The 57,671-nt window shown below is 38.0% G+C and carries 54 protein-coding genes and 2 rRNA genes; 26 read left to right on the top strand and 30 right to left on the bottom strand.

The window, feature by feature from the left end; genetic code table 11:
• Positions 1 to 37: 37 nt before the first annotated feature.
• Genes lldD through lldP form a run of 3 tightly spaced genes read right to left on the bottom strand, consistent with a single transcriptional unit; the run spans position 38 to position 3,619 of the window.
• Entirely contained in the window at positions 38 to 1,183 is a 1,146-nt protein-coding gene (gene lldD / locus J576_RS11250; protein ID WP_033855600.1) for an FMN-dependent L-lactate dehydrogenase LldD, read from the bottom strand.
• Entirely contained in the window at positions 1,180 to 1,932 is a 753-nt protein-coding gene (lldR, locus tag J576_RS11245; RefSeq protein ID WP_002050570.1) for a transcriptional regulator LldR, read from the bottom strand. Before lldR ends, lldD begins: the two co-directional genes overlap by 4 nt.
• A 19-nt stretch (positions 1,933 to 1,951) precedes the next feature.
• Positions 1,952 to 3,619, bottom strand: a complete 1,668-nt coding sequence (lldP, locus tag J576_RS11240) for an L-lactate permease (protein WP_171062650.1) — start codon at positions 3,617 to 3,619, stop codon at positions 1,952 to 1,954.
• A 373-nt stretch (positions 3,620 to 3,992) separates the two neighbouring features.
• Here lldP and J576_RS11235 point away from each other — a divergent pair, with 373 nt between their 5' ends.
• Positions 3,993 to 5,363, top strand: a complete 1,371-nt coding sequence (locus J576_RS11235; protein ID WP_002050491.1) for a phosphohexomutase domain-containing protein — start codon at positions 3,993 to 3,995, stop codon at positions 5,361 to 5,363.
• A gap of 45 nt (positions 5,364 to 5,408) precedes the next feature.
• On the opposite strand, the gene J576_RS11230 is transcribed toward J576_RS11235, so the two are convergent.
• From J576_RS11230 to tviB, 13 genes are all read right to left on the bottom strand, one after another.
• Positions 5,409 to 7,235 (bottom strand): LTA synthase family protein, encoded by a 1,827-nt coding sequence (locus J576_RS11230; RefSeq protein WP_004883988.1) that lies wholly within the window; start codon positions 7,233 to 7,235, stop codon positions 5,409 to 5,411.
• Between the two features lie 137 nt (positions 7,236 to 7,372).
• A complete protein-coding gene (gene galE / locus J576_RS11225; protein WP_002050475.1) occupies positions 7,373 to 8,392 on the bottom strand; it encodes a UDP-glucose 4-epimerase GalE in 1,020 nt (339 codons plus the stop codon).
• Positions 8,385 to 10,055, bottom strand: a complete 1,671-nt coding sequence (pgi, locus tag J576_RS11220; RefSeq protein ID WP_002050506.1) for a glucose-6-phosphate isomerase — start codon at positions 10,053 to 10,055, stop codon at positions 8,385 to 8,387. The genes galE and pgi overlap by 8 nt, the downstream gene beginning before the upstream one ends.
• A complete protein-coding gene (locus J576_RS11215; RefSeq protein ID WP_002050548.1) occupies positions 10,052 to 11,314 on the bottom strand; it encodes a nucleotide sugar dehydrogenase in 1,263 nt (420 codons plus the stop codon). Before J576_RS11215 ends, pgi begins: the two co-directional genes overlap by 4 nt.
• Before the next feature lie 114 nt (positions 11,315 to 11,428).
• On the bottom strand, positions 11,429 to 12,304 hold the full coding sequence (gene galU, locus J576_RS11210) for a UTP--glucose-1-phosphate uridylyltransferase GalU (RefSeq protein WP_002050531.1): 876 nt from the start codon (positions 12,302 to 12,304) through the stop codon (positions 11,429 to 11,431).
• 24 nt (positions 12,305 to 12,328) lie between these two features.
• A complete protein-coding gene (locus J576_RS11205) occupies positions 12,329 to 12,949 on the bottom strand; it encodes a sugar transferase (protein ID WP_004735659.1) in 621 nt (206 codons plus the stop codon).
• 12 nt (positions 12,950 to 12,961) lie between these two features.
• Entirely contained in the window at positions 12,962 to 13,789 is an 828-nt protein-coding gene (locus J576_RS11200; RefSeq protein WP_000493217.1) for a glycosyltransferase, read from the bottom strand.
• A gap of 6 nt (positions 13,790 to 13,795) precedes the next feature.
• The gene (locus J576_RS11195) at positions 13,796 to 14,830 is read right to left on the bottom strand and encodes a glycosyltransferase family 4 protein (protein ID WP_000697341.1); all 1,035 of its coding nucleotides are present in this window, start codon (positions 14,828 to 14,830) and stop codon (positions 13,796 to 13,798) included.
• Positions 14,831 to 14,833: 3 nt separating this feature from the next.
• Positions 14,834 to 15,775 carry a glycosyltransferase family 2 protein gene (locus J576_RS11190; RefSeq protein ID WP_000142497.1) on the bottom strand — a complete coding sequence of 314 codons (942 nt, stop codon included), beginning with the start codon at positions 15,773 to 15,775 and terminating at the stop codon, positions 14,834 to 14,836.
• A 4-nt stretch (positions 15,776 to 15,779) separates the two neighbouring features.
• Positions 15,780 to 17,162 (bottom strand): O-antigen polysaccharide polymerase Wzy, encoded by a 1,383-nt coding sequence (gene wzy / locus J576_RS11185; RefSeq protein WP_000367709.1) that lies wholly within the window; start codon positions 17,160 to 17,162, stop codon positions 15,780 to 15,782.
• Positions 17,163 to 17,168: 6 nt separating this feature from the next.
• A complete protein-coding gene (locus J576_RS11180; protein ID WP_000584983.1) occupies positions 17,169 to 18,116 on the bottom strand; it encodes a glycosyltransferase family 2 protein in 948 nt (315 codons plus the stop codon).
• Entirely contained in the window at positions 18,116 to 19,405 is a 1,290-nt protein-coding gene (locus J576_RS11175; RefSeq protein WP_002050533.1) for an MATE family efflux transporter, read from the bottom strand. The genes J576_RS11180 and J576_RS11175 overlap by 1 nt, the downstream gene beginning before the upstream one ends.
• 2 nt (positions 19,406 to 19,407) lie before the next feature.
• Complete coding sequence (gene tviB / locus J576_RS11170; protein WP_000487067.1) at positions 19,408 to 20,685, bottom strand: Vi polysaccharide biosynthesis UDP-N-acetylglucosamine C-6 dehydrogenase TviB; 1,278 nt, start codon at positions 20,683 to 20,685, stop codon at positions 19,408 to 19,410.
• 204 nt (positions 20,686 to 20,889) lie between these two features.
• On the opposite strand from tviB, the gene J576_RS11165 reads away from it, so the two are divergent.
• The 5 genes from J576_RS11165 (at position 20,890) to bamJ (J576_RS11145) (ending at position 26,301) form a co-directional block, all read left to right on the top strand.
• Positions 20,890 to 21,990 (top strand): polysaccharide biosynthesis/export family protein, encoded by a 1,101-nt coding sequence (locus J576_RS11165; protein ID WP_002050473.1) that lies wholly within the window; start codon positions 20,890 to 20,892, stop codon positions 21,988 to 21,990.
• Between the two features lies 1 nt (position 21,991).
• Positions 21,992 to 22,420 (top strand): low molecular weight protein-tyrosine-phosphatase, encoded by a 429-nt coding sequence (locus J576_RS11160; RefSeq protein ID WP_002050525.1) that lies wholly within the window; start codon positions 21,992 to 21,994, stop codon positions 22,418 to 22,420.
• A gap of 21 nt (positions 22,421 to 22,441) precedes the next feature.
• Complete coding sequence (locus J576_RS11155) at positions 22,442 to 24,637, top strand: polysaccharide biosynthesis tyrosine autokinase (RefSeq protein ID WP_002050571.1); 2,196 nt, start codon at positions 22,442 to 22,444, stop codon at positions 24,635 to 24,637.
• Positions 24,638 to 24,833: 196 nt separating this feature from the next.
• Complete coding sequence (gene bamJ / locus J576_RS11150) at positions 24,834 to 25,556, top strand: BamJ family beta-barrel-assembly machinery protein (RefSeq protein WP_002050492.1); 723 nt, start codon at positions 24,834 to 24,836, stop codon at positions 25,554 to 25,556.
• 49 nt (positions 25,557 to 25,605) lie between these two features.
• A complete protein-coding gene (bamJ, locus tag J576_RS11145; protein ID WP_002050486.1) occupies positions 25,606 to 26,301 on the top strand; it encodes a BamJ family beta-barrel-assembly machinery protein in 696 nt (231 codons plus the stop codon).
• A 46-nt stretch (positions 26,302 to 26,347) separates the two neighbouring features.
• On the opposite strand, the gene murJ is transcribed toward bamJ (J576_RS11145), so the two are convergent.
• Positions 26,348 to 27,898 (bottom strand): murein biosynthesis integral membrane protein MurJ, encoded by a 1,551-nt coding sequence (gene murJ / locus J576_RS11140; protein ID WP_171072083.1) that lies wholly within the window; start codon positions 27,896 to 27,898, stop codon positions 26,348 to 26,350.
• Between the two features lie 74 nt (positions 27,899 to 27,972).
• Positions 27,973 to 28,542: a 1,6-anhydro-N-acetylmuramyl-L-alanine amidase AmpD gene (ampD, locus tag J576_RS11135; protein WP_002050558.1), complete on the bottom strand. Its 570-nt coding sequence runs from the start codon at positions 28,540 to 28,542 to the stop codon at positions 27,973 to 27,975.
• A gap of 171 nt (positions 28,543 to 28,713) precedes the next feature.
• Between ampD and nadC the strand changes: the two genes are divergently transcribed.
• Positions 28,714 to 29,559 (top strand): carboxylating nicotinate-nucleotide diphosphorylase, encoded by an 846-nt coding sequence (gene nadC / locus J576_RS11130; RefSeq protein ID WP_002050502.1) that lies wholly within the window; start codon positions 28,714 to 28,716, stop codon positions 29,557 to 29,559.
• Here nadC and J576_RS19760 read toward each other — a convergent pair.
• The 6 genes from J576_RS19760 to J576_RS11105 form a co-directional block, all read right to left on the bottom strand.
• Positions 29,556 to 29,723, bottom strand: a complete 168-nt coding sequence (locus tag J576_RS19760; RefSeq protein WP_002050585.1) for an ABZJ_00068 family colistin stress protein — start codon at positions 29,721 to 29,723, stop codon at positions 29,556 to 29,558. The two genes, nadC and J576_RS19760, sit on opposite strands and share 4 nt — an antisense overlap.
• Before the next feature lie 406 nt (positions 29,724 to 30,129).
• Positions 30,130 to 32,298, bottom strand: a complete 2,169-nt coding sequence (locus J576_RS11120; protein ID WP_002050562.1) for a phosphocholine-specific phospholipase C — start codon at positions 32,296 to 32,298, stop codon at positions 30,130 to 30,132.
• A 20-nt stretch (positions 32,299 to 32,318) separates the two neighbouring features.
• A complete protein-coding gene (locus J576_RS20555; RefSeq protein ID WP_255210327.1) occupies positions 32,319 to 32,450 on the bottom strand; it encodes a hypothetical protein in 132 nt (43 codons plus the stop codon).
• Positions 32,451 to 32,583: 133 nt separating this feature from the next.
• Positions 32,584 to 33,300 carry a ribonuclease PH gene (gene rph, locus J576_RS11115; RefSeq protein ID WP_001217232.1) on the bottom strand — a complete coding sequence of 239 codons (717 nt, stop codon included), beginning with the start codon at positions 33,298 to 33,300 and terminating at the stop codon, positions 32,584 to 32,586.
• Between the two features lie 158 nt (positions 33,301 to 33,458).
• Complete coding sequence (locus J576_RS11110) at positions 33,459 to 34,601, bottom strand: fatty acid desaturase family protein (RefSeq protein ID WP_080754091.1); 1,143 nt, start codon at positions 34,599 to 34,601, stop codon at positions 33,459 to 33,461.
• Between the two features lie 30 nt (positions 34,602 to 34,631).
• Positions 34,632 to 35,657, bottom strand: a complete 1,026-nt coding sequence (locus J576_RS11105) for a ferredoxin reductase (protein ID WP_002050543.1) — start codon at positions 35,655 to 35,657, stop codon at positions 34,632 to 34,634.
• Between the two features lie 173 nt (positions 35,658 to 35,830).
• Between J576_RS11105 and J576_RS11100 the strand changes: the two genes are divergently transcribed.
• Both J576_RS11100 and J576_RS11095 read left to right on the top strand, forming a co-directional pair.
• Positions 35,831 to 36,469 carry a TetR family transcriptional regulator gene (locus J576_RS11100; RefSeq protein ID WP_002050499.1) on the top strand — a complete coding sequence of 213 codons (639 nt, stop codon included), beginning with the start codon at positions 35,831 to 35,833 and terminating at the stop codon, positions 36,467 to 36,469.
• 136 nt (positions 36,470 to 36,605) lie between these two features.
• On the top strand, positions 36,606 to 37,253 hold the full coding sequence (locus J576_RS11095) for a TetR/AcrR family transcriptional regulator (protein ID WP_002050537.1): 648 nt from the start codon (positions 36,606 to 36,608) through the stop codon (positions 37,251 to 37,253).
• Positions 37,254 to 37,331: 78 nt separating this feature from the next.
• Here J576_RS11095 and J576_RS11090 read toward each other — a convergent pair whose 3' ends face one another.
• Complete coding sequence (locus tag J576_RS11090) at positions 37,332 to 37,949, bottom strand: thiol:disulfide interchange protein DsbA/DsbL (protein ID WP_002050528.1); 618 nt, start codon at positions 37,947 to 37,949, stop codon at positions 37,332 to 37,334.
• A 179-nt stretch (positions 37,950 to 38,128) separates the two neighbouring features.
• On the opposite strand from J576_RS11090, the gene ubiG reads away from it, so the two are divergent.
• The 12 genes from ubiG (at position 38,129) to J576_RS11030 (ending at position 49,058) form a co-directional block, all read left to right on the top strand.
• Positions 38,129 to 38,842 (top strand): bifunctional 2-polyprenyl-6-hydroxyphenol methylase/3-demethylubiquinol 3-O-methyltransferase UbiG, encoded by a 714-nt coding sequence (ubiG, locus tag J576_RS11085; protein WP_002050579.1) that lies wholly within the window; start codon positions 38,129 to 38,131, stop codon positions 38,840 to 38,842.
• Entirely contained in the window at positions 38,839 to 39,540 is a 702-nt protein-coding gene (locus J576_RS11080; protein WP_081400956.1) for an HAD family hydrolase, read from the top strand. Before ubiG ends, J576_RS11080 begins: the two co-directional genes overlap by 4 nt.
• Before the next feature lie 65 nt (positions 39,541 to 39,605).
• Entirely contained in the window at positions 39,606 to 40,352 is a 747-nt protein-coding gene (locus J576_RS11075) for a YciK family oxidoreductase (RefSeq protein WP_002050551.1), read from the top strand.
• A 216-nt stretch (positions 40,353 to 40,568) separates the two neighbouring features.
• Positions 40,569 to 40,979, top strand: coding sequence for an RcnB family protein (locus J576_RS11070; protein WP_002050581.1), 411 nt, complete (start codon positions 40,569 to 40,571; stop codon positions 40,977 to 40,979).
• A gap of 223 nt (positions 40,980 to 41,202) precedes the next feature.
• Positions 41,203 to 41,532, top strand: a complete 330-nt coding sequence (locus J576_RS11065; protein ID WP_002050532.1) for an RcnB family protein — start codon at positions 41,203 to 41,205, stop codon at positions 41,530 to 41,532.
• A 120-nt stretch (positions 41,533 to 41,652) separates the two neighbouring features.
• Positions 41,653 to 43,008 carry an amino-acid N-acetyltransferase gene (argA, locus tag J576_RS11060; RefSeq protein ID WP_002050496.1) on the top strand — a complete coding sequence of 452 codons (1,356 nt, stop codon included), beginning with the start codon at positions 41,653 to 41,655 and terminating at the stop codon, positions 43,006 to 43,008.
• A gap of 334 nt (positions 43,009 to 43,342) precedes the next feature.
• Positions 43,343 to 44,311, top strand: a complete 969-nt coding sequence (locus J576_RS11055; RefSeq protein WP_002050513.1) for a sulfonate ABC transporter substrate-binding protein — start codon at positions 43,343 to 43,345, stop codon at positions 44,309 to 44,311.
• 71 nt (positions 44,312 to 44,382) lie between these two features.
• Complete coding sequence (locus J576_RS11050) at positions 44,383 to 45,366, top strand: sulfonate ABC transporter substrate-binding protein (RefSeq protein ID WP_002050508.1); 984 nt, start codon at positions 44,383 to 44,385, stop codon at positions 45,364 to 45,366.
• Positions 45,367 to 45,392: 26 nt separating this feature from the next.
• Positions 45,393 to 46,568 (top strand): FMNH2-dependent alkanesulfonate monooxygenase, encoded by a 1,176-nt coding sequence (gene ssuD, locus J576_RS11045; RefSeq protein ID WP_000689549.1) that lies wholly within the window; start codon positions 45,393 to 45,395, stop codon positions 46,566 to 46,568.
• Complete coding sequence (ssuC, locus tag J576_RS11040) at positions 46,565 to 47,362, top strand: aliphatic sulfonate ABC transporter permease SsuC (RefSeq protein WP_002050547.1); 798 nt, start codon at positions 46,565 to 46,567, stop codon at positions 47,360 to 47,362. The genes ssuD and ssuC overlap by 4 nt, the downstream gene beginning before the upstream one ends.
• A gap of 13 nt (positions 47,363 to 47,375) precedes the next feature.
• Positions 47,376 to 48,176: an ABC transporter ATP-binding protein gene (locus J576_RS11035; RefSeq protein WP_002050488.1), complete on the top strand. Its 801-nt coding sequence runs from the start codon at positions 47,376 to 47,378 to the stop codon at positions 48,174 to 48,176.
• A 261-nt stretch (positions 48,177 to 48,437) separates the two neighbouring features.
• Positions 48,438 to 49,058, top strand: coding sequence for a TetR/AcrR family transcriptional regulator (locus J576_RS11030; protein ID WP_002050490.1), 621 nt, complete (start codon positions 48,438 to 48,440; stop codon positions 49,056 to 49,058).
• A gap of 34 nt (positions 49,059 to 49,092) precedes the next feature.
• Here the strand turns inward: J576_RS11030 and J576_RS11025 are convergent, their stop codons facing one another.
• Together J576_RS11025 and J576_RS11020 are read right to left on the bottom strand one after the other, a co-directional pair.
• Positions 49,093 to 49,659: a 5'-methylthioadenosine/S-adenosylhomocysteine nucleosidase family protein gene (locus J576_RS11025; RefSeq protein ID WP_002050511.1), complete on the bottom strand. Its 567-nt coding sequence runs from the start codon at positions 49,657 to 49,659 to the stop codon at positions 49,093 to 49,095.
• Positions 49,660 to 49,741: 82 nt separating this feature from the next.
• On the bottom strand, positions 49,742 to 50,875 hold the full coding sequence (locus tag J576_RS11020; protein WP_025467854.1) for a TDT family transporter: 1,134 nt from the start codon (positions 50,873 to 50,875) through the stop codon (positions 49,742 to 49,744).
• A 208-nt stretch (positions 50,876 to 51,083) separates the two neighbouring features.
• Between J576_RS11020 and ribF the strand changes: the two genes are divergently transcribed.
• The 5 genes from ribF to J576_RS10995 all read left to right on the top strand — a co-directional run bounded on the left by ribF (position 51,084) and on the right by J576_RS10995 (position 56,667).
• Entirely contained in the window at positions 51,084 to 52,085 is a 1,002-nt protein-coding gene (ribF, locus tag J576_RS11015; protein WP_002050485.1) for a bifunctional riboflavin kinase/FAD synthetase, read from the top strand.
• Positions 52,086 to 52,146: 61 nt separating this feature from the next.
• Positions 52,147 to 54,984, top strand: a complete 2,838-nt coding sequence (gene ileS / locus J576_RS11010; protein ID WP_002050477.1) for an isoleucine--tRNA ligase — start codon at positions 52,147 to 52,149, stop codon at positions 54,982 to 54,984.
• Positions 54,977 to 55,507 carry a signal peptidase II gene (gene lspA / locus J576_RS11005; protein WP_001133879.1) on the top strand — a complete coding sequence of 177 codons (531 nt, stop codon included), beginning with the start codon at positions 54,977 to 54,979 and terminating at the stop codon, positions 55,505 to 55,507. Before ileS ends, lspA begins: the two co-directional genes overlap by 8 nt.
• Position 55,508: 1 nt before the next feature.
• Positions 55,509 to 55,991 (top strand): FKBP-type peptidyl-prolyl cis-trans isomerase, encoded by a 483-nt coding sequence (locus J576_RS11000; protein WP_002050524.1) that lies wholly within the window; start codon positions 55,509 to 55,511, stop codon positions 55,989 to 55,991.
• Between the two features lie 133 nt (positions 55,992 to 56,124).
• A complete protein-coding gene (locus tag J576_RS10995; protein ID WP_002050586.1) occupies positions 56,125 to 56,667 on the top strand; it encodes an NADPH-dependent FMN reductase in 543 nt (180 codons plus the stop codon).
• Between the two features lie 45 nt (positions 56,668 to 56,712).
• On the opposite strand, the gene J576_RS10990 is transcribed toward J576_RS10995, so the two are convergent.
• The 3 genes from J576_RS10990 to J576_RS10980 form a co-directional block, all read right to left on the bottom strand.
• Positions 56,713 to 57,024 (bottom strand): ankyrin repeat domain-containing protein, encoded by a 312-nt coding sequence (locus J576_RS10990; protein ID WP_002050565.1) that lies wholly within the window; start codon positions 57,022 to 57,024, stop codon positions 56,713 to 56,715.
• Positions 57,025 to 57,169: 145 nt separating this feature from the next.
• Positions 57,170 to 57,284: ribosomal RNA gene (gene rrf / locus J576_RS10985) — 5S ribosomal RNA — on the bottom strand.
• Positions 57,285 to 57,463: 179 nt separating this feature from the next.
• Positions 57,464 to 57,671, bottom strand: a 23S ribosomal RNA gene (locus J576_RS10980); the annotation flags it as partial.

Here is a 57,671-nt window from a genome sequence, read left to right as displayed (position 1 = left end):
CCGTCGTGCCAATATCATCAAAGTTAATACGAAAATATTAGAGCTTCATCGCCTGTACTAAACAATCCGCATTAATATCCGAAATCGATTTAGCACCCGTTAAGGTCATCGCAACACGCATTTCCTTATCAATCAAATCAAGCAAGTTCGACACCCCTTGCCCACCTGCTGCTGCCAAGGCATACACAAAGGCACGGCCAAGTAACACTGTATCGGCACCGAGCGCCAACATACGCACCACATCTAAACCATTACGAATGCCTGAGTCAGCCAAAATTGCTAAGTCACCTTTCACGGCATCAGCAATTGCAGGCAATGCACGAGCAGAAGACATCACACCATCTAACTGACGACCGCCGTGATTCGACACCACAATACCATCAGCACCAAAACGCACGGCATCTTTAGCATCTTCAGGATCTAAAATACCCTTAATCACCATTGGGCCATCCCAAAATTCACGAATCCACTCAAGGTCTTTCCATGAAATGGATGGGTCAAAGTTAGACCCCACCCAGCCGATATAGTCTTCAAGCCCAGTCGGTTTGCCTAAATATTTAGAGATATTGCCCAAGTCATGCGGACGCCCCATTAAGCCGACATTCCACGACCAATGTGGATGGAACATTGACTGCATATAACGACGCATCGCAGCATTTGGTCCACTCATTCCCGAATGGGCATCACGGTAACGCGCCCCTGGCACAGGCATATCTACAGTAAACACCAGTGTTGAACAGCCTGCCGCTTTTGCACGTTCCAAGGCATTCCGCATAAAACCACGGTCGCGTAATACATAAAGCTGGAACCACATCGGGCGGTTAATTGCAGGTGCAACTTCTTCAATCGGACATACCGAAACCGTTGAAAGCGTAAATGGAATGCCTTTTTTATCGGCTGCCATCGCTGCCTGCACTTCACCACGGCGCGCATACATGCCTGTTAAACCTACAGGTGCCAAAGCAACCGGCATCGACAATGTTTCATTAAACAGTTTTGTCTCTAAACTTAACGCTGACATGTCATTGAGCACACGTTGACGCAATGCAATTTCTGACAAATCTTGTACGTTACGCTTTAAGGTATATTCCGAATACGCTCCACCATCAATGTAGTGAAATAAAAATGGAGGTAAGCGACGTTGTGCCGCAGCACGGTAATCATTGCCAGAAGAAATAATCATTTTGAATCAACTCTATTTAAACGGTTCGCACGTTTCTGACGAGCTTCGTCTTCATTCAGAGAACGTACATGATTAATCACAAATTCAATATGACCGCAAACAGCTTGGCGTGCGGCCTCGGGATCTTTACGATCAATAGCATCCATCACCTGAAAATGCTGCTCGCTGAGCAAGTCACCATTGACAGGGTCGTTATAAACTTTTTTACGTCCCAACAAGACGTTGTATTGCAACAAATCAAATAGACTACGCATCATTTGAATCAGCACCACATTGTGAGATGCTTCAGCAATTGCTAAATGAAATTCAGCGTCTGCGACTGCCGCCTGTGCTGAGTCACCTGCATTTTGATGTCGACTAATTTCATTAAAATAATGATGAATTTTGGCTCGATCTTCGGGCGTTGAACGTAATGCGGCATACCATGCCGTGCCACCTTCAAGTAATAACCGCGCCTCTTGCACATCAAAACGGTACAGCGGATCTTCTTCAATCAAGTTGCTAATCGGGTTCACAATCAGTTGCTGTGGCCACTGTTCAGGTAACTGCTGAATATAAGTCCCATCGCCACGGCGGCTACTGAGCACCCCTTGACTATTAAGCTGCTGAATGGCTTCACGCAAAGACGGACGAGAAACCCCTAAGCTAGTTGCAAGCTGGCGCTCAGCAGGCAAACGGTCACCTTTTTTCATGTGACGCTCTTCAATTAATGCCTGCAATTTCATGACCACTTGATCGGAGATTCTCATCGCGTTTCCTTCACTGGAGTTATGGAATCATCCACGGCACCAGATAAGCCTGAACCGTAATAATGATGCCAACAAAGACAGTGAATATGATGCTATGTTTTACAGTGAAACGGAACAAGTCAGACTCTTTTCCAACTAAGCCTACCGCTGCACAAGCGATAGCAATCGACTGTGGAGAAATCATCTTACCCGTTACACCACCGCTGGTATTAGCAGCGACCAATAACACTTCCGGAATACCAATTTGCTGCGCTGTAGTTGCCTGTAATGCCGAGAACAAAGCGTTTGAAGAGGTATCTGAACCAGTAAGGAACACACCAAGCCAACCCAAAAATGGCGAAAAGAAAGTAAACGCATGACCCGTATGCGATAGAGCCAAAGCCAAAGTTGCAGATAAACCTGAATAGTTCGCAATAAAAGCAAATGCCAACACCATACCAATCGAGTAAATCGGTGTTTTTAACTCATTAAGCGTTTCACCAAAGGTCGTTACAGCTTCACTTGCTTTCATTTTTAAGAAAATAGCAGTGATGATTGCGGCAATAAAAATTGCAGTACCTGTTGCAGAGAACCAGTCAAACTTATAAATCGCTTCGTATGGTTTCATCTCTGCCACAATTGGCGGCATTTTTTCGACCAATTTATGCAAATACGGCACTTCAAGTTTAAAAATCCAATGTTCAAGAGCGCCATCTTTTGCAAATAATGCCTTAAATGGCTTAATACTCCAGATGGTGACCATCACCGTTAAGATGGCAAATGGAGACCATGCCTTCACAATTTTGCCAATGCTATAACATTGAACCGTAGTAGGTTGTTGAGTTAAAGTTTGACCCGCCTCAGGTTCAAAACGGAAAATATGTTTTGGTTTCCAGAAACGGAACAACACAGTCAGGCTGACCAATGAAGCAATTGCTGCGGTAATGTCTGGTAACTCAGGACCAATGAAGTTAGATGTAAGATATTGGGCAATCGCAAACGAACCACCACCAACCAACACTGCAGGCCAAGTTTCCTTAACACCACGCCAGCCATCCATAATCGCCATAATCCAGAACAGCACAATCAGCGTTAAGAATGGCAACTGACGACCTACCATCTGGCTAATTTCCATGGTATCTACGCCTGACACCTGCCCCGCCACAATAATTGGAATACCCATTGCACCGAACGCAACTGGTGCTGTATTTACAATCAAACATAAACCAGCAGCATAAAGTGGTTTAAAGCCTAAACCGACAAGTAGTGCAGCGGTTATTGCAACAGGAGCACCAAAGCCTGCCGCCCCCTCAAGGAAAGTACCAAATGCAAAACCAACGAGTAACATTTGCAGGCGCTGGTCTTCAGTAATCGACAAAATACTTGAACGGATAACTTCAAACTGGCCTGTTTTTACCGAAATCTTGTATAGAAAAACTGCCCCGATAATGATCCATGAAATTGGCCATAGACCATAGAAGAAACCGTAGATAATAGACGCAAAGGCCATTTGACCCGGCATTTGATAGAAAAATAGCGCAATCAGTAATGCAATAATAACTGTGCCCGTACCCGCGATACTGCCTTTTAAACGAAAAACAGCCAATGCCAAAAAGAAGAAAATAATCGGGATTAACGCAACCGCACTAGACAGCCAAATATTATTTAAAGGGTCATAAAGTTGTTGCCACATATTGAGCATTGTCATCTCCTTGAAATGCCGGGGCGAATTTTTTTACCTTAAATTTTTAAACATTCAACACAATTGGTATGACCAATTAAAATTTAAGTGCAAATGTTATTCCTTAAACCGCAGATCGCATCATAAACACAGATATTGGTGAGATCAACAATTAAATAATCACTATAATTGGTATGACCAATAGTATTAAGTAAAATCAAGTAATTTCTAATTTATAAATTTATTTATTAGACTAAAGTCGTAAAAATACTTTCTTATAAACTTAAATATGAACTACAGAAATGGAATGAAAAATTTGAATATAAAACTATAAACATATCTGATTCATGATCTATGTATAATGTGCACACAACTCAAACCACATGTATTGAATTGAATAATGACTACTTTAACGTGTTTTAAAGCTTATGATATCCGAGGCAAGCTCGGCACCGAATTGAATGAAGAAATCGCCTATAAAATTGGCCGCGCTTACGGACAAATCTATAAACCAAAGACTGTGGTTGTAGGATGTGATATTCGTCTAAGCAGTGAAGCCTTAAAACAAGCGACCATCCGCGGGTTAAATGATGCGGGAGTGGACGTTCTTGATTTGGGCATGACGGGGACTGAAGAAGTTTACTTTGCCGCTTTCCATCTCGATGTACAAGGTGGTATAGAAGTTACTGCAAGTCATAATCCAATGGACTATAACGGTATGAAATTGGTTCGCGAAAATGCTCGTCCAATTAGTGCTGATACTGGTTTAAAAGAAATTCAGGCTTTAGCAGAAACAAATAACTTTGAAGAAGTTAGCCAAAAAGGTACAACGCAAAGCTATAACATTTTGCCTGAGTTCGTTGATCACTTAATTACTTATATTGAACCTGCAAAAATCCGTTCATTAAAGTTAGTGGTAAACGCGGGGAATGGTGCAGCTGGTCATGTAATTGATGCCATTGAAGAAAAATTTAAAGCGCTTAATGTACCGGTTGAATTTATTAAAATTCATCATGAAGCAGATGGTACTTTCCCAAATGGCATTCCTAACCCAATTTTAATTGAAAACCGTGACAGTACCCGAAATGCTGTTCTTGAGCATAAAGCAGATATGGGTATTGCATGGGACGGCGACTTTGACCGCTGTTTCTTGTTCGATGAAAAAGGGCAATTCATTGAGGGCTACTATATTGTTGGTCTATTGGCTCAAGCTTTCTTGATTAAACAGTCAGGCGAAAAAATTGTGCATGACCCACGTTTAGTGTGGAACACATTTGATATCGTCGACGAGTATAAAGGTGTTGCTGTACAGTCAAAATCTGGTCACGCGTTCATTAAAGACGTTATGCGTGAACACAATGCTGTATATGGCGGCGAAATGAGTGCTCATCATTATTTCCGTGACTTTGCTTACTGTGACAGCGGTATGATTCCATGGTTACTTACGGTTGCCCTGCTTTCTGAAACAGGGCAATCACTTTCAACACTCGTTGAAAATATGATTACCAAGTTTCCTTGTAGTGGTGAAATCAACTTTAAAGTAACTGATACACAAATCACTATTCAAAAGATTTTTGATTTCTATGCTGCTCAAAACCCGGAAATTGATCGTACCGATGGTGTAAGCCTCGACTTTGGTGCATGGCGTTTTAATGTCCGCGCATCAAACACTGAGCCTCTACTACGTCTCAACATTGAAAGCCGTGCAGACCGTCAAGCTCAGCCAATGCAGCATTATGTAGATGAATTGACTGGATTAATTCAGTCTTAATTTTCAAAACATAAAAAAGGATGGCTTATTGCCATCCTTTTTTTACTAATTCTTCAATAGTTGATAAGTATGATTTTTGCCATCTAGCACATCATAATTTAGACTTTTATACTGTTCTAACAGCGCCTTTTGATCGACCTCACAGTTTTCCCCAGGCAACAGAAACTTTTGATGAACTGCGTTATAGCATTGTGAAACTTGCTGAATAAATTGATAATAATTTGAGAGCGGTATACCCGACATTTGCAGTAACTTCGGTGCTACAAAACTCGCAGCAACGTACGGCTGCTTAAACGCTTTTTTACTAAGCTTGTAGTTGCTCCACACTGCAAAAGGTGTTTGATAATTTTTTAAATTTTTCCGCTCGGGATCATCTTTAAAGAAATTATAATTATCATAAACTCCTTGCAGATTTGGTAAATGATCACCAAACACCAACAAAATTGTTGGTCGATCTACTGTTTTTAAAAACTGCTTTAACTCAAGCAATTTTTGATTGGCACGTATAGTACCTGCTGTATAAGTACTCAATTTCCGCCGATCAATTTCCGATAAATTCTGACTAAACTTAAAGTCTTGTTTACCATAACGCTCATCATTATACATCGGGTGATTTTCCACCGTGATTGCATAAATAAATTTTGGCTGTTCAGGGTTTTGCTGTAAAGTGTCTTGAAGAGACTTAAAAATTAAATCGTCCGTTGCCCAACCACCTGCATTAATAAGTTGTTCTTGATCTTTTTTTGCAGCCATATTCTCCAGTGAAATAAATTTTTGAAAACCCAAATTTGGATAAACCGTGTTACGATTGTAGTAGTCGCCATAATTATTATGCATAGCAACAGTTTGATAACCCAAACTAGTTAAATAAAATGGCAAGGAATAAACTGGTTTTTTCAACTTAGATACATACAACACTTCATTTGGGTAAAAAGCAGTATTTAAGCTGGTCAATACTTCAAATTCGACATTGGCTGTCCCCCCTCCAAATGAGGGCGATAATAAATGTGTAACCTGGTTTTTATCAAAAAAGGGGGCAATATCTTGAGGTAACTTGGGATCTAGCAGCCGAGAATCCCAATACGATTCTTCCATCACTACTACAATATTTGGATACTGCTTTAATTTGCTTGATTGCACAACTTCTGTTGGCTTGCTATATTGTCGCATTATTTGTTGAATGGTCTGTTCAGACACCTTTCGGCTAGGTAACAAAACACTGGTGACATTATCTAGCAGTTTAGAAACATAAAACGTTGTAAAACCATATTCTTGAATATTTCGATAATCACCAATCCAGTTATTTCGGGTATTTGGAAAAGAATTTAAGTATATACAAAAAATTGGTTTATTTTCGCTAGTACATATACCAGTCGGATTTTTAAGAAAATTTATATAGATCAAACTACAACACAATAGACTAAAAATGATAATGTTGGGTACATATGTATGAAATGTCGCTTTACTTTCTTTACGTATAGCAATCAGCAATACCACCATGAAAACCACCATGAGGAAAAAAAAGACCAATTGCAATAACCATGGGGATGCTTTCATGGCTTCAGGAACCAAGAAAATATCTTCTGGACTTAAATTGCTAAATAAATACTGCTGTTTCTTTTGATTAATAAAATTGAGAAAAATAACAATAAGTTGGCTGAGGGCTAATGCTGCATACTTCCGCCCGAATAAAATAAAAAACAGTTGAATCACTGTGTAATTAAAAAGCAAAGAGAAGCATGCTCGGTATATACTAAAATAAGTATAAAATTTACTTAAGCTCAGCTGCATATCCCATGCAACATATATACCTATGCTGGTGGAGAAAAAAGCAATAAAAATAAATAACAGTTGTTGGCGCAGAAAAACCATGACGACAAAAAGAGGCAAACAGGATTGTGGCGAATACTAGCATGAAAGTAATCACTACTACTGTAGCCTCTTTTTAGAAAAGAGCTTATCCGCGCATGAAAGCCCATATCTATTTGATATTTAGAAAAATTAAATAATCAATTTTTATATCCCTCTGGATTCTGTTTTTGCCATTTCCAGCTGTCTTGCAACATATCTTCTAAGTCATATTGAGGCTGCCAGCCTAGCTCAGCAACAGCACGGGCATTATCTGCAAATGAAGTCGCTACATCACCTGCTCGGCGTGGTGCGAATTCGAAAGCAACGGATACGCCATTGACCTGTTCAAAAGTATTTTTAACCTGTAATACTGATGAGCCATTACCCGTTCCAATATTCCATGCACGGCAACCTGTTGCTTGTAATCGATTATTTAGAGCACATAGATGTGCATTGGCTAAGTCAACGACATGAATATAATCACGCACCCCAGTACCATCTACTGTGTCATAGTCATTACCATAAATGGATAATTTTTCACGGCGGCCAACAGCAACCTGTGTAACGTAAGGCATTAAATTATTTGGAATACCTTGTGGATCTTCGCCAATACGTCCACTTTTATGTGCACCTACCGGGTTAAAATAACGAAGTAAAGCAATCGACCATTTAGAATTAGAAACAGACAGTTTTTGTAATAATTGCTCAACAATCAATTTGGTATAACCATAATTATTACTTGGCATACCTGTTGGCATTTCTTCATTTAAAGGTGACGTATTCGCTTCATCATATACTGTTGCAGATGAACTAAACACAAGTGTATAAACACTTGCTTTTTCCATTGACTTAACCAGTTGGATACTACCTGCAATATTATTATCAAAATAAATAAGGGGTTTTTCCTGGCTTTCACCAACCGCTTTTAGACCTGCAAAATGAATAACTGCATCAATTGTATGATTTTGAAATACCTGATCAAGCTCATCTGCATTACGAATATCACCCTCTACAAAAGTTAAACTTTTTTGAGTGAGTTCTTGAACTCTATTTAAAGACTCTTCTGAACTATTTGAAAGATTGTCATAAACAATAACCTCATGACCAGCATTCAAAAGCTCTACACAGGTATGTGAACCAATATAGCCAGCACCGCCAGTAACCAGAATTTTAGCCATCTATTTTTCCTAATAAAATTTTAATTAATCCACGCGTTGAAGCATCGAGTGTTGAAAGATCGTTTTGAACACCATTTAAAATCGGGAGTAACTGGTCAGCAATCTGCTTACCTTTTTCCACTCCCCACTGATCAAAGGGATTAATGTTCCAGATTACAGACTGAACAAATACTTTATGCTCATATAAAGCAATCAACATCCCTAAACTATAAGGATTAAGCTCTTTTAAAAGTAATGTTGAACTTGGCTGGTTTCCTTCATATTGCTTATAAATAGGCAAACTCTCCAGTTCTTTTGTATCTAGAGCTTCGTTACCAAAAGCCAATAAACGTGATTGTGCTAAACAGTTTGAAAGAGCAAGATGATGTTGCTCAACTAATGCTTCAGCATTTTCTACATAAGTAAAATGATCTGAATTGTAACGTTGTATAGGAGCAATAAAATCACAACTTACGGCCTGAGTTCCTTGATGGAGTAACTGATAAAAGGCATGTTGAGCATTTGGACCAACCTCACCCCATACAATCGGACAAGTATCTAATTCAACTTTTTGGCCATCACGTTGTACTGACTTACCATTAGACTCCATTTCAAGCTGCTGCAAATAAGCAGCGAAATACTTTAATCTTCCGTCATAAGGTAATACCGCATGGGTTTGGATATTTAAAAAATTATTATTCCAGACGCCTAATAATGCCATAAGCACAGGTATATTCTGCTCAAAACTTGTATTTTGGAAATGCTCATCAACAGCATGGGCACCAGCTAAAAGCTGTTGGAAACCTTCAACCCCAACTGACAATGCGATAGGTAACCCAATACACGACCAAAGGGAATAACGTCCACCAACCCAATCCCAAAGTAATAATTGATTTTCAGGAGCAATCCCCCACTCTGACATTTTTTCAGCTTTTGTTGAAACACCAATGAAATGGCTTTTTACTACTCGTTCGTGCTTTCCTAATGCTTTTTCAAGCCACTGTCGAACTGTTTGAGCATTTGATAAGGTATCAATAGTACCAAACGACTTCGAAGAAATAATAAATAAAGTTGTTTCTGGACGCAGTTGATGAAGCAATTCCGATAACTGGCTACCATCCATTGTTGATACGAAATGAACATTGAGTGGTTTAGCTGTTTTTACTTTAAAATCCGATAATGCATGGGTCACCATTTGAGGCCCTAAATCAGACCCCCCTACCCCAATATTAACGACATCTTGAATAACTTCACCTGTGGCACCACGGTATTGTCCAGCATGGATTTTTTCAACCAACGCATACATACGCTGCAATTGGTTATGGACCTTTTCAGTCAATTCCGGAAATTTAGAATATTCTAATGGTAAACGTAGAGCCCAATGCATTGCAGCACGCTGTTCGGTACAGTTGACTTTATCTTGAGAAAATAATCGTTCAATCCAGTGAGTCAATTGTTTAGTTTTTGCTAAAGCGACCAATTGCTCTAACACACTTTTAGTCACACGGTGCTTACTATAATCAAAAACCAGCTGATCGAACTTTACAGAATATTGCTGAAATCGATCAGACTCTGATGCAAATAATTCTTTTATATGTAAATTTGAATTTTTCTCAACCAAAGAATGAAGCTGTGCGATAGGGGAAACTAGCTCTTTGGGAAACTTCTCGATAGATTTACTCATAATCGACCTACTCCTTCATAAGCAAAACCTTTAGATTTCACATATGCTGGATCATAAATATTACGCCCATCCAAAATAACAGGATGCTGCATCAATTGTTGTAACCATTTAAAGTCAGGACTCCAATACTGCTTCCATGCCGTGACTAAGCATAAAGCATGTGCTCCTTGTGCTGCTTCATATTGATCAGCGCATAAGATTAGGTCTTCTCGGCTGCCATATAAAGCTGCAATTTCATCAAGAGCTTGCGGATCATGTAACCGTACTTTTACACCTTGGGCCCATAAAGCAGCCAATAAGATATGAATAGGTGAGTTATGTGTACTTGGGGTGTTCTCTTTAAATGAAGCCCCCCAAATTGCAACCGTTTTTCCACTCAAGTCACAATGATAATAATTCCACAACTTACGGAATAAAATTTCTTTTTGTTGTTCATTAATAGCCCAAACTTGTTCTAAAAGACGACTTTTCACACCCGTTTCGGAAACAGTACTAGAAAGTGTTAAAATATCATGTGAAAAATTTTCACCCCCAAACCCAACACCTGCCGACAAGTAGGCTGCACCAATACGTGTGTCAGCAGCAATACCATGCTTTACATTCGCAATATCTATACCCAACTTCTCAGCAACTAGAGCAAGGTCATTCATATAACTAATTCTAGTTGCTAACATGCCTGAAATGCTGAGCTTAGTAAATTCGGCATCTAAAATCGGCATGAATAAATATTGATAGCTAAAACGGAAGAATGGACGCAATAACTCTTGCATTATGTCTTGAGCATAGCTTGATTCAACACCAACAATGACATGTTTTACATTGAGTACACTATTAATTGCATTACCCTCCTGAATCACGTCAGGGAAATAGACCCACTCGTCTTTAGGTAAATGTTGCTTTAATTTTTCTGTACCATGTAAACCAAAAGTTGAGCCATTAACCATTAACCTCGGATGAACAATTGGACGTTCACTTAACTTCTCAACCGTTTTTAAGGCAAGTTCTATTTGTGTTGGGCTAAAACAAAATAAATAAACTTCAATATCTAAAGGAATTTGAGAAAAAGGACTTTCTGTTAAAAAACCCGCCTTTCTTTGTTTATTTAAATAATGATTAACTTCTTGATCTTGATATGAAAGTACAGATATATTTTCTTCACAGGTGACACTTGTACACCAATAGATCTGATTACCATATTCAGCTAGTAACGCTGCCATTACACCAGCGTGCAAGGTGGTTCCAAATACCGCGATTTTCATTGTACACCTGATTTTAATATTATATAGAATTCTCTTCCCATTATGGGAAGAGAATATGTTGAACAGCTCAAATATTCATTATTTTTTACAAATACTTAAGTTGAGCTACAAAATTTATAATTTAAGTTCTTGAATCAACTGTTTAAAATCATTGCCTAATTTAGGATGTTCTATGCCATAGTGAAGTACGGCTTTTAAATAACCAAGCTTACTACCACAGTCAAAGGTTTGTCCCTGCATACGATAGGCTTCCACTACATCAGTTTGTTGCAGCATCGCAATTGCATCTGTTAACTGAATTTCATTACCCGCACCCTTCGGTGTATTTTCGAGTAATTGCATAATTTTTGCAGGCAAAACATAACGACCAACAACAGATAAATTGGACGGTGCAGAACCCACTGCAGGTTTTTCAATAATGCCCTGCATAGCGATGCTTTCGCCTTCATTTGGACTTTGTGCAACATCAACAATACCGTATTGATCTACTAAGTGATTAGGAACTGCTTCTACCATAATTTGTGCCGCCTGACATTCATTATAACGAGAAATCATACGCGACAAATCATTCTGCCCTGAGCTATCTTTCACCAATACATCTGGTAATAACACAGCAAAATCATCTTGCCCTACTACACTTTTCGCACATAAAACCGCATGCCCTAAACCTAAAGGTTGAGGTTGTCTTACGCTTACCACACTCACATGAGCAGGAACGATTTGGGTAATCTCTGCAAGTAAATCAAATTTTTTCTTTTGCTCTAGAGTAGTCTCCAACTCAAAGTTCCGATCAAAATAGTTTTCAATCGATGCTTTTGAAGAGTGAGTTACCAAAATAATTTGTTCAACTCCAGCTTCCACCGCTTCACGGACGACATATTCAATGGCTGGGCGGTCAACTACCGTAACCATTTCTTTTGGGATTGACTTACTTGCGGGTAAAAAACGTGTACCTAAACCAGCTACTGGTAAAACTGCTTTTTTGATCATAAGAAATATTTCAAGATATAAAATTTACTTTACAGATGAGTCGACATTTTCTTGGACGTCATTACCTTTAAATAAAGATGGTCCTACATGCCCTGGTGCATTAATACCTTCGCGTCTTAACATCACTTTGACTGTTTTAAACATGATTTTAAAATCAACCCAAACACTATGATTGTCTACATACCAAACGTCACATTTAAACCGTTCTTCATAATCCAGTTCATTACGTCCACTGACCTGAGCTAAACCAGTCATTCCAGGACGTACTTCTAAGCGACGTGCTTGTTCTGGTGAATATAAAGCGACAAAGTCTTTTAACATTGGACGAGGACCCACCACACTCATATCACCTTTTAAGACATTAATAAGCTGTGGCATTTCATCTAAGCTAGTAGAACGCAACTTCTGCCCAAATGGAGTAATACGAGCCTCATCTGGCAATGGATTCCCCTGCGCGTCAAAGGCATCCTTCATCGAACGGAACTTAATCATTTTAAATAATTTTCCGTCCTTCCCAGGTCGTTCTTGATAAAAGAATATAGGCGAACCTAAATTTTTACGGACCTTATAAGCAACTATCAGAAATATTGGCGACAGTACGGTTAGAGCTATTAAAGAAATGACTATGTCTACTAAACGTTTCATATTTTCATTCACTCATTTTTTAATATCTTTACGAAGAAAGGTATTATAAATTTTACCTAGCATATTTGCTGGCAACAGTCTAAACGCAGACCGTATCAGAAACAGCATATTAGCATATACAGGATTTTGTAACTTTAGTTGTTTTTTTAAATCTAGTAACTGTTTTTCACTTTTAATATATTGGAAACCTTTACGTCGTGCGTGCATACCATTACCAACACGAGCATATAGAAGGACGTCAGGTAAGTTCGCAACTTTATAATTATTACCAATTACACGTAACCATAAGTTGTAGTCTTCCATAAATAAATGATGCTGATAACCTCCGAGAGATAAAATAACATCACGCTTGTACACGACGGTCATATGGTTAAAGGGACAACGTTTTTGTGCAAATTTTTTAATCTCGTCATGTGTTAAAGGCACAGACTTGATTACATCGGCATCAGCAATATCTTGATTAAATTCAATTACTTGAGAACCAAACAAAATAACATCCGGATTTTGCTCTATGAAAGCAAGTTGTTTTTCAAACCGATCAGATGTACAAATATCATCAGTATCCATACGAAAAACCCAATCAGCACTACACTGTTTTAGCCCTTCATTTAATGCCTTACCAAGCCCTACGTTTTGCGGTAACGCAACTACTTTTAGTTTTTCAGCGATTTTAACTTGCCACTCCTGTACAGAAGTTGTGAGTTGCTCACCAATAGGCCCATCTAAAACTAAAACTATTTCACTTGGCTTCAAGCTCTGATTATCCCAAATGCTTTCAAAACACTTTTCTAGATATTCAGGTTTTTCTTTATGATATAGAGATAATAGAACCGAAAACATACAATTTTAACCTTCCAAAACCTTTTCAATCCAAACTTTTAAGATCTGTTCAGGTTGATATTTTTTAGCATTGATCAATGAATTTTGTGAGAATTGCGCCAACATATCTGGAGAGGAAGCAAGTTGTAAAATCGCATCTGCCAATGCCTCAATATTTTGGTTCTCAACCAACAAGCCATTTTTATGATTTTGAATAACATCGCTTGGTCCAAAGGGACAATCATAAGAAACTATAGGTAACCCGAAACTCTGCGCCTCTACTAAAACCATAGGTAAACCTTCATACTTAGACGACATTACAAAAAAGTCTGATTGTCTATATACCTCTTGCACATTTGATGTACTTCCTTTCAAAATAACGCGCTGTAGAGAGTTCTCCTCAATATAATCTTGTAGCATTTTTTTGTGTTCACCTTCACCATAAATATTAAGGTGCCACTCTGGTATTATTTGATATATTTTTTTCCAAGCTTTCAATAAATGAAGGTAATTTTTCTGATCGGTTAAACGGCCTATGGTTACAATTTGTTTTCTACTCAGCGGAGATTCCGAGACAATAGGGAAGGGTGAAAAATTGGGAATAACAATAACTTTAGAATGAAATTTATCAAATTGTTCTTTATCCTTTTGGGTTAAAGTAACAACCTGATCAACCCACTTGTAAAAGAATTTACTTAAGACTTGAACTTTTTTAGGACGACTAACAAAAGAGACATGCTCTAATATAACCAATTTTTTGATTTTAGGTAAAAGAGTACATAATAAAGATAACTTACCCATATTATGTACAATCACAATATTATAAGAGTGAAGAGAAAGATGTATCTTTAATTTTTTATAAAATTCAAAGAAGTTACCTGAAATTGCCACTACATTTACATTATCAGAAACTGGATAAGCTGTATTACTTTTATTAGACTCTCTGTTTAAAAGAGTAACATCATAATTAGCCATGAGAGATAATTTGTTTGCCAGTTCAATAGCAACACGTTCAGTTCCAGATTTGTTCTTTAAAGAATTAATTACAAAAAGAATTTTCATAGATTAGCCTATCGTAATTATTTTAAAAACCAATCGCTTTAAAAGATATTGCAATTGAAATCTGGATTTCATGACGCATAAGCCTATAAAAAATAACATTTTCAAAAACTTTTTATCAGCCTTTGCCATAAATGCAGATTTTAAAAAAATATTTGACTGATCAAAATCCGCTTTATATTTAGAATATTTTTCTAAATATTGTGAAACATTCAATTCACTAAAATCATCTTTTCCAGTTTTTAGCCTCATCTCATATAGATCAAGCACATAATTTGACATCAATCTCTGATTAAAACCAATTGTAGAGGTAGTATTCCCGTCACGAATACGAACTGAATATTCATAACTATTTAGATTAGTAAAGAGTAAACCTAATGAATGCATTCTTAATAAAAAATCATAGTCTTCAGCACCAGGAATTTCTCTATATCCTTTAAGTTTAGTATAGACTTCTCGCTTAGCTAACCAAATATGTAGAACTGGCGAACTATACTTTATTGTTTTATTAATAATATTATCATTGATTGGCATTTCTTGCTTACCAATTATTCTATTATTAGGGTCTATAGTATTAACATGACAACCCACTAAATAATATTGAGGATTTTTTAACAAAAATTCTAACTGTTTTTCTAGTCTTTCTGGCGTACTTATGTCATCGCCATCCATTCTTGCAATGAATTCTCCTTTTGCCTGTTCTAATGCGAAATTTAAAGTTTTTACTATTTTTAAGTTTTTATCATTTTTATAAAGTCTAATTCTTGGATCAATCATAGCTAATTCAGCAACTATATTGTATGTATTATCAGTAGAGCAGTCATCAACTACTATTATTTCAATATTTTTATATGTTTGATTACAAATTGAAAAGACTGCTTCTTTAACAAAAGCTTCAACATTGTAAACTGGAATCAAAACACTTATTAAAGGCTGCTCAAAAGTCATTTAACTATCTCTTTTTAATAACAATAACAAAAATAAAAATAAGGAGGAAACAGACAAATGAATAAATTAAACCAGAACTAATAGAATACATCAAACTCCGTGGTGCGAACATAAAAGCAGGAAGCGAAGACAATAATACGTATAAAAACAATACATTTTTTTTAGATTTTTCTATTAAATAACAAAAAACTAATCCTAATATAAAAGAAAAAAAACTTAATAACAAATAATTACGTCCACTTAAAATATACAAGTCTAAAAAAACAGACCACCCTAAACCAAACCCATTATCAAATAAAGAGTTATTTAATGTATAAGCAAAAAAAGCGCCTGAATTATAATTTTGGCTTCCTGTCACTAAACCTAACGATGAAAACAAACCAGCTACAGGAAAAAACATTGTTACATAAGTCAATGGAGGCCATTCTGCATGTAAACTATTTACTATTGATGGCAATATATAAGTTAGACTTTGTACATAAATAAATTTTGATAGAGGATTTTCTAAACCAAAGTCGCTTCGACCTCCTCTAAAGCTTTCTAAAAATTGTGCAAAAATCATTAAAGAAATACCCAGTAATGAAATTTTAAAAAAAGGTAAATCTCTTTTTGTTATTAAATTATACATCCATAAACAAATTAATACCCAAACAAATAAAAGTGCTCTTTGACCAACAAATAGATTTACTAATATATACAAAAACAGAATAAATAAAGAAAAATATAAACTTCTTTTATTATTGCATAAAACACCGGTTGCTACCATTATAGGGAGAAGTAAACTTGCTATACGTTGAGCACCAAAACTATAATCCGCCTGACCTGTATACAACCCTTCATAACCAGCTACCATAAACATTGAAATCATTTCATAGGATATTGGAAACCATAAAATAAAAAGTATAGTTGCACTTAAAAAGTTTAAAATATAAAATGTTTTTTTATAATTCAAATTGCTTAATTGTATATTAAACTCTAACCGAGTAGAAAAAATCAAGCTACCTAATATAAAAGAAGATAACGATAATTGCCAAAAAATTAAACTCTCAAAAAAATCTAAATTATTAAAATAAAAAAGCTGCCCCCAATACAATTCATAGTAATCTCGATATAAACCAAAAAAACTTAAAAAAACTCTACCTAAAGCAAACAAACAACTTGATATATAAAACAAGCCTTGAGGAGAAAATATTTTCACCCTATAAATATAAAACAAAAAGGGGATTAGGGCAAAGTTTAATATATATAAAAATTCACAAAACTTATGATAGAAGCTATCACTTAAGTCATTAAAAATTCCAAAAAAGTAAAATAAAATACAAACAATATTAAATGTTAAAAAAATTACAGTTGCTATTATTTTATTATTTTTAAAAACCATATCCATATTCTTTCACACCCATTTCTTTTTTAACTTTAATAACACTAGATAGATAAAAGGAAAATACTTTAACAAAAAAATCTTATAACTAACTCTATAATTTAGCTTAATATTTGCCTCCTCACTAATAACAAATGAATAGACTGTAGACAAACTTTGCCCTCTATCTATCATTATTGATATTTTTTGAGATAAAAATTGATTATAAATAATAGAATAAAGAGGATATTTATTTGTTGGTATAAATTTCTTTATCCCTAAGTCAATTCCATTTAGAAGAGGTGCTGGATACCCACTTCTAATTGAACTACCCTCTCTATGTCTGTAGCAAATAAGTTCTTTTTGCAATTCAAAAATTTCTAGACCATTTGCAAAGTAATAAATTTTTGGAAAATACAGCTTATCTTCCATATATACATTAATATCAAAAGCAAATTTACTTAGAATGTCTTTTTTGATAACTCTTAACCAAGGATACCAATAAGACTGTAAAAACAACTTTTCTCTATAGGATTCATCATTTATTGAAATTTTACTATGTGTAACAAAACAAATATTCTCAACATAACCTTTATCTGTATCATATTGTTTAGCATTAAAATGAATTATTTCTACTTTTTTCTCATTTATAACTTTTATTAATTCATAAAAATAGTTTGGTAATAAATAATCGTCTGAATCCAAAAATCCAACATACTCACCCTTTGCTATTTTTAATGCATTATTTCTAGCAACGCTTTGTCCTTGGTTTTTTTGATCAATAAAAACAAATTGTTTTTCAAAATGAGGATATTTCTGAGCAATATAATTACGTGCTAAAGCCATAGATCTATCAGGCGTACCATCATTAATCAAAATAATCTCTACGCCACTGATCAATTGATTACATATACTCTCAATACACTCAACAATATATTCTTCTACTTTATATATAGGAACAATTATACTTAAAATTATCATTAGTTGTACTCTTTTCTATAAGTGGAAGGTAAAAAAATTCTCTTTTGAACATCGAGTATGATTCTATCTTTATAAAAATAATTAAATATAGAAAATGACATAATTTCTGTAGTTAAAATGGCAAAAACTGCACCATTTAAACCCCAAAAATGAACAAAAAAAGCTGTTAGTATGATATTAAAGACAACTAAATAAAGTGTTTTTTTCTTCAAATAGTCATATGCATTAAATTTCAACAAATACTTCTCCGCAATTGTGGAAAGCCCTGAAAATAACGTAACAAATACTGTAAATATTAGAATATTATTTACACTTGCATATTGCTTACCATATAACCATTCAATAATATAATGTCCTGTTAAAGAAAAAATAACCATTACTAACAGACAGATTAAAATGATAACCAAACTTAGCTTAGCAACCATATTTTGGCTTTTTTCAAAATCCTTCTCAACATAAACTTGTGTAAAATATGAAGAAATTATTGCAACCAAAACAAAATAGAAACTATTCCCCAATGTCATTGCTACAGTATAAATACCCAAATCATATTGGGACTTAATACCTAGAAATAACTGCGATGTTTTTGTAAAAATTGCAACTGAAAGTGAGTAGAAAGCAAGTTTACGCCCCACACCCAACATAAATTTTCGATAACGCTTAAATTTTTCTACTACAATATCACTTTCACTCACTTTTTTCTGTGCATACAAATACTTTCTAATAAAAAAAGGTACCAAGGTAATCATTATTATCGGAATACATAATAACTCTATTGCTAACTGAAATTTTGCGATACAATATCTTATAATTAGTGAAATAATCAAAGCTAAAATATTACAATATGCATTTATTTTAGATTGCAAAATTGCATTAAAATATATTAAATATACATCGTGAACAGCAAAATAAATCGCCACACTTGTCGCAAGTGAAAATACAAAAGTTAGATAATCAGTAGTATAATAAATATAAAACAATGTAAGTGATGAAAAGCCAAGATACAGAATATCTCTAATTATTTTTGTGGAATCAATTATATATTCACCTAATTTTTTGTTTTTAGATGTTTTTTGAAAAATAATATTTTCCGATCCAAACATTGCAATTGTTTGAATGATCGCAAAAATTGAACTTGCAAAGGTTAGCTTTCCAAAGTTTTCAGGACCTATATACTTTGCAACAAATGAGGTAACAAAGATTAAACCAAAAATTGAAATTAGTTTTTCAGACATCATCCAAACAGAATTGGCAAATACTTTGTTCTTTAACTTCCCAATCAATACCATTGTTATAGTCTTAAATCTGCATCTACTTTATTAAGAACATGCTTTAAATCATAAAGGACATGCTTTTTTTTACCTAAAGAATGAAAGTCTTCAGTACTCATTACCTTAAACTGATCATGTGCAACTGCAATTACGATAGCGTCATACCGACCTTGTTTTAATTCCATGATTGGAGCTAACCCATACTCTGCTTCAACCTCAGCACTATCTACCCAAGGATCATAGATATCAAGATCTAAATCGTATTCTTTTAGTGCTTTAACCATATCTACAATCTTAGTATTTCGTATATCTGGGCAGTTCTCTTTAAAACTCAAACCTAAAATTAATATACGAGCACCAACAACTTGGATACGTTTCTTTACCATTTCTTTGATCAATTGGGTTGCAACATATTCACCCATACGATCATTTAAGCGACGAGCTGCCAAAATAATTTCTGGATGTAAACCAATTGACTCTGCTTTATGCGTTAAATAATACGGATCAACACCAATACAATGACCACCAACTAAACCAGGTCTAAAGTTTAAAAAATTCCATTTTGTACCTGCTGCCTTGAGTACATCTTCTGTATCGATACCCATTTTATTAAAAATCAGAGCCAACTCATTGATTAAAGCGATATTCACATCTCTTTGTGTATTTTCAATGACTTTAGCAGCCTCAGCGACTTTGATACTCGGGGCCTTATGTGTCCCCGCCTCAATAATTAAATTATATACTTGATCAACATAGTCAGTGACCTCTGGAGTCGAACCTGAGGTAATTTTTAAAATATTAGTGACACGTCGTTGTTTATCACCAGGATTAATACGTTCTGGACTATAACCAACAAAGAAATCTTTATTAAAATTTAAACCGGAATGTTTTTCTAATTCGGGTATACAAACCTCTTCTGTCGCACCAGGATAAACCGTTGACTCATAAACAACGATATCTCCTTTTTTTAGAACTTTAGCAATGCTTTGGGATGCTTTTATGAGAGGGGTCAAGTCAGGTTGTTTAAAATCGTCAATGGGTGTTGGCACAGTGACAATGAAAAAGTTTATATTCTGTAAGTCTTGAATATGTGCTGTATACGACAAATGCTGTACGTGTTTTAACTCATCAGAAGTCACTTCTAATGTATGGTCATATCCGTTTTTTAACTCTAATATCCGATTTTCATTTATATCAAATCCGATTGTAGGTTTATGTTTACCAAATTCAACTGCCAAAGGTAATCCAACATACCCTAAGCCGATAATTGCTATTTTTAGTTGCTCAAGTTGAAACATATATAAAACCTAACCATTTAATTTTAAATGGAGAAACATCATGGATACGACCTACTACGTTAATATAGCAGACTTTAAACAAAATTTTCTCGAAATATACAATCACTGCTTGGCAAATAAAGTATGATTTGGGTTAATTATAGACTACAATCCAATGTCTTCATGCAAAGTATCATTGGATTACAAACAATAAAGGGTTTGAATGTGAAGCACCAAAGCACATTATTATTTTTAGCCATTTCACTTTCGTTTACAGGATGTGCAGTCACCTCAGGCTTACAAACTTACGACTTACCTGAACAAGGTACTTTTAAAACAGAACAAGGCGCAGAGGTTTCTGTTGTTCAACTCACCCAAAACAATATTCCAAAGATTAGTTCTGAGGCTTTGCGTCCACAAGGAAATATAAGCGCCTTATTTAATACTCCTTTTTATCAATACCGCTTAAGTGCTGGGGATGTTTTATCTATTCAGCTTTGGGCTTATCCTGAAATTACTCCTCCTATTCAAGGTGCCTCTACTGATATTAAAGCATTTGGATACCCTATTGATTCTGCAGGAAATGTACAGTTACCACTTGTAGGCCAAGTTCACATTGCAGGGAAAACACTGGCTGAGACCAATAAATATTTACGAAGTCAATTTGCTAAGTATTTAAAAACACCTGATGTTGTAGTTCGCGTGTTGTCATATCAAGCTAAACGCTATTTTGTTAATGGTCAGGTTATGAAAAGTGGACAATACACTTTAGATGATCAACCAATTAGTATTTATACAGCCTTAAGTATGGCTGGAGGTGTAAATCAAGAGTCTGGTGATAATACTGATATTCAACTCATTCGTAATGGCGAAGTTTATAATTTAAATGTCGTTGCACTTGAGAAACAAGGTTATTCACTACACAAATTATTAGTCCAACCCAATGATACAATTTATGTAAATACTAAACAAAATCAAAAACTCTATGTTATGGGTGAGTCTAATAAAAGTTCAGCAATTCCATTACGAGATCAGGGAATGACCCTAAGTGATGTATTGGGCGAGAGTGAAGGTGTTAATCCATACTCGGCAAGTGCAGCTCGTATTTATGTCATGCGTACAGATTTACAAACAAAAAGATCAACAATCTATCAGCTCAATTTGAGTAGCATTGGTAACCTTGCATTATCTAATCAATTCCAAATGCAAAAAAATGATATTGTTTATATTGATGCAACTGGTTTAACACGCTGGCAGCGTATTATGAACCAGATTGTACCATTCTCAAGTGCACTTTATACCTTTGATCAATTGGGTAAAAACTAGAATGCAGTTACAAAATATCTTAGTAGTCTGTGTAGGTAATATTTGCCGCAGTCCAATGGCAGAATACTTTTTAAAGGCCCAACATCCTACATTAAATATCTCATCTGCTGGTATTTCAGCCCTAGTAGGTCATACTGCAGATGACAAAGCGATTCATTGTATGGATCAGTTGAATATTGATATGAGACCACACGTGGCTCGCCAGCTCAGTGCTGAATTGATCAAACAAAATGATTTGATTTTAGTAATGAGCAATAATCAGCAAAAGCATATTGAACAAACTTGGCCATTTGCTAAGGGTAAAATTTTTAGGCTTGGCCATTGGCAAGGGCAAAATATACCTGACCCCTATCAGCATGACCAAGCTTTTTTTGATCAGACTTGCCGAAACATTCAAAGCTATGTGCAAGATTGGCGCACTCAATTATAATTGTATATTAGTTGTAAATTTATGAACCAAAACTCTAAAACTAGCGAAGATAGCATCGATTTAAAAGAGTTATTCTTTTCATTGATTGCACAGTGGAAAATCATAGCATGCTGCGTGGTCTTAAGTTTAATTTGTGCCTTGCTATACTTACGGATAACGCCAGATACTTATTCTGTAGATGCAATGGTACAAGTTGAGGACAGTAAAGGCGCTGCCTCTGCTGCTTTGCTTGGTGACCTTTCTAAAGTCAGTGGAGGTCTATCTCAAAAATCACCAGCTGATCCAGAAATAGAGATTCTTCGTTCTAGAATGGTTTTAGGACAAGTCATCCAGAACCTTAATCTTGATATTAACGTCAAAGATAACCAATCAGGATTGATCGACAAGTTAATTTCACAAGATAAGAGTAGACTTGAGTATCGTCATGAATCTGTACTGTACAGTAATCAAAATAATAATTTGATTATACGAGAACTTAAAGTACCTGAATATTATTTAGATAAACCCTTAAAGTTAGAGTTCAAAGGTGCAAATCAATTCACTTTAACATACAAAGATCAAGTTGTATTTAATGGTCAATTAAACAAAAAAAATATACTAAATACAAATAGAGGTCTTTGGCAGGTACAACTTAATGCTCAAGGTAACCTGAAAGAACAAAGCTATACTTTAACTAAACTCGCTCTACCAACAGCCGTTAAAAATTTTAATGATATCTATAGTGTTGCTGAAAAAGGTAAAGTGACTGGTGTTATTGGTTTAAATTATCTAGGTCAAGATCCTGAGCACATTACACAAGTACTAAATAATGTTCTAACTGTTTATCACCAACAAAACATTGAGCGAAAGTCTTTAGAATCTAAACAAACTTTAGCTTTTCTTGAGAAACAATTACCAGAGCTTCGAAAGCAGCTAGAAGATTCTGAGATCAAGTTTAACCAATTTCGTGAAAAGTATAAAACAGTCGATGTAAATGCTGAGTCGGAGCTATTACTTAAGCAAAATATTGATTTAGAAAAGCTTAAAATCGAGCTACAACAGAAACAAGCTGAGCTTTCTGCTAAATATACCAATGATCATCCATTAATCCGTCAAATCGATGCACAAATTACAGAGATTAATAAAAAGATTGCTGATCTTAATAATCGTTTAACTCAACTTCCTGAAACACAACGTTTATATTTACAACTATATCGTGATGTAAAAGTAAACACAGAGCTCTATACGTCGTTACTAAACAGTTATCAACAGCTTAAAATTGCTAATGCAGGTGAGATTGGTAATGTTCGCATTATTGATACTGCTGTAGAACCTGTTAAACCTATTAAACCTAAGAAATTAATTGTTCTAATACTTTCTATTTTTGTTGGTGGTTTTATCGGTGTATTAATTGCATTATTACGTAATATGATGCGTAGCGGAGTTAATGATTCAACTCAAATTGAAAATGAATTAGATTTACCAGTTTATGCGACTGTACCTCGTTCTCCTATTCAAGAAACTCGTATGAATATCTTGAAAAAGAAAAAGAGTATTCCTATTTTGGCAGTTAAAAGTAGTGATGATATTGCGATTGAAAGTTTGCGTAGTATTCGTACAGCCATTCACTTCGCTTTAACCTCAGCAAAAAATAATATTATTATGATTGCTGGCCCGTCTCCAGAAGTCGGTAAATCATTTATTTCAACTAACTTAGCGACTATTTTCGCACAAGGGAATAAACGTGTATTACTGATTGATGCTGATATGCGTCGTGGTTATATGCATAAATACTTCGATGTTGACGTGAAACCTGGTCTTTCTGAATTACTAAGTGGCCAAGCTGACTTGACACAAGTTTTACATAAAACGCAAGTTGCGAATCTCGACGTGATTACCCGTGGTAAGAGTCCAACCAACCCTTCAGAAATGTTGAGCTCTACCCAGTTCAAAGACTTACTAGAGAAGTTCCAAACTCAATATGACCATATCATTATTGATACTCCACCAGTGCTTGCAGTAACTGATGGTATTATTATTTCTCAGTACACTGGCGTGAACTTAATTGTTGCTCGTTATGCTAAGTCTCATATGAAAGAGCTTGAATTAACAGTTAACCGCTTTGAACAAGCTGGTGTTAAAGTGAATGGCTTTATCCTTAATTATATTCAACGCTCTGGCGGCGGTGGTTATGGCTATAACTATGCTTATGCATATAAAGCACAAAAAGAAGATTAATTAAGAGTTTTCTTAAAAAGCCGGATCAAATGATCCGGTTTTTTTTATTTGATTTTTTAAGTTTCACCAAATTAAAACTAACTAAAATATATAAAAAAACCACTCGTTTTTTTTGTTAAACATTCTATGCTTAAGTCGAAGCATGCTAAGATCGAAGCAGCCTTTTAGACTCAAATGATTATTTTTGGAACCTTTTATGAGTAAAGCCTTACCCATTGCTGTCGCTGTAGTTTTAGGCGGTGCTGCACTTGTACCTGTATATTATGCAACTCAACATCCGACCACAGAAGTCGGACGTAAAGCAGACAAAAATGCTTCTCCAATTCAAAAAATCAGTTATGTTCTTGGTTATGAAGTTGCGCAACAAACTCCTCCAGAATTGGACACTAAGGCCTTTGTTCAAGGGATCCATGATGCTCGTGGCAAGCAACCAAGTGCTTATACTCAAGAAGATTTAAAAGCAGCTGTTGCAGCTTATGAAAAAGAGTTACAACAAAAAATGCAGCATCAAGATAAACCAGAGCACGAGGGTGCAGCCTCTGAATCTGCAGACGCACAGTTCCTTGCAGAAAACAAAACTAAAGCTGGAGTAAAAACTACAGCATCAGGCTTGCAATATATCATTACGAAAGAAGGTACTGGTAAACAGCCAACAGCCCAGTCCGTTGTTAAAGTACATTATGAAGGCCGTTTAATTAATGGTCAGGTTTTTGATAGTTCCTATAAACGTGGTCAACCTGTTGAATTCCCACTTAATCAGGTCATTCCTGGTTGGACTGAAGGTCTTCAACTCATGAAAGAAGGCGGAAAAGCGACTTTCTTTATTCCATCAAATCTTGCATATGGTCCACAAGAACTTCCAGGGATCCCAGCAAACAGTACACTGATTTTTGATGTTGAACTCATTTCAGTGAAATAATAACAATCCAGGAGAGTCGTTATACTCTCCTGTTTTTTTGGAAAATGGCATGAAAAAAATCAGTTTGGTTATTGCTGCATCAACAATGAGTTTATCTGTTATTGCTGCGACACCTGTAACAAATAAAAGCCCAGCAAAAGATCAGTTTAGTTATAGTTATGGCTATTTAATGGGTCGTAATAATACTGATGCATTAACAGATTTAAATCTTGATATCTTTTATCAAGGTCTTCAAGAAGGTGCACAGAAAAAAACTGCACGCCTGACAGACGAAGAAATGGCTAAAGCAATTAATGAGTATAAGAAAACTTTAGAAGCTAAACAGCTCGTTGAGTTTCAAAAACTAGCGCAACAAAATGCTCAGGCTGGCGCTGCTTTTCTCGCTGAAAATGCGAAAAAATCTGGTGTGATTACAACTAAATCGGGTTTGCAATATCAGGTATTAAAAGAAGGTTCTGGTAAAACACCTAAAGCTACTTCTCGCGTAAAAGTCAACTATGAAGGTCGTTTACTTGACGGGACTGTTTTTGATAGCTCAATTGCACGCAATCATCCTGTAGATTTCCAATTAAACCAAGTGATTGCAGGCTGGACAGAAGGCTTACAAACAATGAAAGAAGGTGGTAAAACCCGTTTCTTCATTCCAGCTAAACTTGCTTATGGTGAAGTTGGTGCTGGTGATAGTATCGGTCCAAATAGTACGTTAATTTTTGATATTGAATTGCTACAAGTTTTGCCAAAGTAATCCTCTAAAATATAAAAAAAGCGATCTAAATTGATCGCTTTTTATTTTAGTGTTTTAAATCTCTTGGTCTAAAGCCACTAATCAATAAGCCAATTAAGTAAGCGATTACGCCTACTACACATAGACCTGCGACCTCAGCAATGCGGATCCATTGAGAAAGCTCGCCGTTATACCAATTTAACCCAAACCAAAGCGCTGCGATCATGGCAAGGTTTGCCAATCCATATTGAAGAATCAGTTTTTTCCAATGTGAGCCGAATCGGAAAATATTACGCTTATGTAGATAGAAGTAGAGCAAACCAGCATTTACCAAAGCTGAACCAGAAGATGCCAACGCAAGCGCCATATGTTCAGCCTGCCAATGGATTAGTTTAAAGAATCCAATAAATACAACGTTTAAAATAGCATTTGCGGCAACAGACATTAAACCCACACGAACTGGTGTTTTAGTATCTTGCTGAGCATAGAAACCCGGTGCAAATACCTTAATTAGCATAAAGGAAATTACACCAGCACTCATACATTGCAATGCAAGTGCAGTCATTTGAGTGTCATGTAGGTCAAACTCACCACGTTGGAATAGAGCCTGAATAATCGGTGTAGAAAGCATAAATAAAGCAATACTTGCTGGTAATCCCACCAATACAATAACTTTTGCTGCCCAGTCGATCATACCGCGGAACTTTTCTTGATCTTGCTCAGCATGGCGTGCTGAAAGCGAAGGTAAAATCACTGTACCAATTGCAACACCAATTAAACCTAAAGGTAGTTCCGTCATACGCTCAGCACTATAGAGCCAAGATACCGAACCATCTTGCATGAAAGATGCCCAAATTGTATTTAACAACAGGTTAATCTGAGTTACAGATACGCCAAATAATGCAGGAAGCATTAATTTTAAAATACGTTCTACACCCTCGTGTTTAAAATCAACTTTAGGTGTAATTAGGAGGTTTTTACGCCATAACTCAGGAATTTGTACAGCTAACTGTAAAATACCCGCTGCTACAACTGACCATCCTAATGCTTTAATTGGCTCAGCCATATACGGCGTAAGCCACCATGCACCAGCAATCATTGCTACATTGAGCAATACAGGTGAAAAAGCTGGAGAAGCAAAAGAACCATAACTGTTTAAGATACTGCTGGCAAAAGCAGTCAGTGACATAAACATTAAATATGGAATAGTCAGACGGAACATACTGACCGCTAAATCGAACTTTTCAGGGTCATTATGGAAGCCCGGCGCATACATATAGATGATCGCCGGAGCTAACACCATAGCCACAAAAGTGAGTAAGGTCATGACCGTGAGTAAGCAACCAAATACCCGACTAATCAGGATTTGAACTTCAGCATGTGCTCGGCCTGTTTTATATTCGGTTAGTACCGGAATAAAAGCCTGAGAAAAAGCTCCTTCGGCAAACAATCGTCGAAAGAAATTGGGAATACGAAAAGCCACAACGAAGGTATCGAAATCTTTACCCGCACCAAACACGTTGAGCAATACGACATCTCGTACCAACCCCAACACACGTGACAACATCGTCATCGCACTGACAATAAAAGTCGATCGCCATAATGCCATCGTACTCACCTACAGCTATATATTCGAAAGTCGCTATTGTAATGAAACTAGAAAATCTTTTCGTTGTGAAATGATGAATGAACTCAAGTTTTTTTCTGTGTTAACAGTTGTCTAAAATGCTGCCATTTAAAATAAGGACCCGGATCGGTTTTTCGGCCCGGTGCAATGTCTGAATGCCCTGCAATATGATTCTTAATTTCAGGGTAAGCTTGGCGAATGGCCCTAACCACATCTGTTAGTACGTCGTACTGTATCTCTTCAAAAGGTAAATCATCACTTCCTTCAAGCTCAATACCAATTGAATAATCATTGCATTCAACTTTGGCTAAATAGCTCGAACGCCCTGCGTGCCATGCACGATCATTAAAATTAACAAACTGTAGGACCTCACCTGTTCGTAAAATTAACAGGTGCGTAGAGACCTGCATCCCTTCAATAGTCTGAAAATAGGGATGTATGGACCAATCTAACTTATTTTGGAAAAACTGCTCAATATAGCCCCCCCCAAATTGAGAAGGTGGCAAGCTAATATTATGAACCACAATCATTTGAATTTCGGTACCAGCCGGACGCTGGTTAAAATTTGGAGAAGGAACTTGTCTCGCCCCTTTTAACTGCCCATCTATAACTTCATACGGTGTGATCTGCTTCATTGAGATGCCAATAAATTGCTTGCCAATTGTTTTAGTTTAAAACAGTTATATGCTTTTCAGAGTAGTCAGTACGATTGTTTATCGCGATTAAACGAATAAAACAGCTTATTTTTAAAGTCGACGGTGCTAATATATCGCAAGTTTTAGGGTCATCGACAAAATGGAAACCGTATGAGCATACCTCAGTCTTTGCTTGAACAGTCAATTCAAATCAATATTCAACAAGCATTACAAGAAGATATTGGGGACGGCGACATTACCGCTATGCTCACACCTGAAGATGAGCAGGCCACTGCAACCATTATTAGCCGTGAAGATATGGTTTTAGCTGGACAGCCATGGGTTAATGCTCTCATCTCAGCTTATGACAACACTGTACAGGTGACTTGGTTAAAACAAGAAGGTGACCATGTTGCTGCAAATGAAGCCTTTTTAAAGCTTGCTGGTTCTGCACGTAGCTTACTAACTGTAGAGCGCCCTGCTCTAAACTTTATTCAAACATTATCGGCTGTGGCTACAAAAACTGCTGAATATGTTCAACATCTTGAAGGTTTAAATACAAAACTTCTCGATACACGTAAAACTTTACCGGGCCTACGTATTGCACAAAAATACGCAGTAACCGTCGGCGGCGGACAAAATCACCGCCTCGGTTTATTTGATGCATTCTTAATTAAAGAAAACCATATTATGGCAGCGGGCGGTATTGCCCAAGCGATAGCAAAAGCACATCAAATTGCACCAAGCAAACCTGTTGAAGTCGAAGTTGAAACTTGGGATGAGCTAAACCAAGCACTTGAAGCAGGTGCAGATATTGTCATGCTCGACAACTTTAGCCAACAACAAATGATAGATGCTGTAAAACACGTGGCGGGTCGCTGTAAACTCGAAGCTTCGGGCAATATCACTATTGAAAACTTACGTGAAGTAGCGACGACTGGTGTCGACTATATTTCTATGGGCGTATTGACTAAAGACGTCAAAGCCGTTGATTTATCAATGCGTTTTAATGCTTAAATAAAATCCACGTCATTCTTGGTATTTTTTTGCGACTTGGTCATGTCTGCTGCTTGTGTTTTTTGCCATGCTGACTGAGTCGCTTGTGCCCCGTTATCTCGTGGGTCGGCAGCCATTAAAACAAATGTAACTACTGCTAATAATACAATAAAACCTTGTAGCATAAATTTTCCCCATCACTTTAAAAAAATTAGGGTTTCAAGGTAAAAGATAAATATGACCAGGCTTAGGAGATTCTGTTACAAAAGGTAAACCTTTATTTTTATTATTCATCTAAATAATAAGATATTACTCCCCTTCATTTATATTTCCCAACATTAGATTATGCGAGATGTCATCTACAACCTGCCCAAAATCTATGAATATATTGTTTTTGCAATAAATCAGATATATGCAGGAAGAGAACAGGTTTTGTAGATGACAAATGCATTTGGTTACTTTGGGCGAAACCAAAGTAACGAATTAGCTACTTCCACTGGATGAATAAATGATAAGACTCCGTCGTGCTAGCTAATTTAAAATAATGATTAACTTAAGACTTCATCTTAATCATTCATTCATTAGAGCAACTTAAGACTCTAAATAACCCATATATGGATCAGAAATTGAATCTTCTTGAGTTTCTATACGTCCTGCAAAACGGCGACTAAACGTTGCATCATCAGCTAATGACACCGTAAAGTCATACCAACCACCAAATTCAGACATATCCCAAACCAATTCTTTTTCGGAACTGTTGGTTTCTATATTCCATGTTTTATTTGGTAGATAAGCATTTGCTTTGACTGTGAGCTTAACTGACTTACTGCCATCATGACGCACTTTTAAATACAAATTCGCATCACACTCTTCCACACATACTCTAATTTCCGGTAACGCTTGAGTTTGGTTAACTTGGCTCAAATTACCTTTAAACGCACGGTGGAAACCATTTGGTCCAAGTACCCATAAATCGTACTGTCCATTGATAGTATTCCACACGTCATCAAGCTGTTTCCCCGCCTCAACCATATAACGGCGTGGAATTGACGTTAGATCCAATCGGTTATACACATGGAAAACGGCTGCCTGTTTACCCGTATTAGAGAACATCAATTTAACTGTTTTTTGAGTGCCATCAACTTTGGCACTGGTGTGCAAAATATATGGCAAAGCACGTGATGGTCGAATCCCCATTTCCTGCTGCGGAAATTGCTGCTGGCTCGGAACAGGAACTTGGGGCAATAAAGCTTGAGCAACACGAATCGCATCGGCTTCGGCTTTGGTTTTCTTCCCATCTAGTTCAGCAACAGGCAAAAGATTCGGTGTTTTAAAATTAAAAGCCGTTGTTAAATCACCACATACAGCACGGCGGTATGGGCTAATATTCGGCTCTTGCACACCAAAGCGTTTTTCCAAGAACTGTAAAATAGAAGTATGGTCAAAGACTTGAGAATTTACCCATCCTCCACGGCTCCATGGTGAAATCACGTACATTGGAACACGTACACCCGGACCATACACTCGACCATCTGGCTTAGGTTGAGATTTCGAAGTCGCTACTGCTGGATGGTTAAAGTACTCATAAGATACTTGCTGATCCGTTAAAGTGGTTTTTCCATATACAACACCATTTGCATCTTTAGACGGTGCACTTGGTGAAGGAACATGGTCAAAGAAACCGTCATTTTCATCGAAGTTCACCAATAAAACGGTTTGACTCCACAACTCAGCATTTTCAGTTAACGCATTTAATACTTCCTGAATATACCAAGCGCCTTGCACAGGACTAGATGGCCCTGGATGTTCACTGTAAGTTGCAGGAGCAACTAACCAACTCACTTGCGGTAATTTACCCTGAGCAATATCAGCTTTAAAAGTTCCTAGAAAACCACCGTCTGGCATGGTATTGGCAATACCTTTATAAAGTGGTTGAGCCGCATCGATTTTTTCATCATATGCTGGACAGGTGAGCGTATCGTTACTGACTGGCTGACCAGATTGCTCATTTGCACGGCGATACTGTTTGAAACCAGCTAAGGGGTTATCGGTAAAGTTATCCGGCATGTTTTGATAAACTTTCCATGTCACGCCAGCTTGCTGTAAACGCTCAGGATAAGTCGTCCATTCATAACCTTCTGTTGATGGGCCAATGCCATCAAATTCGTTGACCACACTCGCAACACCTGCCCCTGTAGGTCCATTAGTTCCCGTCCAAATAAATTTACGATTCGGGTTGGTTCCCGCATGCATAGCGCAGTGGTACGCGTCACAAATCGTAAAAGCATTTGCTAAGGCAAATTGATATTCAACTTCTTGCTTTTTGTAATAGCCCATCGACTGCGGTTTTTTATATGCTACCCAATCACTCATACGACCATTGTCCCAAGCAGCTTGGCCATCAGACCATGAGTGAGGTGTACCTGAAACACGCTGAGCATTTCCTAAACGGCTATCTAAATGGTATGGCAGTACTTTATTTTTCTTAGCATCGTATTGTTCCCACACCTTGCGGCTTTCTGTCATAGGAATGGTAAAACGGTCACCAAAACCACGTACACCTTTTAATGTTCCGAAATAATTATCAAATGAACGGTTTTCCTGAGTCAAAATCACGATGTGTTTAACATCTTGAATAGTTCCACTTTCAACTTTCGCATCAATAGCCAGCGCTTTTTGAATACTTAGCGGAAAACTTGCCAGAGCGGCTGTCCCAAACATAGTTTTTGTAGAATTTAAAAGAAATTCGCGACGATTCATTTTTTCATCCTTAATTTTTATTATGGTGCACAGTGCATTTTGCAATTGCTGGTTGGTGGTGTTGGCGATGAATTATCTGAGTTGTTGTCATCGTTACAAGCACTGAGCATAAGCGCTAAAGATGTAATTAATAAAAGTGAAAATTTTCGCATTGATTTTTTCCAAACGGTTTAAATGCGAACTACTAATAAAGTGAAAAGGTGACAGACAAGTGATGTTTTTATGTCGATTTGATGAAGGCATAAAAAAACGCATCCGAAGATGCGTTTTTTAGATAACTTGAAATTACCAGCCTAAAGCTTCTTGTTGCTTTTTAATCAGCTCGGCAATTCCTTTTTCAGCCATTTCTAACATGGCATTGCTTTGAGCACGGGTAAACGGTTTGTCTTCCGCTGTACCTTGAATTTCAATAAACTCGCCAGCTTGTGTCATTACTACGTTTAAGTCAGTTTGACAATTCGAATCTTCTTCATAGCAAAGATCAAGCAATACTTCGTCTTGATACATGCCTACAGAAATTGCAGCAACTAAGCCTTTAAGGGGATCTTGCTTGATTTTTTTCTGCGCAAGTAAAACATTCATCGCATCAACCAATGCTACAGCAGCACCAGTGATTGAAGCAGTACGTGTACCGCCATCTGCCTGAATGACATCGCAGTCGATGGTAATGGTATTTTCACCCAGCTTTTTCAAATCAACCATCGCACGTAAGCTACGGCCAATGAGACGTTGGATCTCTTGAGTACGACCAGTTTGTTTACCACGAGCAGCCTCACGGTCACAACGTGAGTGTGTTGAACGCGGTAACATGCCATATTCTGCTGTTACCCAGCCTTGACCTTGGCCTTTTAAAAAGCGTGGCACTGAGTTATCAATGCTTGCAGTACAAAGGACTTTGGTGTGACCAAATTCGACCAGCACAGAACCTTCAGCATAACGGGTGTAGTTTCGTGTAATTTTCACTTCACGTAATTGGTCTAATGCACGTTGGTCAATACGCATAATCCTTCCTAAATTCTCTTAAATACAAACTTGGGCATAGTATAGCAAAGGATTTTGACAGGTTGAGTTTATTCCCTACTTTCAAATGTAAGTCTGCACTTTTCATGACTTAAAAATAAAAATAGCCCCTTTTTAGGAGCTATTTATTGGTCTATCGATTAGGCAAATTTGAATTTTGCTTTTAATTTTTCTAATGTCTGCATCACTTTTGCAGTTGTATGGTTTGGTAATGAGCATTTTGCTAAACGCACCCATACACTCCAGAACTGGCGCATAAAGTTCGCTTCGTTGTAGTTAATGCCATATTCTGCACAAAGTGCCTTAATTTTCGGTGCTACTTCTTTATAGCGATTAGCTGGCATATCTGGAAATAAATGGTGTTCAATTTGATGGCTTAAGTTACCACTCATAAAATGCAGCCATTCTGTACCACTAAAATTACTTGATCCACGAATCTGGCGTAAATACCACTCTGCCTTGGTTTCAGTGTCGGTATTATCCGGCTCAAACGTTTCTGCATCTTCAGTAAAATGACCATTAAAAATTACAGCTGATGACCATAAGTTACGAATAATATTGGCAACTACATTTCCCGCAAAAACCGGTAAAAACATAGGGCCAGAGATCACAGGGAAAAATACATAGTCTTTTAAAACTTGGCGTGTGGCTTTTTTACGGACTTTAGCAGAATCTTTCCAAACCTGTTTCCAGCTCTTGGTTTTATAAACTAATGCATCTTCAAGGTGTAAGTTTTGTACACCTACATACCATTCAAAGAAAAACATTAACTGTAGACCGAGTGGAATATTAAACAGGTGACGAGGTTCCCACTTCTGTTGATCACTTACTCGTAAAATTCCATATCCGACATCGTGGTCTTTACCGACAATATTGGTGTAGGTGTGGTGTACATAGTTGTGTGTTTCACGCCAGTCATCACCAGAGGCAATGGTATCCCAATCATAGGTATTACCATTCAGACTTGGCTCATTTAACCAGTCAAACTGACCGTGCATAACGTTATGACCAAGTTCCATGTTTTCTACGATTTTAGAAATACCCAGTAAACCTGTACCCAATAACCAGACAGGTGGAATCCAGCCACCAAACATCAACATGCCACGTGATGCGATTTCGGTATAGCGGACAAAGTTACGGACTTTGTAGATATATTTTGCATCTTGCTCACCAAGACTTTTCATAACATCTTGTCGAATCTGTTCAACACGGCGGCCAAATTCTTCAGTTTGTTCCGGTGTTAAATGAGCAGATTTAGAAACAGTAGAAAATTCTAATGCCATATTCATAGGGGTAATCCTCTTTAATTCTTTTTATAGATCAATCGTGACTGGGCTTAATGCCTGGCTCACGCATAGTTTAATTGGACGATTCGGTTGGTCTTCAATTTCACCTGTTAACAGGTTTTGAGTGACCCCGCTCACTTTGGTACAACTGCATTTATTGCAAACACCCATACGGCAGCCATGTTGCGGACGTAGTCCCGCCTGCTCTGCACTGCTCAGTAAATTTGTTTCAGCTAAAAATTCGTGTTGAGCACGGCGGAAAATAACAGGCTGTGCTGCATGTGTACTAGTCACTTGAAGTGGTTGGAAATATTCTTGGTGAAGCTGAGACTGAGCACCTTTTTGCGCATAAATTTCATTCGCCTGCTGCATCATGCCGTGGTGCCCACATATATAGGTCGCAGTCTGCGCAAAATCTGGAACCAGCTTTTGCAGTAAGCTTTCCGTTAAATGTTGTTTTTGCTCGCTGGTATTAAAAAAATGATACTGAAGCTGTGGATGCTGTTCTGCTAAAGCTTTTAATTCGGCATGAAAAATTTCCGCACGATTAAAATAAATGACATGGATTTGTTCAAGCTGCTGTTTTAAAGCTTGCTGCAAGAGTGAATAAATTGCAGTAATACCACTTCCTGATGCAATTAAAATTGCAGGCTGCTGACCTTCATGCAAAGTAAAATTACCTTGTGGCTGTGAAATCTCAACACACTCGCCCACATGTAACAGTTGAGCTGCACGAGACACCAAGCCTTGTACTTTAATACCTAAAGTGATTTCACCTTGAGTGGTTACTTCAATAATCGAATAGCTACGTTGTTGGTAAACGCCATCGATAAGCAACGTCAATAGAATACTTTGTCCCGCACAAACCTGATCGAAATTAAAATTACGATTTGGTTTAAGTCTAATGAGCACCATATCGGTATGAAGCGGCTGAACAGCGGTAACTTCTGCAAGTACCCTTTTCCAAGCCCAAGTCGCGTTAATTTTCTGCAAAACAAAATCAACGAAATCTTCTCGAACCCAATGTGGTTGATAGTTAAGTGTTGCGTTCATACGTTCCTCTTTTGTTTCTGGCTATTTATTTGAGTGAACACATGTTCGTATAGTGAACATATGTACACTATATTTATAAGTGTTCACTCAGTCAACACTTGTTCACTATTTTTTTTATGAAAGTTTGCTCTTTTTTGTTAGACTTTGGCTCACGGTTTAAATAGGTTTTTTTAATGTCGATACGGGATGAACGAAAACAGCAAAGTCGTCAGGCACTTCTCGATGCAGCCTTGCATCTAAGCACGTCTGGGCGTTCGTTCAGTAGTATCAGTTTGCGTGAAGTTGCACGTGAAGTAGGTTTGGTACCAACAGCGTTCTATCGTCATTTTCAAGACATGGATGAACTCGGTAAAGAACTGGTTGATCAAGTCGCGCTGCATTTAAAAAGCGTTTTGCATCAACTTGGACAAAGTTATTTACAACATAAATCTGCTAAAACCCAAACCAGCATTGAGCTATTTGTGCAGGCAGTGAACCATAGCCCTAAACAGTGGCAATTTATGATTGCTGAACGTTGGGGTGGTTCGGAAACGGTTCGTGCAGCTATTGCCAGAGAAATTGAATTTTTAATTGAAGACTTAACGACAGATCTGACTAAGCTCGAAAATTTTAAACATATTCAAAACCCTCAAGACTTAAATGTCTTATCTACCATTTTGACCAATATGTCATTTACGTGGGCAATGACGTGGCTCAACCTCGTCAAACAATATCAAGGTGAGCAGCTCAAACAGCAACAAACTGCGTTTATTGAAAATGCGTCTACACAAGTTCGCTTACTGTTTAGAGGCATTGCCAACTGGGAACGATAAAACTGGCAAATGACAAAAAACAGGTTATGTGTTAATACGTAAAGAGTGAAAGAAAAAGGCTAAAATTTCGAGAAAAGTCTTTTTCTTTTTACAGGAAGTAAACTATTCGTTAGGCCAAACTGGTGTGGGAATACCTATGAATCTTGATCGTCATACACAATTTTTGATGCGCAAAGAAAAAATTCTAAGCGTTGCAGAAAAATTGTTACTAGAAAACAATCAGGAAATTACTCTAGATGAATTAGTGGCCGAGCTAGATATCGCAAAAGGTACGCTTTATAAACACTTTAGAAGTAAAAATGAACTTCTGCTTGAACTCATTATTCAAAATGAAAAACAAATTTTAGAAATTTCTCAAAAATATAATACTGATTTCAAAGAGTATGCTCCGCGTTACATGCTCCATCATTTGCTCACACCAGGAAAAACGATTTTATTGCATCAGCTTGAAGAAAATCTGACCATGACAGAGTCTAAGTTGAAGCATCTTTTTGAAGAGCTGTATGAAATCCGTCAGCAACGTATTTTAGCAATTAAAGATATTACAGAAAGTTATTTAAAATCATTAAATTATGACATGTCGATTCGTGACTATTTATCTTATATCTGGTCACTGACTTACGGTGCATCGTTGCTTTTAAACTCGACTTATTATCAGCGTTCGATTGGTTCTCGCCAAAAATTGATTAATTTATATATTAACCAAGCCTTATCACTACCCACCCAAACCACCAATTTTGATGCGCTAAATTTTCAGATTGAAGATGAGAATTCTCAAAATTAATTGAATGATTTCGTGATTATGAAATAAATTTTATAAAAAAGGGCTTCTGATGAAGCCCTTTTTCTAACGCACTCAAAATTATTTTGCTTTACGTTCTTTCTCAATTAAGTAATTAAGTACTTGAGTAACTTTACCATCTTCACCCTGTACAACATACTTACCATTTACCACTACAGCAGGAACGCCTGTTAATTGGTACTGTTGAGCAAGTTTATTTGACTCGGCAACTTTTGCAGTTACTGCAAATGAGTTGTAAGTGCTATTAAATTTTTGTTCAGGCACACCGTAACGAGTAAAGAATTTAGCCGCAGAAGCCTGGTCAAAAATCTGCTGACCATTCACCTGAATTGCATGGAATAATGGTAAATGCGTGCGCTTACGTACGCCTAATGCCTCAGATGTATAGTAAGTACGTGCCCCTTGTTCCCATACTTTGTTCATAGCAGCTGGCGTACGTACGAAACGCACATCGCTCGGAATCTGTTTTAACCACTCTTGCATATGCGGTTCAAGTTTAAAACAGTGTGGACAACCATACCAAAAGAACTCACGAACTTCGATTTTCCCCGGTACTTCCACTTTGCCTGGATTGGCAATTACGGTGTAGTCTTTACCAGCAACGAAATCTGCTGCCATTGCACTACCCGATATGGCCATAATTGCTGCACTCAAACCACCCAAAACCAATTTTTTCATTGTTACAGCTTTTCCTCTAAGTTGTTATGCATTAGCTTATGCCCTAAATATAAAACAAATATGCTAAATTCGTTTTGCTTCTGTGAAGTTTTTTATTGGGTTTATCGCTTTTTTCCCAATAATCGCTACACTAACAGCGAACTACATCAAAAAGATAACCCAAGTTTAGAGGTAGCACCATGTCGCAATTGAATGTTGATTTACAAGAAATCGCAAAATTTGAAGCTCTTGCTGCCAAATGGTGGGATCAACATTCTGAATTTCGCCCACTCCATCAAATTAACCCATTACGTTTAAATTGGATTGATGAACGTGCCGGTGGTCTTGCTGGTAAAAAGGTGCTTGATGTTGGCTGTGGTGGCGGTATTTTAGCTGAAAGTATGGCGCGCCGCGGTGCAGACGTACTCGGCATCGATATGGGTGAAGCGCCTTTAGCAGTAGGTCGTTTACATGCTCAACAAGAAAATGTCCAAAATATTGAATATCGCCAAATTCCAGTTGAAGAGTTGGCTCAAGAACAAGCAGGTCAATACGATGTGGTCACTTGCATGGAAATGATGGAACACGTTCCAGACCCTGCATCTATTGTTAAAGCATGTCAGGCTTTGGTTAAGCCAGGTGGCCATGTGTTCTTCTCGACCATTAACCGTAACCCAAAATCATATTTATTTGCCATTATTGGTGCTGAATACGTGCTACGCATGCTTCCAAAAGGTACGCATGATTATCACAAGTTTATTCGCCCGTCAGAAATGGCACATGACATTCGTAATGCAGGTTTAACTTTAAAAGAAATGACAGGTTTGCACTACAACCCAATTACGAAGCGTTATTGGTTAGCACCAAATGTTGATGTTAACTATATGGTTCATACAGTAAAGACAGGTGCATGATGAAAGCTGTTTTATTTGATTTAGATGGCACTCTCATCGATACGGCTGCTGACTTTATTCGTATTATTCAACAAATGTGTCGTGATGCAAGACGTCCTGTTGTAGAAGCAGACCTTATTCGCACTCAGGTGTCTGAAGGTGCACGCGCCATGGTCAAATTGGTCTATCCAGAGCTGGATGTAACCAATCCAATCTTCTTGGCACATCGACAAAATTTTTTAGATATGTATGGCAATAATATTGTCGTCGATACAGATCTGTTTGAAGGGATGTATCCGCTTTTGGCAGAGCTGGAAGCCCAGCAAATACCGTGGGGTATTGTCACCAATAAACCACGCGGTTTAAGTGAATCTCTTCTAGAAAAGCTAAACCTGACTGAACGCTGTGCAGTTTTAGTGTGTCCAGAAGATGTTTCTAAAACTAAACCAGACCCAGAACCGATGTATTTGGCTGCAAAGCAGTTAAATATTCCAGCAGATGAAATTATTTATGTGGGTGATCACCCACGTGATATTGATGCTGGTCGCAATGCCAATATGTATACCATCTTGGCAGCATACGGCTATTTACCTATCGAACATCGTGATGATTTAACCGCGTGGCAAGCCGATTCGATTGTAAATACGGTGACAGAATTACACGAGATGTTACGTCAAAAGCTTCCTGCTCTACAGGAAAATCAGCGTATGATAGGTTAACACAAGAGTTTTACAGGCTTTTTTAACAGTTATTTATATCAATATAAAAAGAAGGAGGTTTACCAATGAAATATTCAGAATATCAACCTCGTCCAGATCTTCTCAAAGATCGAATTATTTTAATCACTGGTGCAGGTGATGGAATTGGGCGAGCTGCGGCCCTCAGTTATGCTTTACACGGCGCAACTGTGGTTTTGCATGGTAGAACCTTAAATAAACTTGAAGTAATTTATGATGAAATTGAAGGTTTAGGCGCTCCTCAGCCTGCAATTTTACCATTACAACTTTCGAGTGCTTCTGATCGTGATTATGACTTTTTAGTAAATACTCTCGAAAAGCAATTTGGACGTCTGGACGGTATTTTGCACAATGCCGGTATTTTAGGTGATCGAGTAGAACTGGCACATTATCCAACAGAAGTATGGGATGATGTAATGTCAGTAAATTTACGTGCGCCTTTTGCTCTTACTCAAGCCCTACTCCCGCTTTTACAAAAATCAGATAACGCTTCTGTGGTATTTACCAGCTCTGGCGTAGGTCGCGAAGCACGTGCACTCTGGGGCGCGTATTCAGTGTCTAAAGTTGCGATTGAAGCTGTGAGCAAAATTTTTGCAGCTGAGCATACTTATCCAAATATTCGCTTTAACTGCATTAACCCAGGTGCAACACGTACCGCAATGCGTGCTAAAGCTTATCCTGAAGAAGATCCAAAAACATTACCAACACCAGAGTCCATCATGCCAGCTTATCTCTATTTAATGGGTGAAGATAGCCTGACGCTCAATGGTCAAAGTATTGATGCACAGGACTAAATAACTATAGATGAAAAGCTAAAATAAATTACGGCCGATCATCACATCTGGCTTGGCTATACCTGAAAAGATATATACAAGCCTTTTTTATTATTGATAAAACACTGGATTTATCCGTAATTTTAATTGAAGCATTAAATGATCTTCACAGTTTCTCTGCATTTTGCGCGTACAGTATTCAACATGAGAGACATCAGATGTAAACGAGGATGCATCATGAAAAAGTTGTTCACCATCTTAGCCCTTAGCATAACTGTACTGACCACCAGTATAGCAAGCTTTGCTGATCCTCCATTTGACCGAGGACATGGCCAGAAAGGACCTAAAGGTGGGCCTCGTGGTGAATGGAATGATCGTGGGCATAAACATGACCGTGATGATGATGAAGATCGTTTTCGCGATGAGCGTCGTATGCGCGAAGAACGCGGTTTTGAGCGTCTAAAGCAACATCGCTGGCAGCCAGGCTATGTTATGCCACAGCATTATCGCGGTAATGGCTATAAGGTCGACTATAGAGACAATAACTTGCCTAAACCAGACCGTAATCAACAATGGTACAAAATCAATAATGACTATATTTTAGTCGATACAGATTCTAATAGCATTGTTAGCATCCGTGGTTTATAAAACTGATAGCTCCTCACTCATCAGTTAATAAAAAAGGATAAAGCTCATCAGTTTTATCCTTTTTTATTTTTATATCAATAAGATATTAAAAATTTATATATTCTAAATTTCTTCTTATTTCCTAGATATTTTTCACATTTATTATTCTTAGTCTTCACGATTTATCTGTAATTCTTCACTAATCTTCAATTATCGAAATTTAATTTATCATTCGAGGTTCATTATGAAAAAACTAACAACAGCAATTGTTCTTTCAATGAGTGGTTTAATCGCATCAACAGCGATGGCTGCACCAAATGATCATGACCATCATGATAACTACCGAAACCATGACGTCAGACCAGTCAAAGTAATTCATAAAGATGATCGTGCCAATATCTGGCGAGAAGGCCAAGTCGTACCACATGAATATCAGCACCCACGTTATGTCATCGACTATCGCACGCATGATAAATTGACTAAGCCTGGACGTTTTCAAAAATGGTATAAAGTGAACGGTAACTATGTACTCGTAAATGAGCAAAGTCATAAAATTATTAAAGTGATTCGTTAATTTAATAAACCAACAAACACCCAAATGTAATTTGGGTGTTTTTCTATCTAATACATGCGACTTTAAGCTTTTTTGTTTAGAATCATCTTTATATCTTTTTGCTGTTGATTCGAGATCGGTATGCCAACTAAGTCTTTAGAGAAATCACATAATAACACCCAACATTATGTACATTGGTTCCGACATTCAGCACCTTATATTAATGCCCATCGCGATAAAACTTTTGTTTTAATGTTTGGCGGTGAAGCAGTCCGCGATCCTAATTTTGAACACATTATCCATGATATTGCTTTATTGCATTCACTTGGTATTCGCTTAATTTTAGTCCATGGCGCACGTCCACAAATTAATCAAAACCTTAAAGATAAAGGTATCGAAACACCTTTTTATGACAATAGCCGTATTACCACACGTGAATCATTAAGCTGTGTCATGAGTGCTGTCGGTTCTATTCGTTTAGAAATCGAAGCATTGTTATCTATGGGCTTAGCTAACTCTCCAATGTACGGTGCTCGCATAGACGTCGTATCAGGGAACTTCGTAACAGCTAAACCTTATGGTATTCGTGATGGTATGGATTTTCAGCTTACAGGAGAGGTTCGTTCCATAGACACCGACGCGATTGAACGCCATCTTGATAACGATAATATTGTTTTACTTGGTCCAACTGGCTATTCAACCACAGGTGAAGTATTTAATTTAAGAGCTGAAGAAGTTGCAACGAAAACTGCAACCTATTTAAAAGCAGATAAATTAATATTTTTAGGTGAGCAACAAGGTTTGCTCAATGAAGAAGGACAATTATTGCGTGAATTAAGTCCGCATCAACTTGACTACTATATTCAACAATACCAAACCACCAGTCCAACTCTAACTCTACATTTAGAAGAAGCAAAAAAAGCTTCTCTGTCGGGTGTACATCGTGTTCATTTAATTTCATATGCCTATGATGGCGCACTTATTGAAGAACTGTTCACACGTGATGGTGTAGGTACCATGATTACCGATGCACATTATGAAGAAGTTCGTATGGCGCATATTCAAGATGTTGGCGGCTTAATGAACTTATTACGCCCGTTAGAAGAAGAAGGTATTTTGGTTTATCGTTCACGTGAACGTTTAGAGCAAGAAATTAGCCAGTTTGCGGTTATTGAACGAGACGGTATGATTTTGGCCTGTGCTGCTCTTTATCCGATTCCGACGGAGTTTAACGAAACTCGTTCAGCAGAAATTGCTTGTGTAGCAGTACACCCAAGTTATCGTAAATCGAACCGTGGTAGCCAAATTTTGCAATTCCTTGAAGAAAAGGCAAAACAACAAGGCATTCGTCAATTATTTGTTTTAACAACCCGAACTGCACACTGGTTTTTAGAACATGGTTTTCACCAAGTCACCGTTGATGAGTTACCAAATGCCCGTCAGGCACTTTATAACTATCAAAGAAATTCTTTAGTCTTTAAAAAACTGCTTCCTTAGTTCTTTGCATTTTTTAAGATATTCTTATTTCAGATAAGCTTAGTCCAAAAAGTACAACCATAAATACGATTAATGTATGGTTGTACTTTTTTTAAATCATTAAATTTCATTCTTTTAATTTTTTTCTTTTTATTTACAAGGTCTTAAACACAATTTTCTAAATATTATTTTATTTAATAAATCTTTTTTTTGCATAAGTTTATCGCCGAAAGTTTTTAGCTTTTTTTTACATAAATAAAGACCGAATACTTATTTTTTATGGAATAAAAATCCCTTTAGGGTATCTGCTCATCCAATTATTTTTCTTTTTCTCTTTCGGGGAGCACAAAACCACATGGCACTTTTTAATTCCACTTCATGGGCAAAATATTCAGTCATTGCTGCCAGCCTTGCGGGAGTGATGATGCTAGGTGGTTGTGCCAAAAAAGAGGAACACACCACCACAACTCTAAATATTGGATACCAGAAATATGGCATCCTTCCTATTTTAAAAGCACGTGGTGACTTGGAAAAAGCACTAAAAGACCAAGGTGTACAAGTGAAATGGGTTGAGTTTCCTGCGGGACCTCAATTACTTGAAGGTCTAAATGTCGGAAGCGTTTCATTAGGTGAAGCAGGCGAAGCACCTCCTATTTTTGCTCAAGCGGCCAATCCAAATTTAGTCTATGTTGCAAACCAACCGGCTGCACCAAAAGCAGAAGCATTATTGGTACAAAAGGACTCTCCTATTCACTCTATTCAGGATCTAAAAGGCAAACGTGTCGCACTGAATAAAGGTTCGAATGTTCACTATCTTTTATTAAAAGTTTTAGAAGAAAATCACTTGAACTTAAGTGATATTCAACCTGTTTATTTACCTCCATCAGATGCACGTGCTGCCTTTGAAAAAGGCGCTGTCGATGCATGGGTCATTTGGGACCCGTTCTTTGCAGCAGCTGAACATCAAATTCAAGCTCGTGTTTTAGCGACTGGTGAAAATTTGGTGAGCAATCATCAGTTCTACTTGGCTGACCGTAAATTTGCAGAAAGTAATCCAAAAGTACTCAACACTGTTGTGCAAACACTAAATCAGACAACTGAATGGGTCAGCACACATCAAGATGAAGCGGCTAAGCTACTCGAAAAACCTACTGCACTTGAGTTTGATGTACTCAAAACGTCTATTTCGCGAATGGGTTTTGGTGTTCAGCCAATATCTGACAAGGTCGCCCAAGAACAACAATATGTAGCTGATGCCTTTTATGCGCAAAAGCTCATTCCAAACAAGCTCACCATACAAGAAGCCATTTTAAAACTGAAATAAACCCAGCCTTGGCACAGCTTAAATAACGATATAAATGCTGTGCCTTGCCTTAAGGGAAAAAGGATATCAATATGCAACATCATTCATTATTTAAGAAGAGTCAGTGGACTCAGTTAGTTAAGCGCTTTAGCGCGCTCACTGTATTTGGTTTAACAATCGCAGCACCTGCTTGGGCAATTGACCCAACAGTGAAAGAACTTCGTATCGGTTTTCAAAAAAGTTCGATTAACTTCGCGATTGCCAAACAGCAGAAACTATTTGAACAAGAATTTCCAAATGCCAAAATCACTTGGAATGAGTTTCCCGCTGGTCCTCAAATTTTAGAAGCTTTGGCTGTTGGCTCACTCGATGTTGGCGTTACTGGAGACACCCCCCCGGTCTACGCTCAAGCCGCTGGCAAGCCTTTATATTACATTGCTTATGAAGCAGCTAAACCTTTAGCGTCGGCAATTTTAGTTCCAAAAAACTCACAGCTTACTCAACTTAAAGACCTGAAAGGCAAACGTATTGCGCTACAAAAAGGTTCTAGCTCACATTACCTACTTGTACAGGCTGTGCGGAAAGCGGGCTTAAAATGGAGCGACATTACGCCAATTTGGCTCACACCTGCCGATGCTCGCGCTGCATTCCAAAAAGGTGCCGTTGATGCATGGGCAATTTGGGATCCTTACTACGCTTCAGCACAATTAGAAGACCAAGCTCGTGTTCTTGCATCTGGTAAAGGCCTAAGCCCGAACTATACCTTTTACTTAGCCGCTCCAAATTTTGTTAAGCAATATCCAAAAGCTGTTCCAGGACTCATCAAGCAGATCAATCAAGCTGACAAATGGGTCCAAAGCCATCAAGCCGAAACAGCAAGTGCGATTGGCCAAAGTACAGGCTTAAAACCTGCAACTAGTGATTTATTCATTAAACGTCGTCCACGTCCATCAGCAGCAGCTCCACTTAACAGCAAAGTTATTGCTGAACAACAGCAGCTTGCAGATATCTTTACTCAACAAGGCATCATTCCAAAACCAATCAGCATTAAACAAGCTGTTTGGGGTGCCAAGTAATTTCAATAGACATATAGGTAATGCACATGAAAATTTTCTGGTTTATTCCTACCCACGGTGATAGTCGCTATTTAGGTACAAGTAAAGGCGCTCGTCAGGTTGACCATGCCTATATGAAGCAAATTGCTGTGGCAGTAGATAATTTGGGTTATGAAGGTGTACTTATTCCAACGGGCCGTTCATGTGAAGACCCATGGATTACGGCGGCGAGCCTAATTGATGCAACTCAACACCTTAAGTTTTTAGTTGCATTACGTCCGGGGGTAACAACACCAGCGTTGGCAGCTCGTATGGCTGCAACATTTGACCGTTTGTCCAATGGCCGTGTATTACTCAACTTGGTAACAGGTGGCGATGAAGCAGAACTACGCGGTGACGGTTTATATGAAGATCACTCAACGCGTTATCAAACTGCCAATGAATACGTAAAAATCTGGCGCGAAATTTTGACGCGTTCACATACAGGTGAAGCTTTTACATTCCACGGCGAACGCTTACAAGTCGATGATGCAAAACTACTTTATCCACCTGTTCAAAAACCTTACCCACCTCTTTGGTTTGGCGGTTCCTCAGATGTCGCGGTCGACCTTGCGGCTGAGCAAGTGGACACTTACCTCACTTGGGGTGAACCGCCAGCGGCCGTGAAAGAAAAGATCGAACATGTTCGTGCAAAAGCGGAGGCTAAAGGCCGTAAATTAACTTATGGCATTCGCTTACATGTCATTGTTCGTGAAACCAACGAACAAGCATGGGCAGCTGCTAACGAACTTATTCAGTATCTAGACGATGCAACTATTGCTGCAGCACAGAAAAAATTTGCACAAATGGACTCTGTAGGCCAACAACGTATGGCCGCGTTACATGGCGGCAACCGAGACAAGCTAGAAGTCTCTCCGAACCTTTGGGCAGGTATTGGTTTAGTCCGTGGTGGTGCAGGTACGGCACTTGTAGGTGACCCAGAAACTGTTGCTGCTCGTATTCAAGAGTATGCAGACCTTGGTATTGATACCTTCATTTTCTCAGGCTATCCACACCTTGAAGAATCAATCCGTTTTGCAGAGTTAGTATTCCCGTTATTACCAATTGAAACTCGCGCTAAACTTGCTCAGCCAAATTTAACCGGTCCATTCGGTGAAATTATTGCCAACAACTACGTTCCAGACGAGAAGAAACAAAATAGTTCCGTCAAGGAGCCTGCATGAGTAAAGCTGAAAGTGTGGTTTCACGTGGAACAAAACAAATCGGGCAGCGTTTGCTGCCTTGGATTTTCCCTATTCTTCTATTGGTTGTTTGGCAAATTGCCTCAACTTCGGGTCTTTTAGAAAGCCGTATTTTGCCCGCCCCGACTGCTGTCGTTTCGGCATTTTGGCATCTTTTGGTGAGTGGGGAACTATGGCATCACGTTAAAGTAAGTGCTGGTCGTGCACTGCTTGGCCTTCTGATAGGCGGCGGTTTAGGTTTGCTATTAGGTCTGCTCAATGGATCTTCACGTTTCGCTTCTACCCTGCTCGATACGACCTTGCAAATGATTCGTAATATTCCGGCTCTTGCACTTATTCCATTGGTGATTTTGTGGTTCGGTATTGATGAAACAGCAAAATTATTCTTGGTGGCAGTTGGTGTTTTCTTCCCTATTTATATCAACACCTATCACGGTATTCGTTCAGTCGACCCCCAATTGATTGAGATGGGTAAAAGCTATGGCCTTTCCCGTTGGCAGCTTTACAAAGAAATTATTCTACCGGGTGCGATGCCTTCTATTTTAGTCGGTTTACGTTTTGCATTAGGTTTGGTTTGGGTGTTGCTCATTGTAGCTGAGACTATTTCAGCACAAGCAGGTATCGGTTACATGACCATGAATGCGCGTGAGTTTTTGCAAACAGATGTGGTACTCGTCGGTATTCTTCTTTATGCCCTATTAGGTAAGTTAGCCGATGTTCTAGCGCAACTTTTGGAACGTTATTTACTACGCTGGCATGCCGGTTATCAAAAATAAAGGAGCTTAAAATATGACAAATCTGAATTTAAATATTAATCAGAATGACGTAGAGCTCATTCCAGAAAATCATCCAGAGTCACAAGAACCCGTAGTAGGTGCAGAGATTCTGATTGAACAGCTTTATAAGTTTTATGGTGAGGTTAAAGTTCTTGAAGATCTTAACCTACATATTCAACCGGGCGAATTTTTAGCTATTGTTGGTCGTAGTGGCTGCGGTAAAAGTACCTTACTACGCTTAATTGCCCAACTTGAAAAAGCAAGTTTTGGTGAGATCAAGTTTAAATCTGCCCGACATTTACGTGAAGGAATTACTAACGATGATATTCGGGTTATGTTCCAAGACCCACGCCTACTTCCTTGGCGAAATATTCTTCAAAATGTTCAACTTGGGCTACCAAAATCGCAACATGCTTTAGCAGAAGAATTATTAGAGAAAGTAGGTTTAAAAGAAAAAGCGGGACAATGGCCTTCACAGCTCTCTGGTGGACAACGACAACGTACCGCCCTAGCCCGTGCGTTATCTCATACTCCCCGTATTTTACTGCTAGATGAACCTTTGGGTGCATTAGATGCGCTCACCCGCCTTGAGATGCAAAGCTTGATTGAACGTTTATGGAAAGAGCAAGGTTTTACTGCTATTTTGGTCACACACGATGTAAGTGAAGCAGTGCAACTGGCCGACCGTATTATCCTATTAGATAAGGGCCAAATTGCCCAAAGTTTCCAAGTGAGTTTGCCACGTCCGCGTAAAAAGAGCATCACTTTTGCCCAGCTTGAACAACAAGTACTCGACGCAGTCTTAGCAACTTAAGGTTGAGATGAGTAATGAGAACCATTTCAACTACAAAATGTCCAATTAACGAGCAATAAAACTGATGATTTATTGCTCTTTTTTAGGGCGAATATAAAAAAATATTTTTAAGAATAACAATAAACTAGTGAATCTCTCTATTTTTTGCACAATAGTATATCTATTGCTCAAATAACTATCCGTTTTTTCACTAAAAAAGTGAGACACCTGTGCACAAATCAAACGATTTACCTTACAATGGGAGCACTATCTTTTTAATTTATGCAGCAAATGGAACAAAAGAAGAGTACTCAAAAGCGCAATCAGCTTCTTGCTGCCGCCCTTGATGTGTTTTCACTATATGGGTTCAGTGGTGCAAGTCTGGATGAAATTGCCCAACTCGCTGACATGCATAAGTCGAATATTTTCTATTACTATGAAAATAAAGAGTCTTTATATGTGGAAGTGCTGACCACAGTTTTACAAAAATGGCTTGCTCCCTTACAAACTTTAGAAGCTGAGTTAGAACCAGCCGAAGCTTTGTCTCACTACTTAATACAAAAAATCGAACTTTCTCGTAGCCAACCAAAAGCTTCGCGATTATTTGCTTTGGAAATTATCCAAGGGGCACCACACATTTTGCCTATACTGAAAGGACCTTTGAAAAAGCTATTTAAGCGTAAAGCCAAGGTCATTCAAACATGGCAAGAAGAAGGAAAAATTTCTCCAGATATCGACCCTGAGCTGTTAATACTTAATATTTGGGGGCTTACGCAAAACTATGCTGATTTTGCCACGCAAATGGAAATGGTGACTGGAAAAACACTGCGTAACCGCAGTATGTTCCAACGCTCGATTGAGCATACAGTACATATGATGCTCTACGGCGTATTACCTCGCTAAAATAAAAAAGATCGGCAAATTTGCCGATCTTTTTTTAGAAATGATTTTGATAAAGAGCCAAGAGCTTTTGCGCACCCAATAATAAATTTTCTTCCCAATCCAGATGGGCCGTATCGTCTGCGCCATCAGTAATATACTTCACTGAAATTAGGCGTACACCTAGCTTGTGGCAAACTTTGGCTAAGGCATACCCTTCCATATCCACCACATCACACGCGACCTTCGGCTGTCCCGTTTCAAATGAGTCCCCTGTCCCGCAAATCCCTTTTGGTAAATCAGCAAAATGCGTTTGGAGATGAATTGCAGCGGGCAAGTGATCATCTAACGGCGTTACACCTACTTCAAACCCTAATGGTGAAACATCCATATCACGTTGTACAAAGGTTTTTACTTCGACCAAATCATGCCGATTAAAAGACGAACTTCCTGCCGAACCTAAGTTAATTAGAGTTTTACAGCCTGTTTTTTGAATAACTTCAAATGCTTTAAAAGCAGCGTTGATTTTACCTATACCACTGTAATGGACTTCAATACCTGCTTGCTCAAATAAACCTTTAGATTCATTAGGAAGTGCCATAATTAAAGCGATATCTTTGTTCATTCAAAAAGGCTCAATACAAGATTAATAAATTAGAAAATAAGTATAAATCAGATGCAAAAGCTTTTTTTGCACCTTTTCACCATTACTGCATTCTTTCTTGTAAAGCTACCAAACATGGAGAAAAGAACAGCTTGCCACTATATGCGCCAGCTAAGGTTTTCTTCATTACTACGCTCCACATTACAAGTAATAAAATACTGAATGCCACAGCAACGTATTGTAGAAATATAACTTCAACCTGATGACTTAGATTAAATAAAGCCAAAATAAACACACCAAATGGGAAAGTTAAACCCCACCAACCCAAGTTAAACGGAATACCTGTTTTTGCATGACGAAGTGTTGTTAAAATCGCAAGACCTAGCCACCATAACCCGAACCCTAAAAGTACCAGACTACCCACAACGCCTAATGCTTGAAATACATGGGTAAACTCAGAAAAGCCAACATTTACCAATACTCTTTTTGCCTGTTCACCTAGCAACAATAGACCTAAAGCACCTGTGCCAATTGGGCCTAAAGATAACCAGCTAGAAATTGCGACTTCTTTTTCCGGTAACTGATGCAAAGCCATACGCAACATTAAAATCGTTAAAATGGCAAATGCAGGTAATACAGAAATTCCCCAGAGTACATATCCCGCTAACAATAAATGAAAGCTGTGAAAATCTGCTGGTAAATGTGCAACCAACATGCCCGCAGAGCTTGCAGCGACTTCACAAGCAACGACAGGTAACAACCAAATTGCAGTCATGGTATGTAGCTGATGATTCTGACGGCTAAACATGCAAAATGGTACGATCCACGCAATTGCTAACGCTAAAAAGACATCGATGTACCATAAAGCTTGAGCAATATGGATTGCCACTTCACCATAAAGCCCGATTCCGAAGCTTAAAAAGCCATTTAGTATGGTTGCAAGCCCCATCGGTATAGCGCCTAAAAACAAGCTCATATTTGGATGATTAAATATTTGCTTCGCTTCATGTGGGAATAGTAACCACCGCAATAAATAGAGAACTGAAAAAACACTAAATAGAACAATATTAAATTGCCATAACAGTGTCGCCAGCATAAATAAAAATGATTTGGCAAATGGAAGCTGAATTAAAATCATACTCACCACACCAGTACCCATAGTTGCTGTAAACCAATTTGGGGTAAAATGCCGTATAACATCTTTACTTTGATTTAATTGGTAAAAGGGTTTTTTCATCTTAAGTCTCTAATCAAAGAGTGGATAAAACTATAGTAGGATAAATTAATAATAAGAAAAATTGATTTATTTTTATTTAATTCATCAATTTTTTAGATATAAAAGATATTCATATTGAAAAATACCTGAGTAAAAACACAACAACAAGACGAATCTGTGAGATTATGGCAATATATAGCCCTTGCAAAAATAGCCATATTTTAAGTTCATGAAACTGCTACGTCTTAATGCGTTATCGCCCAATTTCCAGTTACCGCAAACAGCGGTAACTATTGGTAATTTTGATGGTGTCCATTTAGGTCACCAAGCGATGATTGCTCAACTGAAAAAAATTGCTGCAGCACAAGGCTTAAAAACATTGGTCATGATTTTTGAGCCCCAACCGCTTGAGTTCTTTAAAGGCTACGATGCCCCGCCTCGTATTAATTCATTACGGGAAAAAGTTGAATATCTAGCAGAACTTGGGGTGGATTACATTGCGCTTGCCAAGTTTGACCAGCATTTCCGTAGCATGAGTGCTTCTGAGTTTGCAGATTTATTAAAAGATAAATTAAATGCTCAAGCTTTGGTTTTAGGAGATGACTTTCATTTCGGCAAAGACCGTCAAGGTAACAGCGAATTTTTAAAGAATTACGGATTTCAAGTCACAAATTTACATACGATTGAACTCGAAGGTGAACGCGTCAGTTCAACTCGTATTCGCCAAGTGCTTCAAGTGGGTAATCTCGCTTTAGCAGCTAAATTATTAGGCCGTCCGTACAGTATTACCGGACGAGTTCAATATGGCGACCAAATTGGACGAACTTTAGATTTTCCAACGATTAATGTTCGTCTAAACCGCCATAAGCCTTGTTTAAATGGTATTTATGGCGTTGAAGTCATTTGTGAGACAACTTCGCTAACTCAAAAAGTGCTTCAGGACGACCCTGAAAAACCGGGAATTGCCGGATATCATGAAAACAGCCTTTATGGTGCAGGTCATGTCGGTACTCGCCCAGCCATCCAGCAAGAGCATCCAGAGTGGAGATTAGAAGTACATTTCCCTGATGTTTCTGCTAATCTGTATGGCTTATTTATGCGGGTGACTTTTCTTCACTATCTTCATGGTGAATTGAACTACCCTTCGCTTGAGGCACTTAAGGCAGGAATTGATAATGACGTGCAGCAATTACGACAATATCGTAACGACACGACACAATTTCCTTTTTAATTCGAATTTTGATTGTAAAACATGTCGGCTCCCAAGCTGATTAAACTGGAAGACAACTTGCATGAGCGATAAGCAAACTACTGAAAATGCAGTGGACTACAAAGCCACGCTAAACCTGCCGGATACTCAATTTGCAATGAAAGCAAATTTGGCAGTACGTGAAGTGAAATGGTTAGAAGAGTGGTATACCGACAACATTTATCAGCAGATTCGTGCATCGCGTATTGGCAAGAAAAAATATATTTTGCATGATGGCCCTCCATATGCGAACGGTACAATTCACTTGGGTCATGCGGTTAACAAAGTACTCAAAGACGTCATCGTAAAAAGCCGTACTTTGGCAGGTTTCGATGCGCCATATGTTCCGGGTTGGGACTGTCACGGTTTGCCAATCGAGCTAAAGGTTGAAGAAAAAGTAGGTAAAGTAGGCGAAAAAGTTGACGCAGCGACTTTCCGTAAACTCTGCCGTGAATATGCGCTAAAACAAATTGATTTACAGCGTGCTGACTTTAAACGTCTTGGTGTTTTAGGTGATTGGGATAATCCTTACCTCACCATGAACTACAAACAAGAAGCCGATATCGTTCGTGCTTTAGGTTTAATCCAAAAAAATGGTCATATCCAGCCGGGCTTAAAGCCAGTGAACTGGTGTATGGACTGTGGTTCAGCACTTGCTGAAGCTGAAGTTGAATACGAAGATAAAAAGTCTGACGCAATTGACGTTGGTTTTGGCGTTGTAGATTTAAAAGACTTAAGCGCTCGTGTAAATGTAGATGTTCAAGATCCAACTGATATCGTGATCTGGACCACTACACCTTGGACGTTACCAGCGAACCAAGCAGTTGCATTGCATGCCGAAATTGAATATCAATTGGTACAAGTGACTACTGAACGTGGTAAGCAAAACTTTATTCTTGCTAAAGACTTAGTTGCTTCTGCAATTGAGCGTTATAAGCTTGAAAACCCAGTTGTTTTAGCTGACTTTACTGGTTCAGCTCTTGAAAACCTTACTTTACAACACCCTTTACTTACCGATCGCCAAGTTCCGGTTATTTTGGGTGAACACGTTATCGCAACAAGCGGTACAGGTGCCGTACACACTGCGCCTGGCCACGGTGCAGACGACTATAAAGTAGGTCTTCAATACAACCTTAAAGTTGAAAACCCAGTGGGTGGTAACGGAGTTTACTTACCAACCGCACCAATCTTTGCTGGTGAGCACATCTATAAAGCCAATCCAAAGATTATTGAAGCTTTAGGTGCTGTAGGTCGCTTGTGGGCTCATCAACCGATTAAACACAGCTATCCACACTGCTGGCGCCATAAAACTCCGATTATTTTCCGTGCCACACCACAATGGTTTATCAGCATGGATCAAAAAGGTTTACGTGATGGTGCGCTTAACGCGATTGAAAACGATATCGAGTTTGTGCCGAACTGGGGTAAAAACCGTATTGAATCAATGATCGAAGGCCGTCCGGACTGGTGTATCTCACGTCAACGTACTTGGGGTGTGCCAATTCCTTTCTTTGTTCATAAAGATACGAATGAATTGCACCCTCGTACGCCTGAACTTATCGAAGAAGTTGCAAAACTTATCGAACAAGAAGGTATCGATGCATGGTTTAACCGTGATGCGAAAGACTTCATTGGTGAAGATGCTGAACAGTACAATGCTGTTCGTGATACGCTTGATGTATGGTTTGACTCTGGAACAACACATTACGCTGTACTTGAGCAACGTGAAGAATTAGAAAGCCCTGCTGACTTATATTTAGAAGGTTCAGACCAACACCGTGGCTGGTTCCAATCTTCTTTATTAACCTCTATGGCAATTCATAACCGTGCGCCATATAAAGCCTTGTTAACTCATGGTTTTACAGTGGATGAAAATGGCCGTAAATTGTCGAAATCTTTAGGCAACTATATTCCGCTTGAAGAAATCATCAAACAACTTGGTGCCGATGGCTTACGTTTATATGTAGCATCTAGCGACTATCGCTATGAAATTGCAGCATCAAAAGAAATCTTTAGCCGTGTAAGTGATAGCTACCGTCGTATTCGTAATACCCTCCGCTTCTTGCTTGCAAACTTAAATGGTTTCAAACCAAGTACAGATGCTCTGGCAGTAGATGACCTTATTGCTCTTGATCAATACATCTTACAACGTGCGAATGAAGTACAACAAACTATTATCGCGGCCTATGAAGAAATGAACTTCCATGTCGTGTGTAGTGCATTAACAAGCTTCTGTATTAATGACTTAGGTGGTTTCTACCTAGACATTATCAAAGACCGTCAATACACCACTAAGGCTGACTCACAAGCACGTCGTTCTGCACAAACAGCGCTTTACCATATCGTACAAGCATTTGTGCGCTGGATGAGCCCTATCTTAAGCTTCACTGCTCAAGAAGCTTGGCCACTCATTCCAGAACAAACTGAAAAGTATGTATTTACAGCTGAATGGTATGACTTACCTATTTCATCAAAAGCAAACTTGCTTTCTGAAACAGACTGGCAAACATTGATTAGCGTAAAATCTGCAGTAAATAAACAGATTGAAGCAGCTCGTAACGCTAAACTTGTCGGTAGTAATCTTTCAGCCAAAGTTGAACTTTGGGCAAATGAATCATTACAAACAGTTTTAAACCAACTGGCTGATGAACTCCGTTTTGTTCTTATTACTTCGCAAGTAGTAGTACATCCATTTGCTGAACAAGGTGAAGCAACTGAAATGGAAGGCTTACGTGTACAAGTATCTGCAGCTGAAGGTGAAAAATGTGCACGTTGCTGGCATGTCCTTCCTGATGTAAATACACACGCCGATCATCCTGGTTTATGTGGTCGTTGTATTGTGAACGTCACTGGTCGTGGCGAAGTGAGAAAATATGCCTAATTCACAAGCTAAAAAAGGCTTATTCCAGTTTTATCCGCACAACCTCATTTGGCTTGGACTTTCTGTCCTTGCCATTGTTTTGGATCAATGGACAAAATGGATTGCAAGTACACATCTGAACTATGCAGATCCTGTACCTGTGCTTCCATTTTTAAACTGGACACTATTACATAACTATGGTGCAGCTTTTAGCTTTTTATCTGATGCGGGAGGATGGCAACGCTATTTCTTCACATCTTTGGCAGGCTTAGTTTCAATACTTTTTGTATTTTGGTTGCTACGTATGCCTAAAAAAATGGTGGTGCTACCTGTAGCTATCGCTTTAATTTTAGGTGGAGCTTTGGGCAATTTAATTGACCGTATTACTTTAGGTTATGTGGTCGATTTCATTCATGTTTATTACCAAAATCATCACTTTCCAGCTTTTAATATTGCGGACAGTGCCATTACTCTAGGTACCATTTTGCTACTCATCGATACATTCTTCCTTGAGAAGCAAAGACCTAAAAATTCGGATGCATAATATGACCGAAATTATTCAACCTAATGAAGAAATTCGTATTACTGACGGTTCTAAAGTTGATCTACACTTTTCTGTTGCTCTGGAAAATGGCGTAGAAATTGACAATACACGTAACCGTGAAGAGCCTGTTAGCTTGACTATTGGCGACGGTAACTTATTACCAGGCTTTGAGAAAGCCCTTCTTGGCTTACGTGCAGGCGATCGACGTACTGTACATCTTCCACCAGAAGATGCTTTTGGTCCGTGGAATCCTGAAAATATACAAACTTTTGATACGGTTAAATTCGAACAACGACCTATTCCTGGTCACATGATCGAGTTTGAAGATAAAGCAAAAGCAACTTTATTTGGTGTCGTGAAGTCAGTAAATGATGATATTACTGAAATTGATTTTAACCATCCTCTAGCCGGCAAAAATATTACTTTTGAAGTAGAGATATTCAAAGTAACTCCAGCTGGTCAGCAAGGCATTAAGATCATGTAAAAAAAGCCCTCGATTGAGGGCTTTTTTATTATTTAACTTTTATTAATGACATAAGAATCCTTACAAATTCTATATTCTCACGCCCCTCTATAATGAATTAAGTTATAAAGATAAAAATCCTAAGGAAAAACATATGCTGGTCTATATTATCGTAGGAAGTGTTCGCGAAGGGCGCACAGCTATTAAAATTGCCAATTGGTTAGAAACAACAATTCCCTCATTTAATCTAAAAGATTTTCAAACAGAAGTAATTGATTTAAAAGAATGGAATCTACCCTTATTTTCAGGTTCTCACCCACCTGCTACAGGTATTTATGATCAACCTAAACAACAAGAATGGGCAGATAAAATTGCCCAAGCTGATGCATTTATCTTTATTAGCCCAGAATACAATCATGGTTACAGCCCAGCTTTAAAAAATGCACTCGACTATGTAGGTAAAGAATGGAGTGGTAAACCCGCTGCATTTATTGGCTATGGCTCAACAAATGGCTCTCGCTCTATTAGCCAAATACGCCAAGTCACTTCAAGTTTAAGTATTGTTGACCCAAATGCCGTAATAGAAATACGAGATATCTTTAAACGCAATAAAGATGAAAAGTTTGAAGCCAATGAATTTGAAGTAAAAGCGCTTCAATCAATTGTTGAAAAGCTGCAAAAATATCATTTGTCTTAAATTGAACAAAAAGCCTCTTTTCCCAATAAAAGGGGCTTTTTAATTTTATAAACTTTTTAAATAATTCACTACGTCTGTATTCCCAGCCATTTCTGCTAGCTGTAGTGCTGTGTATTCGCTTTTATAAGCAACATGTGCCCCTTTTTCAACTAAGAGCTTCACTATCTCTAAATGGTCATTTTCAGCAGCTGCTTGTAAAGCACTATAACCTTCCTCATCTATCTGATTAGGGTCTTCTCCATCTATTAATAATTGTTTTACTTGCTCTAGATCACCTAAAGATGCCCAATAGATCAACTCTGGAAGAGAAAGTTCTTCATTATCTTCAGGTAATTGAGAGAAAGAATTAAATTTCACGAGATCATGCCAAAATTAAAAGCTTCTTCATTATATCTCTGAAGCAAAACAACCGTGCAAATCTGATTTTTTGATTATGTGTTTTCACTTTATTCCGCGCAATAAAAAACACCCCCAATTTTAGTTGGGGGTGTTTAGAATAATGAGCTGGCGATGACTTACTCTCACATGGGTAACCCCACACTACCATCAGCGCTAAGAGGTTTCACTTCTGAGTTCGGGAAGGGATCAGGTGGTTCACTCTTGCTATGGTCGCCAGCACAACTGTTTATGGATACTTGCTTTGGTCTTATTGAATGCCGAAGCGTTTTCCAAATCTTTACAGACTGGGCTGATTGAATCTGACTGTGTTCATTTTATCTAGTGTTATAACTAAATCAAGTTTGTTTGTAGATTTATGAATCGATTGATGCTTTATATACAACTGCTTGGGTGTTGTATAGTCAAGCCTCACGAGCAATTAGTATTGGTCAGCTTCACATATCACTATGCTTCCACATCCAACCTATCAACGTCCTAGTCTCGAACGGCTCTTTAGAGGAATAAATTCCTAGGGAAATCTTATCTTGAGGTAGGCTTCCCGCTTAGATGCTTTCAGCGGTTATCCCTTCCGAACATAGCTACCCGGCGATGCGACTGGCGTCACA

Origin of the sequence: Acinetobacter sp. 766875 (genome assembly GCF_000582055.1) — a bacterium.
In the GTDB taxonomy this organism is placed as follows: domain Bacteria; phylum Pseudomonadota; class Gammaproteobacteria; order Pseudomonadales; family Moraxellaceae; genus Acinetobacter; species Acinetobacter nosocomialis.
The sequence above is the reverse complement of the archived record's forward strand: the minus strand, read 5'-3'. Positions and strand labels throughout refer to the sequence as shown.

Coding starts and splice junctions, on each gene's coding strand:
- lldD (WP_033855600.1), bottom strand. CDS start 1,183: ATGATTATTTCTTCTGGCAATGATTACCGTGCTGCGGCACAACGTCGC.
- lldR (WP_002050570.1), bottom strand. CDS start 1,932: ATGAGAATCTCCGATCAAGTGGTCATGAAATTGCAGGCATTAATTGAA.
- lldP (WP_171062650.1), bottom strand. CDS start 3,619: ATGACAATGCTCAATATGTGGCAACAACTTTATGACCCTTTAAATAAT.
- J576_RS11235 (WP_002050491.1), top strand. CDS start 3,993: ATGACTACTTTAACGTGTTTTAAAGCTTATGATATCCGAGGCAAGCTC.
- J576_RS11230 (WP_004883988.1), bottom strand. CDS start 7,235: ATGGTTTTTCTGCGCCAACAACTGTTATTTATTTTTATTGCTTTTTTC.
- galE (WP_002050475.1), bottom strand. CDS start 8,392: ATGGCTAAAATTCTGGTTACTGGCGGTGCTGGCTATATTGGTTCACAT.
- pgi (WP_002050506.1), bottom strand. CDS start 10,055: ATGAGTAAATCTATCGAGAAGTTTCCCAAAGAGCTAGTTTCCCCTATC.
- J576_RS11215 (WP_002050548.1), bottom strand. CDS start 11,314: ATGAAAATCGCGGTATTTGGAACCACCTTGCACGCTGGTGTAATGGCA.
- galU (WP_002050531.1), bottom strand. CDS start 12,304: ATGATCAAAAAAGCAGTTTTACCAGTAGCTGGTTTAGGTACACGTTTT.
- J576_RS11205 (WP_004735659.1), bottom strand. CDS start 12,949: ATGAAACGTTTAGTAGACATAGTCATTTCTTTAATAGCTCTAACCGTA.
- J576_RS11200 (WP_000493217.1), bottom strand. CDS start 13,789: ATGTTTTCGGTTCTATTATCTCTATATCATAAAGAAAAACCTGAATAT.
- J576_RS11195 (WP_000697341.1), bottom strand. CDS start 14,830: ATGAAAATTCTTTTTGTAATTAATTCTTTAAAGAACAAATCTGGAACT.
- J576_RS11190 (WP_000142497.1), bottom strand. CDS start 15,775: ATGACTTTTGAGCAGCCTTTAATAAGTGTTTTGATTCCAGTTTACAAT.
- wzy (WP_000367709.1), bottom strand. CDS start 17,162: ATGGATATGGTTTTTAAAAATAATAAAATAATAGCAACTGTAATTTTT.
- J576_RS11180 (WP_000584983.1), bottom strand. CDS start 18,116: ATGATAATTTTAAGTATAATTGTTCCTATATATAAAGTAGAAGAATAT.
- J576_RS11175 (WP_002050533.1), bottom strand. CDS start 19,405: ATGGTATTGATTGGGAAGTTAAAGAACAAAGTATTTGCCAATTCTGTT.
- tviB (WP_000487067.1), bottom strand. CDS start 20,685: ATGTTTCAACTTGAGCAACTAAAAATAGCAATTATCGGCTTAGGGTAT.
- J576_RS11160 (WP_002050525.1), top strand. CDS start 21,992: ATGCAGTTACAAAATATCTTAGTAGTCTGTGTAGGTAATATTTGCCGC.
- J576_RS11155 (WP_002050571.1), top strand. CDS start 22,442: ATGAACCAAAACTCTAAAACTAGCGAAGATAGCATCGATTTAAAAGAG.
- bamJ (WP_002050492.1), top strand. CDS start 24,834: ATGAGTAAAGCCTTACCCATTGCTGTCGCTGTAGTTTTAGGCGGTGCT.
- bamJ (WP_002050486.1), top strand. CDS start 25,606: ATGAAAAAAATCAGTTTGGTTATTGCTGCATCAACAATGAGTTTATCT.
- ampD (WP_002050558.1), bottom strand. CDS start 28,542: ATGAAGCAGATCACACCGTATGAAGTTATAGATGGGCAGTTAAAAGGG.
- nadC (WP_002050502.1), top strand. CDS start 28,714: ATGAGCATACCTCAGTCTTTGCTTGAACAGTCAATTCAAATCAATATT.
- J576_RS19760 (WP_002050585.1), bottom strand. CDS start 29,723: ATGCTACAAGGTTTTATTGTATTATTAGCAGTAGTTACATTTGTTTTA.
- J576_RS11120 (WP_002050562.1), bottom strand. CDS start 32,298: ATGAATCGTCGCGAATTTCTTTTAAATTCTACAAAAACTATGTTTGGG.
- J576_RS20555 (WP_255210327.1), bottom strand. CDS start 32,450: ATGCGAAAATTTTCACTTTTATTAATTACATCTTTAGCGCTTATGCTC.
- rph (WP_001217232.1), bottom strand. CDS start 33,300: ATGCGTATTGACCAACGTGCATTAGACCAATTACGTGAAGTGAAAATT.
- J576_RS11110 (WP_080754091.1), bottom strand. CDS start 34,601: ATGGCATTAGAATTTTCTACTGTTTCTAAATCTGCTCATTTAACACCG.
- J576_RS11105 (WP_002050543.1), bottom strand. CDS start 35,657: ATGAACGCAACACTTAACTATCAACCACATTGGGTTCGAGAAGATTTC.
- J576_RS11100 (WP_002050499.1), top strand. CDS start 35,831: ATGTCGATACGGGATGAACGAAAACAGCAAAGTCGTCAGGCACTTCTC.
- J576_RS11095 (WP_002050537.1), top strand. CDS start 36,606: ATGAATCTTGATCGTCATACACAATTTTTGATGCGCAAAGAAAAAATT.
- J576_RS11090 (WP_002050528.1), bottom strand. CDS start 37,949: ATGAAAAAATTGGTTTTGGGTGGTTTGAGTGCAGCAATTATGGCCATA.
- ubiG (WP_002050579.1), top strand. CDS start 38,129: ATGTCGCAATTGAATGTTGATTTACAAGAAATCGCAAAATTTGAAGCT.
- J576_RS11080 (WP_081400956.1), top strand. CDS start 38,839: ATGATGAAAGCTGTTTTATTTGATTTAGATGGCACTCTCATCGATACG.
- J576_RS11075 (WP_002050551.1), top strand. CDS start 39,606: ATGAAATATTCAGAATATCAACCTCGTCCAGATCTTCTCAAAGATCGA.
- J576_RS11070 (WP_002050581.1), top strand. CDS start 40,569: ATGAAAAAGTTGTTCACCATCTTAGCCCTTAGCATAACTGTACTGACC.
- J576_RS11065 (WP_002050532.1), top strand. CDS start 41,203: ATGAAAAAACTAACAACAGCAATTGTTCTTTCAATGAGTGGTTTAATC.
- argA (WP_002050496.1), top strand. CDS start 41,653: ATGCCAACTAAGTCTTTAGAGAAATCACATAATAACACCCAACATTAT.
- J576_RS11055 (WP_002050513.1), top strand. CDS start 43,343: ATGGCACTTTTTAATTCCACTTCATGGGCAAAATATTCAGTCATTGCT.
- J576_RS11050 (WP_002050508.1), top strand. CDS start 44,383: ATGCAACATCATTCATTATTTAAGAAGAGTCAGTGGACTCAGTTAGTT.
- ssuD (WP_000689549.1), top strand. CDS start 45,393: ATGAAAATTTTCTGGTTTATTCCTACCCACGGTGATAGTCGCTATTTA.
- ssuC (WP_002050547.1), top strand. CDS start 46,565: ATGAGTAAAGCTGAAAGTGTGGTTTCACGTGGAACAAAACAAATCGGG.
- J576_RS11035 (WP_002050488.1), top strand. CDS start 47,376: ATGACAAATCTGAATTTAAATATTAATCAGAATGACGTAGAGCTCATT.
- J576_RS11030 (WP_002050490.1), top strand. CDS start 48,438: ATGCAGCAAATGGAACAAAAGAAGAGTACTCAAAAGCGCAATCAGCTT.
- J576_RS11025 (WP_002050511.1), bottom strand. CDS start 49,659: ATGAACAAAGATATCGCTTTAATTATGGCACTTCCTAATGAATCTAAA.
- J576_RS11020 (WP_025467854.1), bottom strand. CDS start 50,875: ATGAAAAAACCCTTTTACCAATTAAATCAAAGTAAAGATGTTATACGG.
- ribF (WP_002050485.1), top strand. CDS start 51,084: ATGAAACTGCTACGTCTTAATGCGTTATCGCCCAATTTCCAGTTACCG.
- ileS (WP_002050477.1), top strand. CDS start 52,147: ATGAGCGATAAGCAAACTACTGAAAATGCAGTGGACTACAAAGCCACG.
- lspA (WP_001133879.1), top strand. CDS start 54,977: ATGCCTAATTCACAAGCTAAAAAAGGCTTATTCCAGTTTTATCCGCAC.
- J576_RS11000 (WP_002050524.1), top strand. CDS start 55,509: ATGACCGAAATTATTCAACCTAATGAAGAAATTCGTATTACTGACGGT.
- J576_RS10995 (WP_002050586.1), top strand. CDS start 56,125: ATGCTGGTCTATATTATCGTAGGAAGTGTTCGCGAAGGGCGCACAGCT.